Below are 55,772 nucleotides of genomic sequence, written 5' to 3'. Positions count from 1 at the left end.
CTGCGATCCAACGCGTGAACAGCATGTGGGCCTCCTATCGAGATGGCGATCCTGTTCTATGTCGCATGGCCGCAATGGTGTTCATTCGCCACGCCGGGATGGCCGCTCCTGGCCGAGAGCTTGATTTGCTCGTGGCGGGTGTCACGGTCACACCGGCAAAGCCGGGCGTATATGAACGGCTCCGGCAGTCGACAGGAAGCGTCGTGAATCGCCACACAAAGGCGACGACGCGGGCGGGCGTGGAAAGATTTATAGAAAGTGGTCGGCTTTGAACTAGGCGTACCTTATGTTTGCCGTGCACCGAAAGGTGTCTCAGTGCCTCCGTTCCCGTGGAGAGGTAGCTTCGGGGCTGCATCGCTCGAAAACGCGGTGACCCGGAAAGTCCAATTCTCGTCATTGGGAGGGAAATCAATTGATTTCTCGTAGGAGCACTTCGGTTTCAGGCCCGCACACCGTCGGTCGCCTCCTTACCTGGGCCGCCGCGACGACGGTGGCCGGCGCGCTTGTGGGACTGTCGGCTCCGCTGGCCGCCAGTGCCGACACCGCGACGACGAGGCCTGCCACCGACGGCCGGTTCAGCGTGCCGGCGTCGGCGCCGCTTCACGGCAACGGGAACGATCCGAAGCGCGAGAAGGAGCCGATCCGGTGGCTCGACGCCACCATCGTCTCGCGGGGCATGCCGGACGGCCCGGTCAACTTCGCCGTGTCCGCCAACAACGGAGCCCCGTTCGTCTTCGACCCGCGTAGCGAGCCGCTCGGCTGGCAGAGCCTGCGGCGCGTGCCGGGCAGCCGGGGAGCCTTCGTGACCAACATCACCGCGACCGAGGACGCCGGTTCGGCGACCGGCGGGACCCTCGCGATCGTCGCGAGGACGTCCGACAGCAACATCTTCTTCACGATCTGCAACGTGAGGAACGCTCTTCCGCAGGCGCCCGCGCCCCTGCCGTGCAGCCCCTGGCAGCGTCTGCGCAACTGACGGCGGACAGGGCGAATTCGCGACCACCGACCGGCGGCCCGCAGGAGTCGAAATCTCCTGCGGGCCGCCTGCGGTTATTTCCGATAATGGCTGGTAAGTCGGTCCGCATCTTCGTCTCCTGTTCCGGTGACTGCGGGCAGGCGTGCGAACCTTCGCTTCAGCGGCCGATCTGGCGGTGTCCGGCCGTGCTCGCCGAAACGGCTTTGAGATAGACGTGACATCTGTTTGCCGGTATCCGATAAGTGGCTCGCTGCCCGCGTTTCCCTGGACGGGTATCTTCGATGTCGCATCGCACGAAAACGCGGTGACCCGGAAAGACCAATTCTCACCATGGGGGGAAATCAAATTGATTTCTCGTAGGAGCAGCTCGGCTTCTGGTTCGCGTGGCGCCGGTCGCCTGCTGATGTGGTCCGCCGCGGCGGTGGTGACCTGCGCGACGGTTGGGCTGGCGGGCTCGATCGCGGCGAGCGCCACCACGACGAAGACCGCCCCCGCCACGCAGCCGACGACGAGCCCGAAGAGCGGGGAGAAGAACCCGATTCCCTACCCGCGCCTCGACTCGGCGAACATCATCACAAGGTTCGCCGTGCCGGCGTTCACCGCAACCGCCGTCAACCCGCTCACCTCGAGCACCTTCACAGGGTCGGCGCGCAGGGGCCGCGTGTTCGTCAACGACGGCACAGGCTGGGCCGACCTCACCTCGGTGTTCAGCCCGGGATACCTGTACGACATCACGCTGGCTCCCTCGCCGAGCACCGGTTTCACGCCCAACGGCACCACCGTTCTTTCCACCCTCGCGGCGAGCGGCATTCCGGCAGGGCGGCTGCGGGTCACCGTGCGGAAGGCCGACGGAGGCATCTACTACTCGGACTGCAGCGTCGCGAGCACAAGCGGTGCCTCGACCCTTCCGCTGACCGCCGCCGACTGCACGAGGGCGACGCGCCTGTGACGTCGAGCGCGGCCGGCTAGACGATGTCGGGGCGGGACTCGCGGATGCCGGACGGCTCCGCAAGGGTCCCGCCCCGATCGTTCGTGAGAGGAGCGCGCCGATGCACGGTCTCGGGCGGCGGCTCGGCCGGTACGGAGCGGACCGCTGCCCCCGGCGCCGGATCCGATGCTGTGGGGATTGCCACACCGGGCTATTTCGGACCACCCTGCGTGTGGGCGGCACGTCTTGTCGGTCGGGCGGGCTAGTCTGAATCCACTGTGAGGGAGCGAACCGATAGAGACACCAGTGTTCCGATGAGTTCGGGGAGGCGTCGTTGAGCGTTTCGGCCGCGTCCCACCTCTCCCCGTCCTACCCCGACAGAGCCGCCTGGGGCACCGCCCCGAAGCTGCGCGCATGGCAGCAGCAGGCCTTCGACCTCTACTTCAGCCGTGAGCCGCGCGACTTCCTGACCGTCGCCACCCCCGGCGCCGGCAAGACGACGTACGCGCTGCGGATCGCCAGCGAGCTGCTCAGCCGCGGGGTCGTGCGCGCGCTGACGATCGTCACCCCCACCGAGCACCTCAAGCGGCAGTGGGCCGACGCCGCGGCCCGGGTCGGGATCAGCATCGACCCCGAGTTCAAGAACAGCCAGGGCGCCACCTCGCGCGACTACGTCGGGGTCGCGGTCACCTACGCGCAGATCGCGATGCACCCGGCGCTGCACCGGGCCCGCACCGAGGCGCGCAAGACCCTGGTGATCTTCGACGAGATCCACCACGCCGGCGACGCGAAGTCGTGGGGCGACGGCGTCCGCGAGGCGTTCGAGCCCGCGACCAGACGACTCGCGCTGACCGGCACGCCCTTCCGGTCCGACGACAGCCCGATCCCGTTCGTCACCTACGTCGAGGACGGCGAGGGGGCGATGCGGAGCGTCTCCGACTACTCCTACGGATACGGCCCGGCCCTGGCCGACAACGTCGTCCGGCCGGTCATCTTCCTGGCGTACTCGGGAGAGATGAAGTGGCGCACGCGCGCGGGCGACGAGATCGCCGCCACCCTCGGCACGCCGCTGACCAAGGACCAGCTCTCGCAGGCGTGGCGGGCCGCCCTCGACCCCAAGGGCGACTGGATCCGCCAGGTCATCCACGCGGCCGACCGCCGCCTCACCGAGGTGCGGCGGGGCGTCCCCGACGCGGGCGGGCTGGTCATCGCCTCCGACCACGAGTCGGCCCGCGCCTACGCCCGGCACATCCGCACGGTGACCGGGGAAGGGGCCGAGGTCGTGCTCTCCGACGACCCGGGCGCCTCCAAGAAGATCAAGGACTTCGCCGCCTCCGACCGGCGCTGGCTGGTCGCGGTCCGGATGGTCTCCGAAGGCGTCGACATTCCCCGGCTGTGCGTCGGGGTCTACGCCACGAGCACCTCGACTCCGCTGTTCTTCGCGCAGGCCGTCGGGCGCTTCGTCCGTGCCCGCAAGCGGGGGGAGACCGCGTCGGTGTTCCTGCCCTCGGTGCCCGTCCTGATGGGCCTCGCGGGCGAGATGGAGGCCGAGCGCGACCACATTCTGGGCCGCCGCCGCGACGAGGACGGCCTCGACGACCTGCTGCTCGAACAGGCCCAGCAGGAGAAGAAGCAGCCCGACGCCCTCGGCGACGAGCTGCCCTTCCAGACGCTGGAGGCGTCCGCGACCTTCGACCGGGTGCTGTTCGACGGCGGCGAGTTCGGCACCGCCGCCGCGCCCGGCTCACCCGAGGAGGAGGACTTCATCGGCCTGCCCGGCCTGCTGGAGCCCGACCAGGTGGCCTCACTGCTGCGCAAGCGCCAGGCCGACCAGCAGGCGGCCAAGCGCAAGACCAAGAAGGGGAGCGAGGACAGCGCCCCCGCCCTCGCGCCGCACGAGCAGCTCGCCGAGCTCCGCAAGGAGCTGAACGGCCTCGTCGGCGCGTGGAACCACCGCACCGGCCAGCCGCACGGCGTCATCCACGCCGAGCTGCGCCGCGCCTGCGGCGGCCCCGCCATCGCCCAGGCCACCGCCGAGCAGGTCCGCGAGCGCATCGCGATGATCCGCAAGTGGGCCACCCAGCGCAGGTGACGACACGCCCCGCGTCCCCGGCCCGACGGGCGGCCACCGGTTCGCCCGCGGCGCTCCGGAGTCCGGTTCGGGCCGGGGAGCGCGTCGATCAGGCGGACCGCTCCACCGGTCCGTCCTCGGCAGGCTCCGCCCGGTGGCGCTCCGGAGGATTGACGAGGTTGCTCATCCGGACGTGGGCGTACAGGTCCTCCAACCGGGTCAGGACCGAGTTGAACATCGTCTTGTTGAACTCGGCGCTCCTGCCCATGTGGCCGGCCATGGCGTCGACTCGATCCGTCAGCGTGGTCAACTGATCGTTCACCGCGTCGACCCGGGTGGTGAGGCCGTCGACCCGCCCGGTAAGGGTCTCGGCCTGGCCGGTGAGTCCGGCGACATGGGTGGTGAGTGTGTCGACGCGGCCGGTGAGCACGTTGACCTGTCCGGTCAGCGTGTCGAGCCGGTTCGTGAGTGTGTCCACGCGTGTGGTGAGGCCGTCGACCCGCCCGGTCAGCGTCTCGACCTGTCCGCCGAGCGTCTCGACTTGTCCGGTGAGGGTGTCGACCTGGCCGGTGAGTCCGGCGACATGGGTGGTGAGTGTGTCGACCCGATTGCTGAGTTCGTCGATGCGGCCGTCCAGGCGCGCGATCTCGTGGTCCAACCGGTCGAATCGGCGGTTGGCGGCGGCCATCTGGCCCTTGAGGACGCCGATGTCCGTTCTTGTCTGCTCGCCGATCTGCTCGACCCGGGTGAGTCGCTCGCTTATCGCGTCAATCTTGACCCAGATCATCTGCTGCGCGTCATAGGCGCGTATCGTCGCCTCCAGACGGTTGCTCTTACCGAGATCCACCACTTCTTGCTCCAGGAGTTCGACGCGTTCCTTGAGCGTCAGCATGTTGTCCTCCGATGCTGTCTGGCAGCGTAGCTCGCCGACGGGGATTGGGGGGCACCCGGAGGAATTGCTATCAGCTCGGAAGCATTACCGGAGGGTGGGCAGGAAACGCCGGCTCGGCATCAGGTGTGAGGGTTTTCCATTCCGGTGTGAAGAACTCGCCGCCAAGTGTGCGCCTGTTGCCTCATGTGTCGGAAATTTTCGATATTCGTGGTAGGTGTTTTTTCCACTCGATGGTCGATGAACGACCTCACGAGGTGCGGGAGCGCAACGGGATCTTGTCGCCGGTGTGACCGTTGATCGCCACGTAACGCCGGTGGTGCCGGGTGGCCGGGGCGAGCCGGAGGCTGAGGGAGGCCATGCCCTGCTCCACGCGTACGGGAACGTTGTGCGCTCCCTCGTGCCGCCTCGCCTCGGCGCCCTCGCGCACCCAGATGCGCAGCCGGTGCCCGGCCTGGTGGACGGCCACCGTCGCCGTGTCGCACTGCGCGGGCGACGCGGGCCAGTAGACCGTGAGTCCGTGCAGGGCCCTGCCGTGGAACGACAGCCGTACGGCCTCGGGGGTGGGGACGCGGGAATCGCAGGAGGCAGGGCCGCCCTGTGCCTGCGACTGTGCGGGAGACGGTACCGGAGACGGTGTCGCGGTCGCCGCCGCTCGAGGGGGCTGCGCGGCCTGGACGCCTGCCGTCCGGTCGGCGCCGGCGCGTGGGTCGCGTGCGGCGACGGTCTGGGCGGGGACCCGCGCGGACTCCTGGCCGAATCCGACGACCATCGTGACCGCCTGCAGGGCCGCCAGCGTCAGCGCGCCCGTGACGCGGAGCACGCCCCGGTGGCCGCGGCCGAAGAGCAGCCAGATGCAGACCGGGGTCAGGACGAGCCAGGTGAGGCCGAGCAGGAACGCGAACATCGGGGCCGCCAATCCACGAAGGGTCGTCGCTCTAGGTAATACACCCGTGACGCTTCGTGGTGAAGACATTGACGTCCGATCCGGCGCGTGTCCCGGCTCGGCCGCCCGGGTCGCCGGATTCGCGGATCAGGAGCGGAGGACGGGCTCCCCGGTGAGCTCCACCCCGGCCTCGGCGAGGCGGGCGAGCGCCGACTCGGTCGTCTCCCTGGCCACGCCGGCCGTCAGGTCCAGCAGGACCCGTACGGCGAAGCCGCCGGCCGCCGCGTCGACGGCGGTGGCCCGGACGCAGTGGTCGGTGGCGATGCCGACGACGTCGACGGCCTCCACGCCGCGCTCGCGCAGCCACGCGGCCAGGCCCACGCCGTCGGCGGTGGCGCCCTCGAACCCGCTGTAGGCCGCCTGCCGCGCGCCCTTGCTGAAGACCTCCTCGACCTTCGCGGTGTCGAAGGCCGGGTGGAAGTCGGCGCCGGAAGTGCCGACCACGCAGTGCGGCGGCCAGGAGTCCACGAAGTCGGGCTCGGCCGCGAAATGGGCTCCGGGATCAACGTGGTAGTCGCGGGTGGCGACCACGTGGTCGTACGCGTGCTCGTGGACGTGCCGGCTGATCGCGGCGGCCACCTCGGCGCCGCCGCCGACCGGCAGGCTGCCGCCCTCGCAGAAGTCGTTCTGCACGTCCACGACGACGAGCGCGGTCTTCATGGGGTCACCTCACAGTGGCGATCACGGAGGACCGGCGTCGTCCTCATGCGCCGGTCCCCCGCGATCACTTGAAGATAGTAGGGACTGCGGGGTCTCCGGGGGAGAGGCTGCACGCTTCCAGTGGCAACTCGGCCAAAGTCGCCCGGTGGCGGTCGCGGGCGGCCTTCAGGCTCTCGCGCTCGACGACCTTGCCGTCCCGCACGAGTTCGGCCAGCAGCGGGCGGTCCTCCGTCTCCACCGGCTCCCGGGTGACGACCTCGGCGATCGCGGTGCCGCCGCTTGTCCTGCGGTAGGCCCACTTGCGCCCGCCGACGCTGGGCTTGCCGACGGACGCCTTGGCGACCGGCTGGAGCCGTCCCGTGTGGTCCTCCCGGGCGACGAGCTTGTAGACGAGGCTTGCCGTCGGATGGCCGGAACCCGTGGACAGGGCGGTGCCGACGCCGTAGGCGTCCACCGGCGCCGCGGCCAGCGCCGCGATCGCGAACTCGTCCAGGTCGCTGGTGACGACGATCCGGGTGCGGCTCGCGCCCAGCTCGTCGAGCAGGCGGCGCACCTCCACCGCCACCACCGCCAGGTCGCCGGAGTCGATGCGCACGGCGCCGAGGTCGGGCCCGGCCAGCTCCACCGCGGTCCGTACGGCCTTCGCCACGTCGTAGGTGTCCACGAGCAGGGTGGTGCCGAGCCCGAGGGAGTCGAGCTGGGCCCGGAAGGCCTCCTCCTCCGAGTCGTGCAGGAGGGTGAACGCGTGGGCGGCGGTGCCGGCGGTCGGCACGCCGTACAGGTGGCCGGCCATGAGGTTGGAGGTGGAGGCGAAGCCGCACAGGTGGGCGGCCCTGGCGGCGGCGACCGCGGCGTACTCGTGGGTGCGGCGCGAGCCCATCTCGATGAGCGGCCGGTCGCCGGCGGCCTGGGCCATCCGGGAGGCGGCCGCCGCGATCGCGCAGTCGTGGTTGAGTATCGACAGGGCCACGGTCTCCAGCAGCACGGCCTCGGCGAACGTCCCCTCCACCACCATGATCGGTGAGCCGGGGAAGAACGCCTCGCCCTCGCGGTAGCCGTACACGTTGCCCGAGAAGCGGTAGCCGGCGAGGAACTCGCCTGTGGGCTCGTCCACGATCCCGGAGGAGCACAGGAACTCGATGTCCTGCTCCTCGAAGCGGAAGTCCTCGAGCGCGTCGAGGAACCGCCCGGTGCCGGCCACCACCCCGTAGCGCCGTCCCCCCGGCAGCCGCCGGGCGAACACCTCGAAGACCGCCCGCCGGTGGGCCGCGCCACTGGCGAGCGCGGCCTGGAGCATCGTCAGTTCGTACTGGTCGGTCAGCAGGGCCGTGCCCGTGGTCATGCGCACGTGTCGAAGACTACGACGGTCGTGGTGCAGGATGGGTACGTGGGTAGCACAGCTCCAACCGAGGTCGAGCGTCCGTCGTCGGACGTGCGGCCCGATCTGCCGTGGCTCACGATCGTGTGGAACGACCCGGTCAACCTGATGTCGTACGTCACGTACGTCTTCCAGACCGTGTTCGGCTATCCCCGTGAGAAGGCCGAGAAGCTGATGATGGACGTCCACCACAAGGGCAGGGCCGTCGTCGCCAGCGGCACCCGGGAGGAGATGGAGCGGGACGTGCAGATCCTCCATTCCTACGGCCTCTGGGCGACCGTCCAGCAGGACAAATGATGAGCACGGGATTCCGGGCGACGCGCGACGGGGTGACCGTCCAGCTCGACGCGGGCGAGGTGTCGATCCTGCGCTCGCTGGTGTCGCAGGTGCTCGGCCTGGTCGAGCCGGGGACCACCGGTGACGACCCGCTGGAGCGCGCCCTGGGCATCGGCTCGGCGGCCCCGCCGGCCGACCCCGTGCTCGCGCGGCTGTTCCCCTCGGCGTACGCCGACGACGAGGACGCGGCGCAGGAGTTCCGGCGCTACACGGAGGCGACGCTGCGCGACGGCAAGCGCGCCGACGCGACCACGCTGCTGGAGACGGCGGCGCCGGGCAGCCTGACGCTGACGGCGGAGCAGGGGCAGGCGTGGCTGCGGGCGATCAACGACGTCCGCCTCGCGCTGGGCGTGCGGCTGGAGGTCACCGAGGAGGTCCACGAGGAGATCGCCTCGATGTCCGAGGACGACCCCCGCTATCCGGCGTTCGTGACCTACGACTGGCTGACGTACCTGCAGGACACCCTTGTCAGGGCGCTTTGGTAGGTTTCCCAGCATGCTGACGATCTCACGCGAGCTGGTCGACAAGATCGTGGCCCATGCCCGGGCCGACCACCCCGACGAGGCGTGCGGCGTCGTGGCCGGGCCCGCCGGGTCCGACCGTCCCGAGCGGTTCGTCCCCATGGAGAACGCCGAGCGCTCCCCGACGTTCTACCGGTTCGACTCCATGGAGCAGTTCCGCGTGTGGCGGGAGATGGACGACCGCGACGAGGTGCCTGTCGTGATCTACCACTCCCACACCGCCACCGAGGCGTACCCCTCCCGTACGGACATCAGCTACGCCTCCGAGCCCGACGCCCACTATGTGCTGGTGTCGACCGCCTCCGAGGAGGAGACGCCCTTCCGGTCCTACCGGATCGTGGACGGCGTCGTGACCGAGGAGGAAGTCAAGATCGTAGAGTCGTACGGTTAAACTTGAACCATGGCTAACGATGACGCTCGTCCCGTGTCGTCACCGGCTGTCCTGTCGCGCCGGGTACGCCCGGAATCTCCTGTTCAGGCGTTCCTCTTCGCGCACACGCCGTCTGTCGTCGTCTACGACTGTCGCTGAATCCGGCCGCCTGCCCGGCGCCGGGGAAGAAGACCGCTGGAATCGCCGCCCGCCTGCCCCTGTTCAGAGCAGGTGGACGCCCACCATAACGACGACCACTGATCAAGGAGATTGAGCCGACATGGCCATCGAGGTCCGCATTCCTACCATTCTCCGCAGCTACACCGATGGCGCCAAGGCGGTCAACGCCAAGGGATCGACCCTCGAAGAGCTGATCGGCGACCTGGAGTCGCGCCACCCCGGTCTGAAGGACCGCCTGGTGGACGACTCGGGGCTGCGCCGCTTCGTCAACGTCTACCTCAACGACGAGGACGTACGTTTCCTCGGCGGGCTCGGCACCCCCGTCGCCGACGGCGACACCGTGACCGTGCTCCCGGCCGTCGCGGGCGGAGCGCGCTAGATGCGCTTCGACTCGTTGATCGACTCGGTCGGGCGCACCCCGCTGGTGGGTCTGCCCCGGCTCTCGCCGTCCCCCGACGTACGGGTCTGGGCGAAGCTGGAGGACCGCAACCCGACCGGGTCGGTCAAGGACCGGCCGGCGCTGTGGATGATCGAGCAGGCCGAGAAGGACGGGCTGCTCACGCCGGGCTGCACGATCCTGGAGCCGACCTCCGGCAACACCGGCATCTCGCTGGCGATGTCGGCCCGGCTCAAGGGCTACAAGCTGATCTGCGTCATGCCGGAGAACACCTCCGAGGAGCGCCGCCAGCTGCTGCGCATGTGGGGCGCCGAGATCATCTCATCGCCGGCCGCGGGCGGCTCCAACGAGGCCGTGCGGGTGGCCAAGGGCCTCGCGGCCGAGCATCCCGACTGGGTGATGCTCTACCAGTACGGCAACCCCGCCAACTGGCGTTCCCACTACGAGTCGACCGGGCCGGAGATCCTCGCGGACCTGCCGACCGTGACCCACTTCGTCGCCGGGCTCGGCACGACCGGCACCCTCATGGGCGTCGGCCGCTACCTGCGCGAGCACGTGCCTGACGTGAAGATCGTGGCCGCCGAGCCCCGGTACGGCGAGCTGGTCTACGGCCTGCGCAACGTGGACGAGGGTTTCGTGCCCGAGCTGTACGACGCGTCCGTGCTGACCACGCGCTACTCCGTGACCTCGGCCGACGCGCTGCGCCGGACGCGTGAGCTGCTGGCCGCGGAAGGCATCTTCGCGGGCATCTCGACGGGCTGCGCCCTGCACGCGGCCCTCGGCATGGCCCGCAAGGCCGTCCAGGCGGGAGAGCGGGCCGACATCGTGTTCATCGTGGCCGACGGCGGCTGGAAATACCTGTCCACCGGGGCCTACGAGGGAACTCTCGACGAGGCGGAGGACCGCCTCGAAGGCCAGCTCTGGGCCTGATCGCCGAAAGGCGACCGGCTCACCCCGCCCGCTCCGGCAGGGTGGGCCGGAGATCCGGTTCGGGCGGGATGAGCCGGAGTATGGGGATCAGTTGAACACGACACGGAGTGTGAAGGTCGAGCCGTCCTCGCCGTGGGTGCCGCTCAGGCCGACCGCCCGCAGCTTCTCGGCGTCGGCGCGCGCCTGGCCGTTCAGGCCGTCCAGGTAAAGCTTCTCCAGCCGGTCAAGGTCGGCGTACACGGCGTAGGTGGCGTTCGCGGCGTCCGGGACGGCCAGGCGGAACGTCTCGCTCTCGCCGAGCGTGCCGCCGCCGTTGAGCGCGTCGGCGTACTCCTGGGTGCTCGCGATCACGAACCGCCCTTCGCCCTCTGCGGTGGCGATGTCGGCCGGCCTCTCCATGCCGTTCAGGTGGCCCTTGACCCGGTCCACCAGGTCGCGCGCCTTGGCGGTGTCCGTCGTGAGCACGGCGCCCACCCGGGGCTGCGCGCCGTCGAGGTCCCGCTCGTCCACAGCGAGCGTGAGGGTGCGGCCCAGCAGCGTCGCGAGGTCGTCCGGCAGGGACAGGCCGTACTGCGTCCGCGCCTCGTCGAGGGCCTGCCTGACCGTCTCGCCGCCCGAGCCGCTCGCACTCTGTTCGATGGACGGCCACTGCTCCCGCAGCAGGTCACCCAGCCCGGAGATCGAGGCCGCCGCGACCGTGGAGGCGGGCAGCTCGCCGATCTTCACCGGCTCGGGGCGGCCCGACGCGGCCGTCCCGCCGCGGGTGATCCCGGCCAGCTCGGCGTAGTCGCCGGAGAACCGGAGGGCGCCGGCGAACCGCATGCCCCTGATCTGCTGCAGCACGGGCGTCGCGGCGACCTCGCTCCAGCCGGCGTCGGCGACCTTCTCCACGTCCATCCAGAACGACAGCACGCCCTGCTCGCCCAGCGCGTCGAGGTCGGCGGCGAAGCGCGGCTCGCCGGACAGCGGCGCCGCCTTGACGTACTCGTCGGCCAGCTTCTGGCTCATGGCGATGACGGCGTACCCCTCGCGGAACGCCAGGCCGCCCTTCCCGTCGCCGAGGCCCATCTTGGCGATGCCGGCCCGGGCCGCCGCCTCGTCCTTCACCTGTACGGCGAGCGCCCCGACGGGGTCGCCGCCGCCGTCGGCGGGGAGCACGGCGAGGCCGACGCGGTCGCCGAGCCAGGGCTCGACGTCCCTGGCGTAGTCGACCTTCGAGAGGTCCGGCTCGTCCTTCTGCAGCGCGGTGACGAGGGCCTTGCGCGGGTCGTCCCCGCCGAAGGAGTCGCGGGTGGCCGAGAACTTGCGGGCGATGCCGAACAACGCGAGCTTCTGCCCGGCCGACGGGTCGAGGTCGAGCCGGACGTAGGCCATCGCGTTCGCGGGCAGCACGTCCTGCGGTTGCGCGCCGCCTCCGCTCAGCTTCGAGGCGGCCCACACGCCGCCGCCGCCGACCACCCCGACGAGCACGGCGGCCACCAGCGCGAGGATCCAGCCGCGCCCCCGGCGGCCCCGGTCCGGGGGAGGCGCCGGCGGGCCGGGCACGGTGGCGGAGCCGATCTCCTCCGGCTCCGTCCAGGACGGCAGCCGCACGGTGTGCGCCTCGTTCGCGGCGGCGCGGGGAATGCGATAGGCGACGGTGCGGTCGAGGTCGGGTTCGTCACCCGGCTGCCAGGGGCTCGGGGTGTGCGGGGAGGGGGACATGGGGCTCACTCACATGCGTCGTCGTCAGGTACGCCGTGACGCTAGGCCCGGCCGGTAGCGACGCGCTTGCAGCCCGCTGAACGGTGAGCGCAGCGCGAGCCCGTTGCCGGTCGGTGCCGGCTCTCCGCGAGCCACCGCGCGGTCCGCCGGAGCGCCACGCTAGAGTAATGAGCAGAACAATATTCGGTAGAGCGGCGAGGGGCGCATGACCAAGTTCGACGAGGCGACGCAGGCCATCCGGGTCGACGACACCACCTATGACGTGTGTCTCGATGACGGATACTCCATCGGAGGGCCGCTGAACGGCGGCTACCTCATGGCCACGATCCTGCGCGCCGTGGTGGACGCCTCGCCGCACGCGCACCCCGTCTCCACGAGCGCCCAGTTCCTGCGGGTGGCCCGGCCCGGCCCGGCCAGGGTGCTGCTCGAGCCGCTCAAGACGGGCCGTACGGCGGCGATGACCCGGGCGCGGCTCGTCCAGGACGGCCAGCCGTTCATCGAGACGCTCGTCACGACCGCGACGCTGGACGGGGAGGCGACCCCCGACTGGGCGGACGGCCCGTCCGCCGTCATGCCGGACCTGACGGACTGCGTGCGCCTGCCCGAACCCAAGCCCGAGTCGAACATGAACTTCAGCGCCCAGATGGAGCTCGCGTTCGACCCGCCCACGATCGGCTGGCTCACCGGCGCGCCGACCGGACGGCCCGAGTCGCGGGCGTACTTCCGGCTGGCCGAGCCGCAGGACCCCGACCCGTACGTGCTGGCGCTGGCGGTGGACGCGCTGCCGCCGGTCGTGTTCTCGGCGGGGGCGCGGGGATGGGCCCCGACGGTGGAGCTGACCTGGCACCTGCGGGCCCTGCCCGCGCCGGGATGGCTGACCCTGATCGGCGGCGGACGGCTGATCAGCGACGGCTGGTTCGACGAGGAGGTCGAGGTGTGGGACTCGGTGGGCCGGCTGGTCGCCCAGTCCCGCCAGATCGCGCGTCTGGGCCGCGGCTAGATCCCCGCCCGGCGGCACCTGGCCATGGTCCTGCGAAAACGACGGCAGCGACACCTGGGACACCTTGCTCGGTACCGGTTCACAGCACCCTGCCACGCCTGGCGGCGCGGGCGTAGTCGAGCAGGGATACGCCGATTGCCGGCCGCTGACGCAGGAACTCCTCGATGATGCTCTCGACCACGTCCGAGTAGGTGATGTGCCAGTGCCCCAGCCCGTGCAGAGCGCTCTCGACGCAGGCGACGTTCTCACTGGACAGCGTGTCACGCATGACCGCGAGCAGCACCTCGTCGATCCTGCGCGCGACGGGGTCACCCGGCCTGCCCCAGGTGGGAAAAACGTCCCACCACATGTAGCAGATGCTGTTCAGGGGATTTTCCACTGAGTAGCCGTTATCGCCGTGACTCAACGCGTTCTGACACAGAGGTTCGAACAACTGGGCGTACAACTGCCTGATCGCGGCGGCGCACCGGACTCGCAGGTTCTCGGGCACGGACGGGTTGTACAGCTCGCGGAACAGCTCGGAGTCGCTCGCAAGGAACCAGAGGCCATCCGCGATCTGCTGGGTCGGGTACGTCTCCGCCACCCGACCGGCAGCGGTGAGGAATTCCGTCAGTGAGAGCACGCTGTCGAGGGGATCGTCCAGGAAGTCGCCGCCGTCCCGCAGGGCGAACAAGCGCTGAGTCCACGCTTCGAGATCGATTGCCATCCCCGGACTGTCTCACCCCACCGGGGGCATGCATAGGTGCCGGCGGTGCCTGCGCCCACGGTGGCGAGGATCAGCTGCTTCGCAAGCGATCCGCAGCCACGTAACCCCGCTGAAAGCGGTCCGACGTACACCAAAGGTGGCATCCGCTCCCAGAGAGGCCGAGGAGAAGACCGCGTCCCCCCGCCGTCCGGCGCGCGGTGTGAGCATTCTTACCGTCAGCGGCGGGGATCGGTCCCCTAACCTTGGGAAGCGTGCCGCAGGACAACACCCGGGCGATCGGGATCTTTGACAGCGGGGTGGGCGGCCTGACCGTCGCCCGGGCGATCATCGACCAGCTGCCCCACGAATCGATCTTCTATGTGGCCGACACGGCCCACCAGCCGTACGGGCCCAAGAGCATCGCCGAGCTCCGCGCGTACGCGCTGGAGGTCATGGACCACCTGGTCGAGCACGACGTGAAGATGCTGGTCATCGCCTGCAACAGCGCGAGCTCGGCCGTGCTCAGGGACGCCAGGGAGCGCTACGACGTCCCGGTCGTCGAGGTGATCCAGCCCGCCACCCGGCGGGCCGTGCGGGCCACGAGGAACGGCAGGGTCGGCGTGATCGCCACGCGGGCCACCATCGAGTCGATGGCCTACCACGACGCCTTCGCCGCCGCCCCCGACGTCGAGCTGGTCGCGGTGGCCGCCCCCCTGCTCGTGGAGTTCGTCGAACGGGGCGAGACGATGAGCGAGGAGCTCATCGAGGTGGTCAGGGGCTACCTCAAGCCGATCCAGGACGCGGGCTGCGACACGCTCATCCTCGGCTGCACGCACTACCCGCTGCTCACCGGCGCCCTGTCGTACGTCGCCGGGGACGGGGTCACGCTGGTGTCCAGCGCCGAGGAGACGGCCAAGGACGTCTACCGCACCCTGCACGACCGCGGGCTGTCCAACGGCGCGGGCGAGCCGAGTCACCGCTTCCGGGCGACCGGCGACACCGAGCTGTTCGAACGGCTCGGGCAGCGCTTCCTCGGTCCCGAGCTCCAGTCGGTGGAGCGGACCGCCTCCGGCATCGGCGACGTCAGCGTAGGGAGTTCGCGATGAAGTTGACGATCATCGGGTGCTCGGGCAGCTTCCCCGGCCCCGACAGCCCGTCCTCCTGCTACCTGCTGGAGGCCGAGGGCTTCCGGCTGCTGCTCGACTTCGGCAACGGTTCGCTGGGCGCGCTGCAGCGGCACGCCGGGCTCTACGACGTCGACGCCATCCTCCTGTCCCACCTGCACGCCGACCACTGCCTCGACCTGTGCGCCTACCACGTCGTGCGCACCTACACCCCGGACGGACCGTTGCCGAAGGTGCCCGTCCACGCCCCCGCCGACGCCTCCAGGCGGCTCAACGCGGCGTACGCGATGCCGGACGAGCCCGTGCTGGAGAACTCCTTCGACTTCGTACGGCTGGCGCCCGGCACCCGGCACGTCGGCCCGTTCGAGGTGACGGCCGCCCCGATGAACCACCCGGTGGAGACCTACGGCTTCCGCGTCACCCACCAGGGCCGTTCCGTCGCGTACTCGGCGGACACCGGCGAGTCGGCCGAGCTGGTCAAGCTGGCCCACGAGGCCGACGTGCTGCTGTGCGAGGCGTCCTTCCTCGACGAGCCGGGCCTGACCCCCGGCCTTCACCTGAGCGGCAGGCAGGCGGCCGAGCACGCCGCCCGCGCCGAGGCCGGCGCGCTCGTCCTCACCCATCTCGTCCCCTGGTACGACAAGTCCCGCATCCTCGAGGACGCCTCGCGCGGCGGCTTCGCCGGCCCGATGGAGTTGGCGCGGAGCGGGGCCGTGTATGACCTAGGGTGACCCGTATGGCTCGTTCACACGGTCGTCGTTCCGACCAGCTTCGCCCCGTGACCATCACCCGGAACTGGCTCGCCCACGCGGAGGGTTCCGTACTGGTGGAGTTCGGGGGCACCAGGGTGCTGTGCGCCGCGACGGTGGAAAGCGGCGTGCCCCGCTGGCGCAAGGGCAGCGGTCTCGGCTGGGTGACGGCCGAGTACGCCATGCTGCCCCGGTCGACCAACACGCGCAACGACCGAGAGTCGGTCCGCGGCAAGATCGGCGGGCGCACCCACGAGATCTCCCGGCTGATCGGCAGGTCCCTGCGGGCCTGTGTCGACTACAAGGCACTGGGGGAGAACTCCGTCCTGCTCGACTGCGACGTGCTGCAGGCCGACGGCGGCACCCGCACCGCCGCCATCACCGGCGCGTACGTCGCCCTCGCCGACGCGATCGCCTGGATGCGGCAGCGCCGGATGTGCCCCGGCGACCCGCTGGTGAACTCGGTCGCCGCCGTCTCGGTCGGCGTCGTCGGCACCGAGCCGATGCTCGACCTCGACTACAGCGAGGACGTCAAGGCCGAGACCGACATGAACGTGGTGATGACCGGCAGGGGCGACTACGTCGAGGTGCAGGGCACCGCCGAGGGCACGCCGTTCGACCGGACGGCGCTCAACGGACTGCTCGACCTCGCCGCGGCCGGCTGCGCGGAGCTCACCCGCCTGCAGGCCGAGGCCCTCGCCTGATCCACGGGAGAACAACAGCATGAACAAGGTGGTTCTGGCCACCCGGAACACCGGGAAGATCGTCGAACTGCGCCGGATCCTCGCCGACGCCGGTGTGCCGGTAGAACTCGTCGGCCTGGAGGCGTTCCCGCACATCGGCGACGTGGCGGAGACCGGGCTCACGTTCGCGGAGAACGCGCTGCTCAAGGCGCACGCGGTCGCCTCGCAGAGCGGCCTGCCCGCCATCGCCGACGACTCCGGCCTGTGCGTCGAGGCGCTGAACGGCATGCCCGGCATCTTCTCCGCCCGCTGGTCGGGCCGCCATGGCGACGACGACGCCAACCTCGACCTGCTGCTCGCGCAGATCGCCGACGTGCCGGACGGCCGCCGCCAGGCGCACTTCGCCTGCACGGCCGCGCTCGCGCTGCCGACGGGGGAGGAGCACGTGGTGGAGGGGGCCGTGCACGGCCACCTCATCCGCGAACGGCGCGGCACGGGCGGCTTCGGCTACGACCCGATCTTCGTGCCCGACGGCGACACCCGCACGACGTCCGAGATGTCGGCCGAGGAGAAGGACGCGATCAGCCACCGGGGCAAGGCGTTCCGGGCGATCGCCCCGGTGATCGCCGAGGTCGTCTCGTAATACCGCCGTAAGACCCCCGGCGGGCCGGCGGGCGTAGCGTTCGGAACGTGAACGCAGCAGGCACCCGCATGCCCGCCTGGGCGGCCGCGCTGACCGGCCTCGTCGCCGGTGCGGTGGCGCTCGGGGCGGCCCAGATCGTCGCCGGTCTGATCGACCCCGGCGCCGCGCCGGTCGTCGCCGTGGGCGGCACGATGGTCGACGCCACGCCCGCCGCCCTCAAGGAATGGGCGATCCGCACCTTCGGCTCCAACGACAAGCCGGTCCTGCTCGGCGGCATCGTCGTCGTGCTCGCTCTCGTCGCCGCCGGTTTCGGCCTGCTCGCCCGCCGCCGGACGGCGTACGGCACGCTGGGCCTGGCCGTGTTCGGACTTGTCGGCGCCGCCGCGGCGCTGTCCCGGCCGGACGCGGGGGTGGCGCACGTCCTGCCCTCGATCGCGGGCGCCGCGGCCGGCGCGTGGACGCTGTCGCGCCTGACGCGCCGCGCCATGAGCAGCGGCGAGGAAGAGTACGTGGCCGTCAGCCGGGCCGCCGACCACGCCGCGGGCGGCAGGGTCCTGGCGGCGCCCGCGCCGGCAGAGCGCACGAGGGCAGAGAGCACGAGGGCAGAGAGCACGAGGGCAGAGAGCACGAGGGTCGCGGGCGTGGGGGAGGAGAGCCGTGCGGCGGAGTCCGGTCTCGACGCGCCCGCCGCCCCGCCGCCCGCCCTGCCGCCCGCCCTGCCGGCCGTCATGCGGCCGGGCGCGGGCGCGGGTTCGGACTCCGCGCCGTACGCCTTCGACCGGCGCAGGCTCCTGACCGGGGCGGCCGCCGGGGTCGCGGTGGCGGGCGTCGCCGGGCTCGGCGGATGGCTGCTGTCGGGCACCAAGGACGCCGAACTGGCCCGGCGCGGCGTGGCCAGGATGCTGCCGCGCGCGGCCCGTCCGGCCGTGCCGATCCCCGCCGGGGCGGACCTGCGGATTCCCGGTCTCTCGCCGTTCGTCACGCCCAACGCGGATTTCTACCGTGTGGACACCGCACTCGTCGTGCCGTCGGTGGACCCGGCCCGATGGACGTTGAAGATCCACGGGCTGGTGGACAGGCCGGTCGAGCTGACCTTCGCCGACCTGCTCAGGCGCCCTCTCATGGAGGCGGACGTCACGCTGACCTGTGTGTCCAACGAGGTCGGCGGGCCGTACATCGGCAACGCCCGCTGGCTCGGCGCCCGGCTCGCCGACGTGCTGCGCGAGGCCGGGATCCGCCGCGAGGCCGACATGCTGCTCAGCGTCTCCCAGGACGGCTGGACCTGCGGCACACCGGTCGACGTGGTCATGGACGGCCGCGACGCGCTGCTCGCCGTCGCCATGAACGGTGAGGTGCTCCCGGAAGCCCACGGCTTCCCGGTCCGCCAGGTCGTGCCCGGACTGTACGGATACGTGTCGGCGACGAAGTGGGTCACCGAGATCAGGGTCACCCGGTTCGACCGGGAGGAGGCCTACTGGACGCCGCGCGGCTGGGCCCCCCGGGGCCCGATCAAGACCCAGTCCAGGATCGACCTGCCCCGTGACGGGGACGAGGTCACGGCGGGCCGTACGACCGTGGCGGGCGTGGCCTGGGCGCAGCACCGCGGCGTCGACGCGGTCGAGGTGCAGACGGACGGCGGCGCGTGGCGGCAGGCGAGGCTCGCCGACGTCCCCGGCCCCGACACCTGGCGGCAGTGGTCGCTCGACCTGGACCTGACCCCCGGCCGGCACACGATCTCCGTGCGGGCCACCGACGCGACCGGCTACACCCAGACCGCGGACGAGGCCCCGCCCGCCCCCGACGGCGCCACCGGCTTCCACACCGTCACCGTCACGGCCCGCTGACCGCACCCCGCGCGGTCCCCCGGTGGAGAGCGGGTCTGGAGTTGGGAAAACCCGCCGTGCATCGGACTGCCCGCCTCTACCATCGGCACCCTGATGAGCGCGAGGAGGGGGGCCAAGCGCGTGAACCAGGAGAGGGCGCGCCGGCATGCGAGGTGGCGGTTGCCGTCCGGTGTGTACAACCCGGTCGTGTCGGCCGACGGCCGGCGATGGCGGGACTACGAGCAGGCCGCGGAGGCGCCTGCTCCCTCGCTGGAGGACCGGCGCCTGGAGGTACGGCTCGCGGCGCTGCCGCTGGGCGTGGACACCGTGACCATGCCGGTGGTGCCGGCCGCGAGGAACGGCGATAACGGGGGGCGCGGGGGCCACGGCCTGGTGACGCCCGCCGGACGGCGCGCGGGGTCGCAAGACCTCCGGGAAGCCGTCCCCGCCACGACGCCCGCCGACGCGGGGAACACCCGGAACATAGGGGCCACCGGAGACATCGGGGACAACCGGGACCCCGAAGACGCCGGGCACCCGGAAGACGCCCCGGACTCTGAGGGGTGCGGGGACTTCGAGGACGCCGGGGAGGATCGGGAGACGGCGGAAGAGGCGGCGGCCGAGGAGACCGCCGGGGAGGCTACCGCGGGGACCGCCGCCGACGCCGCACCCGGCGGCTCGCCGTCGCCCCCGGAAGCGTCCGGCACGGAGGGGTCCGGCGCGGAAGGGTCCGGCTCGGGGGAGTCCGGCTCTGGCGACCTCGCGCACGTGGAGGAGCGCCGGACCGCGGGGACGGAGCCGGACGACACCGAAGCCGAAGCCGGGGCCGAGCACGAGGACGACGTCGAGGACCCGGCCGAGCCCGGGGATCACCTGGAGATCGCCGTGGTCGGGACGCGGGACGACGCGGAGGCGGACGAGACCGCGACGGCCGTGGCGTTCCTCGAAGGCGATCGGCCGGGCGAGCCGCTGCCCGAGCCGCTGCCCGAGCCGCTGCCCGAGCCGCTGCCCGAGCCGCTGCCCGAGCCGCTGACCGAGCCGCTGACCGGGCCACTGCCCGGGCCATTGACCGGGGCGGGACACGACGCCGGTGCCCAGGCCGGACAGGGCGAGTGGCTCGCGGAGACCGCGCCCGCGCCGAGAATCATCGCGCAGGAGGATGGGGCCGCGGCCGAGGTGGGGCATTCCGGACACCAGAACGGAGTCGTCGCCGGGGCCGGACAGGGGCAACCGCACTGTGGAACAGCACCTGCGGCGGCGTCCGGCGCATCTAAGACGGGCTGGGACGAGCCGCGCGAGGAGACGCCCGGCGGGGCCGTGGACGACGATCCGGACACGGGCGAGTTCGCGGACGCCGACGACTTCTGGTCGGCCGTGCTGCACGACGAGACCGAGCGCGACTGGCTGGACGGCCCGGGCCGCCCGCGACGGCTGGAGGAGACCCGCCCGTACGGCAGGCCCGGCGGCCTGGCCGAGGCGGATCCGGGCGGCCAGGTGAGCCTCGTGCAGGCGGTGAGCGGGCGCTTTCCGGACCCGCGAGGCACCTGGATCCGCCTGATCAACGCCGAAGGCCCGACGGAGGACGCGTTCAGGTCCAACAACGCCGTCGACTGCGCGCTGTCGGTGATGTCCACCTGGCACGGCGAGCCCGTCGTGGCGGCGCGCAGGCAGCCGGAGTACGACGGGTCGGGACGCCCACTGCTGACGGGGGAGACCGGGGGCGTCGCCCGCGCCGAGGAGTGGCTCGGGCACCGCTTCGAATACGTGGGCCACGGCCGCAGGGCCTACGTAGCGATCGCGCAGCGGCTGATCTTCGGTGGTCACGGTGCCGCCGCCGTCCTCATCACCCGCTGGGCCGGGGGAGGCAGCCACGCGTGGAACGCCGTCAACTGCCGGGGCGAGGTCCTGTGGATCGACGCCCAGCGGGGTCACATGGCCGTGGAACCGCCGTATGAGGACGTCACGGGGGTCTTCGCGGTGGTGATCGACCGCCAGGGCCGCCGCCTGTGACGACCTGTGCGGAGAGCACCGGCCCGTCGGCGACGACGGTCAGTGACGGCCATGGAGGGCGTCGTCCGCGTCGAGCCGGTCGACGAAGTCGAGGACCCGGGCGGCGACCCGCTCGGGGAACTCGCACGTCGCCGGAGACGTCGGCTCCGCCGGAGATCCAGCGGAGCAGTGGGACGCGCCACGGCTCGGGGAGCGGCCCCACCGTTCCCAGCGAGACGGCGACCGCCTTCCAGGTGATCCGGCCGAACAGGCCGGCGTCTCCAAGGGGCTCGTGCAGCACTACTTCGCCGGGAAGGCCGATCTGCTGCGCGCCAGTGCCCACGTCCTGAGGGGAGAGATCGAGCGCCATGTCGGCGAGGCCGTCCGGGACGCTCGCGGCCCGGCGGACACCCTGCGGTGGGTGCTGCTCGCGATCGTCGAACTGGGCGTGACCGCTGTGGTCCCGCTGCTCGCGGGCACGCGTTCGTGAGCATGGCCGTCGCCGACCCGGAGATCCGCCGCCCGGGTCACCCGCTCGCGCGGGCGGCCCGGGCGGCCGCCGTGCCGGCTCACGCGTTCGGTGAGCGGCGGTCAGGAGGCGGCCAGCGCCCCGACGACCGAGGCCCGGGCCGCGCGGCGGGCGGGCAGCACCGCGGCGAGCACTCCGGCCAGGCCCGAGGCGGCGATGAAGATCAGGATCTGCCCGATCGGAAGCTGGTAGGAGACGTTCTCCGTGAGCGTCGCCGTCGCCGCCCAGCCGTACGCGATGCCGAGCACGACGCCGACGATAGCGCCCACCAGGCCGAGCACCAGCGCCTCGACCGAGAGCATGCCCCGCAGTTGCGGCCTGGTCAGGCCCAGGGCGCGCAGCAGCGCGGACTCGCGGGTGCGCTCGTGCACCGACAGCGACAGCGTGTTCGCGATGCCGAGCAGTGAGATCACGATCGCGAGGGCCAGCAGCCCGGTGACGATCATGAGGATCGAGTCGATGGCCTCGTCGAACTGGCCGCGGATCTCGGTGGTGCTGCCGACCTTGACCGCCGGGTAGGCCGCCGTCGCGTCGTCCACGACCTTGCGCGCCCGCTCGGGGGCCACGCCGTCGGCGGCGTTCACCAGGATCTGCGCGTCGTCCACCGTGCCGAAGTGCCGCTCGAACGCCTGCTCGGCCATGGTGAACGGCGGCAGCAGGGACACGTCGGCCTTCAGCACCGCCACGACCTTGAGAGGGGTCTTCCGGCCGCCTGACGAGACGGTCACGGTGTCGCCCACCTTGACGCCGAGGTCCTGGGCCACGTAGTCGGCCACCGCGACCTCGCCCGCGCCGAAGCCCTCCATGGTGCCGGACGTCGCCTCCGGCTTGATGGCGGTGCCGATGGCCGACTGGGTGACCGTGCCCACCTCGAACTCGCGGCCGTTCACCTTGGCCTTCTTCCCGCGGAACTCGGTCACCGCGGCCAGGTCACGGCTCGCGTGCAGCGTGTCGGCGACCGAGCGGGGGATCGTGCCCGTCTGCGAGGACAGGATGTAGTCGGCGGGGAACTGCTGGTCGAGCTGGCCGCTCACGGTGGTCCGCACCGTGGAGGTCAGGACCGCCATGAACGTCATCAGCGTCACGCCGACGGTCAGCGCCACCGTCGTGGTCGCCGCCCGCTTGGGGTTGCGCCGCGAGTTGTCCACGGCGAGCCGCCCCGGCACGCCGAACAGCCGCGCCGGCACCCAGCCGGCCAGCCCGCTCAGCGGCCGTACGATCACCGGACCGAGGATGAGCACCGAGAAGAACACGAGCACGCCGCCCGCCATGACCGTCAGCAGCGCCGCCTGGCCCGGCTTCTGCAGCACGCCCGCCGCGGTGAGGCCGGCCCCGGCCAGCAGGAACAGGGCGGCGGCGACCACCCGTACGACCCCGGTGCGGAACGCGTGCTCCTCGACCTGCGTGCGCAGCGCCGCGATGGGCGGCACGCGGGTGGCCTGCCGCGCGGGGAGCAGGGCGGCGGCCATCGTCACGACGACGCCGGTGCACATGCCGACGGCGATCGTCTGCGGGGACAGGCTCACGGTGCCCGTGGGGATGTCCGTTCCGACGGCCCGCAGCACGGCGACCGCGGCGGCCCCGAGGCCGAGGCCCGTCAGCAGGCCGAGCACCGACGACAGCAGGCCGACCACGGCCGACTCCAGCACGATCGAGCCGAAGACCTGCCGCTTGGTGGCGCCGATGCAGCGCAGCAGCGCCATCTCGCGCATCCGCTGCGCGACCAGGATGTTGAAGGTGTTGTAGATGACGAGCGCGGCGACGAGCAGCGCGACCGCGCCGAACAGCAGCAGGCCCAGCCGGATGAAGGACGTGTCCATGTGGTTGCGCTTGGCCACCTCGTCGGCGCGTTCCCGCCCGGTCACGGTCTTCGCGTCGCCCACGGCCGCCGCGACGGCCGTACGCAGGCTCTCCGGCGAGGGGCCTGAGGAGATGACGTCGATCTCGGTGAAGCCCTTGGCGCCGGTGACGCGCCGCGCCGTGTCGGGAGTGAAGGCGACCGCTCCCCGGTAGGCGAGGTTCTGGTCGAGGCCCACGTCGAAGATCCCGACGAGGTGGAACTCCTGCCGTTTGCCGGCCTGGTCGAGCACCGTGACGGTGGCCCCGGGCGCGAGCCCCTGCGTCTTGGCGGTGTTCTTGTCGAGCACCGCCTCGCCGGCGGCGGAGGGCGCCCTCCCAGAGGTGATCTTGATACGGCTCGCCGGGATGGACACCCCGGCGGTGGGGGAGTCCCCCACGACCTTGCCGTCCCTGCCGATCAGCGGCGCGTCCCCGGACACCATCGGCTGGGCGTCCTTCACGCCCTGCACCGCCTTGACCGCGGCGAGCGCGCTCTCCGGCAGGCTCCCGTCGGGCTTGGCGTCGTCCTTGGGCGTCACCACCACGTCCACCTTGTCGGCGTCCGCGGCGAACGACTGGGTGAACCCGGCGTCGATGGTGTCGGTGAGCACGAACGTGCCCGCGATGAAGCCGACCCCGAGCACGATCGCCAGGGAGGTGAGGACCAGGCGCAGGCGGTGCGCGAGGAGCCCGGTGAGGGTGGTCCTGAACACGGCTCAGGCCTCCAGCGCCATCAGCGTGTCGAGCACGGTCTGCGGCGTCGGCCGTTCGAGCTCGCTCACCAGCAGCCCGTCGCGCAGGAAGACCACCCGGTCGGCGTACGACGCCGCCACGGGGTCGTGCGTCACCATCACGATCGTCTGCCCGAGCTCGCGTACGGACCTGCGCAGGAACGCCAGCACCTCGGCGCCGCTGCGCGAGTCGAGGTTGCCGGTCGGCTCGTCGGCGAAGATCACCTGGGGCTTGCTGATCAGCGCCCGCGCCACGGCGACGCGCTGCTGCTGGCCGCCCGACAGCTCGCTCGGCTTGTGCCTGAGCCGGTCCCGCAGGCCGACCGTCTCGATCACGCGGTCGAACAACGCCTGGTCGGCCTGGCGGCCCGCGATCTCCAACGGGAGCCGGATGTTCTGCTCGGCCGTCAGCGTCGGCAGCAGGTTGAACGCCTGGAAGATGAAACCGACGCGCTCGCGCCGCAGGAGCGTGAGCTGCTTGTCGTTCAGACCGGTGATCTCGACGTCGCCGATGATCACCTGCCCGTCCGTCACGGTGTCCAATCCGGCCAGACAATGCATCAGCGTGGACTTGCCGGAGCCGGACGGCCCCATGATCGCGGTGAACTCCTCCGCGGCGAAGCCGACATCGATGCCGCGCAGCGCGTGCACGGCCGCGTCGCCCTCGCCGTACACCTTCGTCAGTCCCCGCGCGACGACCGCGGTGCGAACCTGGGTTGTTGTGGTCATGACGCCACGCTATGGCCGTGATCAGGGCGTTTCCTCGGCCTCGCGGACGTTCTCCGCGTGCGGCCCCGGGACCGGCCCGCCGGGACGTGTGCGACTTGTGAGGTAGTCCGGTCTCAGCCCCGCGGATGATCGGGGGAGACCACGCCCGTCTCGTACGCGTAGACGACCACCTGGGCCCGGTCGCGAAGCCCCAGTTTGGCGAGGATGCGGCCGAGGTGGGTCTTCACGGTCGCTTCCGCGAGATGCAGCCGCGCCGCGATCTCGGAGTTCGACAGGCCGCGGGCCACGTGGACCATCACCTCCCGCTCCCGCGCCGTCAGCACACCCGCGTCCTGCCGCCGCGCGTCCCCCTCCGGCAGGAGCACGGCGAAGCGGTCGAGCAGGCGGCGGGTCGTGCTCGGCGCGACCACCGCGTCCCCGGAGTGGACCGACCGGATCGCGCTGATCAGCTCGGCCGGCGGCACGTCCTTCAGCAGGACCCCCGCCGCGCCCGCCTTGATCGCGGCGAACGCGTACTCGTCGAGGTCGAACGTCGTCAGGATCAGCACTTTGGGGCCGTCCGGCGCCGCACAGATCACGCGGGCCGCCTCCACGCCGTCCATCCGCGGCATGCGGACGTCCATGAGGACCACGTCCGCCTCGACCGTGCGCAGCGCCTCGACGGCGGCAAGACCGTCCGCCGCCTCGCCCACGACCTCGATGTCCGGCTGCGCCCCGAGGACCATCCGGAATCCGGTCCGCACCAGTTCCTGGTCGTCCACCAGCATGACGCGTATCACTGCCGCTCCGCTCCGCTCGTCATCGCCGTGATCCCCGTAACCGTACGCGGCCGGGGGACAGCCGGGTCACCGTGGTCCGGGGACGGCCGGACACCGCGGCGAAGGCACGGTCGTGTCCGCTCACGCGGCCACCCCGACGGGAATCCGGACGACCACCCGGAACCCGCCGCCCGGCCGGGGGGCCGCCTCGACGCTCCCGCCGTACATCGCCGCCCTCTCCCGCATGCCGATCAGCCCGTGCCCGCCGACCAGGCGCGGCGCCGCGGCGCCCCTGCCGTCGTCGCTGATCCTCAGCTCGAGCTCGCCCCTGCCGTACGTCATCTCCACCCAGGCCCGCGTGCCCGGACCGCCGTGCTTGAGCGCGTTCGTCAGCCCCTCCTGCACGATCCGGTAGACGGCGAGCTGCTCGCCCTCCGGCAGGGTCCGCGCGGTGCCGGACACGGTGAACTCGGTCGGCAGCCCCGAGTCCCTGACCTGCCTGATCAGGTCGCCGAGCTGGGCGACGCCGGGCTGCGGCGCGTACTCCTCCGCCGGGCTGCCGGCGTCCTGCCGCAGCACGCCCACCAGCCTGCGCATCTCGGCCAGCGCCTGCCGCCCGGTCGCCGATATCGCCTGCATCGCGCGCCGCGCCTGCTCGGGGTCGCCGTCGATGGCGTATCCCGCGCCGTCGGCCTGGACGACCATCACGCTGACGTTGTGCGCGACCACGTCGTGCAGCTCCCGGGCGATGCGGGCGCGCTCGGCCGCGGCGGCGATGCGCGCCTGCTGGTCGCGTTCCCGTTCGGCCCGCTCGGCGCGTTCGACCAGGCCCTCCACATAGCGGCGGCGGGTGTTGGCGTAGATCCCGGCGATCCAGACGGCGACGATGAAGGCCGAAGACGACGGCCATGCCTGGCCGGCGTCGGGAGACCAGCGCAGCATCGCGAGCAGCAGCCCGAGTTCGGCGACCGCCCCCGCGGCCAGCGCCCACCGGAGCGTGCACCGCGAGGCGACGCCGTACACCGCGACGAGCACCGCGATGTTGGCGGGCAGGACGACGACGTCGAGCAGCCACTGGACGAAGCTGACGACGGCGACCACCGCGAACACCTCACGGGGGTGGTCACGCCGCCATGTCAGCGGAATGATGAGCGCGGCCGACAGTAGCAGCAGCCCGGGCACGCCGACCTGCCGCGCTCCGACCGAGCCGGTCCGGCTGAAGGCCTCGACGGTGATCAGACTAAACAGCGCCAGCGGGGAGACCGTGAGCGCGTCCACGAGCTTGCTGTGGCGCCGGGTCCAGGCGCGCAGTCTGCCGAACACGTACCCAACCATATGTATCGGCTGCTCAGAAAGGTCTCACCCTTGCGGCGGATACGGCGGTACGACTCAGGTCGCAGCCGCCCGCCGCGCTTACGCCGTTCTTACGGATCACGGCGCATCCTTGTTCCCGGGAGCGCTTCTGTGAAGCGGGTAAAGGGAGATTGGGATGGCGGATCAGGACGCGGCGTCGCGCGGCGCAGGGGACGAGCCGCGCGGCCCGCGCCCGGAGCCGGAAACCGGGCCGGCCGGGTCGAATGAGCCCACCGCGACCAGCGGATCGGCCGAGCCCGCTGCGCCGGGCGCGCCGACCGGGCCGGCCGAGGCTGGGCCTGCCGCACCTGCGCCGACCGGGCCGGCCGTGCCACTGCCGCCTCCGACCAATCCCACATCACCCTGGACCAGCCCGTCGAACATGCCCGGGGCGGCAAGGCCGGGTTCGCCGTGGTCCGGCCCCGGGAGCACGCCCGGGGCGGCAGGGCCGCATTCGACCTGGGCAGGCCCCGCGGGCCCGGGCCGGCCCGGATCGGGACCCGCGAGCGCGCCCCCGACCGGCAGCGGATATGCCTTCGGCCCCGGCGGCGCGGGATGGAACGCCCCGGGCTGGCAGGACCCGCGGCCGCGGTTCGCGTCCGCCCCGCGGCCCGGCGCCCCCACGCGCCTGGCGGCTCGGCTTCCCCGTGGACACGCCGGGCAACTCGTCGCCGTCGGCGTCGCCTCCGCGATCGTCGGGGCGCTCCTCGGCGGTGGCATCGTGGCCGTCACCAGCATGGTCTGGAACCGGGTGGACGCGGGGACGAGCTGGGACGGCGGAGGCGACCGGCAGCGGCTCTTCCCCCGTGGCTACGGTCAGGACGCGCCGCAGTCCCAGGACGGCCTGCCCCCGTGGTGCAGGCAGACCGACGCCGGAGTCCGCTGCCAGGCGCCCGGCTGAGACTTCCCTCCTTCCGGAGTTCCCGGTAGGTGCGCGCCGGCGGAGGGGCCGGCGCGCGCCTACGGGTTTCCGCGCATTCTCACGGCGCCTACGGGATCGTCGCGTTCACGGAACCCGTACGGTCACCGGATGAACAACGCCCCCGGGTCTGCCGCCCGGTCGATCACCGGAGCGCACGCCGGTCGGCGTGCAGGTGACCCGCGAGCCGTACGGTGATGAACTCGTCGTCGTCGGCCTTGCCCGCCGCGCGGCCGGACGAGAACGGGAAGTTGTTGTCGTTCAGCACCGCGAGAGTGCGGTCGTCGAGCAGGGCCACGTCCTCGATCGTCTGGAACGGGAAGCGGAACGTCCGGCCGAAGCCGCCGATGCCCTTCGGGTTGGCCAGGTTCAGCAGGTCGGCGACGAGGGTCTTGTCCATGCGGCCGTCGTGGTCCCGGTCGGCGGCGTCGGCCAGGTAGATGCGCTTGAAGGCGGCGGCGTCACCCTGCTCGTTGTCCCGCTCGATTACCAGGAAGCGGTGGTCGTCGACCGCGATCGCGTCTCCGATGGCGTTCGAGGGCGACTCGAGCCGGTAGGTCCACCAGGTCGCGCCGTACCTGCCCGTGCGCAGGTCGAAGTCGTACATGCGCAGGTCGCCGGGCGTGTCGCCGTCCACCGTCCCCTCCAGCAGCGGGTGGAGGCGGCCGCCGTCGACCGAGCGGGCCATGCCCTCGAACCCCTTGCTGCTGCGGGTGTTGGGCTGCCCGCCGTTCAGGTTCGGATTCTCCGGCGCCATCACGCCGGGCAGCGGGATCGGGGCCTGGAGGAGCCGCCCGGAGGAGGAGAAGTGCAGCAGGAACGGGCCGAACTCGTCGCCGATCCAGTAGGTGCCGTCGGACGACCGCACGATCGACTCCACGTCGAAGTCTGCGCCGGTGAGCACCCGGTCCGCCCGGGTCAGGGCAAACGGCACGCGCCTGTCCGGATCGCTCAGGTTGAACCCGCCGAGCACCTCCAGCTTCCCGGTCCTGAGATCGGGCTTGACGCGGTGCACGCGCAGCAGGAAATCGGCGCTGTTGGCCTTGTTTCCATAGCCGTTGTCGGACAGCACGTCGTAGGTGCCGTCACCTCTTTTGACGACACCGCTGAAGCCCTGGACGGGCTGTCCCGGGAAGGGCGCGGCGATGCCGTTGAACGGCCCGGCTCCGATGGCCGAACCCGAGGGCTCGCTGCCGGGGACGAAGGTCTGGGCAGGAAGGACGGCGAAACCCGTGAGCGTCGCCTGGCCGAAGTCGGCGGGCCGAGGGGCGGCCAGCACGGGGGACGACAGCGCGGACGAGGTCAAGCCCACGGCCAGGGCCGCGGCGCCCAAGGTGATCGAAAAGCGTCTCATGCCGGGCACGGTAGGGACGTAGAGTGACAAAAGCCCCAACACCAGGAGGCCGCGGACGGACAACTGAGCCGTTTCGGGCGTGCAGGATTTCCCATGACGGTCACTCCCGCTCGCTCTGAGCACGAAGCAGAGCGATAGCCGTCCGGATCGCCGCGGTCCTCGATCGCGCTCCTCCGGCGGACACGAACCGCTCCAGGAAGGACAGATCGTCGGCCCCGAGCATCAGGTTCAGTTTCGCGAGCGCGGGCCGCTCGGAATTCGGCGACTTCCAAGTCCCTGAATACGATCGCGGCTCACCATTGTCATCTGAATTGCAGTGGGGTCGACGAGATTCGAACTCGCGCTGTACGGTACCTAAAACCGTTGCCTCTGCCGATTGGGCTACGACCCCTTTTCCTCTTCCTTTGCCTGCGAAATTCTCCGTCTGAGAATGGCAGTTAGGGCAGAGGAATCTCAGGTTCTCTTTTCTGTTGTCCAGCCAATTGCCATTGATGTGGTCGATGTGCAATGTCAGCGGCCGGCCCTGCCGGGCGCCGCCTATCCTACAGTCTGCGCAGACGTATGGGACTCCTACTTCTCGCAGTGCCCGCCTGAGCTTGCGAGGCTTCTCGCGTCCGGATCCCGGAGGAAGCAGCACGAGGATCTCCACAGGCAGGTAACGCCGGGGCGTCGGGGCGCTCTTGTTCGGCGAGGGCCTGCCGAAGTGGGATGTGTCGATGTCGAAGTGCTTGAGGCGGCGGCTGATGTGGGCGTGGGCGCCGCCCGACCACGGGATGCCGAGATAGCGCAGCACGTCGGCGACGCTGCTCGCGGCGGCCGCCGCGTCGGCGAGCAACTCGGGGGTGTACTTGTACTTCGCCATGCTCCGGAATTTATCGGCCGCCGCCGACAATTCCGGGAGCGTGGCGAAAGGGGTATTTCAGGAAATCCCCAGCTCTTTCGTGAGCCGGGCGACGTGACCGGTGGCCTTCACGTTGTAGAGGGCCTTCTCGATCTTTCCGTCGGGGTCGATGACGAACGTGGAGCGGATGACGCCCATCATGGTCTTGCCGTAGTTCGTCTTCTCGCCGTACGCGCCGTACGCCTTGTGCACGTCAAGACCGGTGTCGGACAGCAGGGGGAAGGTCAGCGCGTCACGCTCGCGGAACTGCCGCAGCTTGGCGGGCTTGTCCTTGGACACGCCCAGCACCACGAAGCCCTGCTCGGTCAGCGCGCCGAGGTTGTCGCGGAAGTCGCAGGCCTGCTTGGTGCATCCGGGGGTCATCGCCGCCGGGTAGAAGTACAGGATGACCCGCCTGCCGCGGAACGACTCCAGCGAGACCTCGTTGTCGTCGGCGTCGGTCAGGGTGAAGTCCGGCGCGGCGTCGCCGGGCTGGAGCTTGCTCATCACGTCCTCCGGAAAAAGGTGACCCGCGGCGATCGGCGGGCAAGCGTCAACCAAACTACCGGCTCAGCCGCTGTGCGGGGCGACCGCCGGACCTGGCAGACTGATCACACACGAATACCACAGGAGGGGGATCGCATGGCGGACACCGATCCCGATGCGCTGGAACGGAAGATCGAGCGCACGCGGGCGGAGCTCGCTCGCACGGTCGACGCCATCGCGGACCGGGTGAGCCCGAAGCGGGTCGCGGAGCGCGGCGTCGAGAAGGCGAAGGCCAACGCGCGCGACTTCGTCACGTCCGTGGAGGACATGGTCCTGGGGCCGCGCACGTACGCCCCGGCCGACGGCGAGGGCGAGCAGCCCGTGGAGTATCCGGCGCCCAACATCGCTCCGGTGCTGATCGGGATCGGCGTGGTCGTCGTCGTCGGCGCGGCCATCGTGCTGCTGCGCCGCCGCTCCCGCTGACCCGCCGCCGGACGACGCCGCCGTGACGCGGTTCACGGCGGCGTCCGCGTTCCCACAGGGACGATCACAAGGCCGGGCCCGCGGTCACAGGAAGGTCCTGCCCTCGCCGCGGTAGGTCGGGACCTCCTCGGTCACCCGATCGCCCTCGACGAGATGCAGAGTGGCGAAGCGCTCGCACAGCTCCCCGGCCTTCGCGTGGCGGAACCAGACGCGGTCGCCGAGGCGGAGGTCGGCCGCGGCCTCGCCCAGGAGCGGCGTCTGCACCTCACCCGCCCCCTCGTCCGAGTGATACCTGAGCCCCGCCGGCAGGTACGGCTGGGGCAGCCGGGTCGGCCCGGGGGCCCCGGAGGCGGGGTAGCCCCCGCCGAGCACGGTCACGACGTCCGGCGCCGGCTTGCGCACGACCGGCAGGGCGAACAGCGCCGCCGGGCGGCCGGTGAAGCCCCGGTAGAAGTCGAACAGCCGGGGGTGGAAGAACCCCGAGCCCGCCGCGACCTCGGTGATCGCCCGCTCGGCGACGGTCTTCTCGATGCTTCCCGTGCCGCCGCCGTTGACGAACTCCAGATCGGCGACCTGACGTACGGCCTGCACGATCCGGCCGCGCCGCACGGTCAGCTCGCGGCGCGACCGCTCCTGCATCCAGCGCACCGCGCGGCCGTACGGTCCCGGAACGTCGTCGCCCACCCCGGCGATCTGGGCCTCGTACGCCATGAGCCCGGTCAGCCGAAGCCCGGGACGCTTGGCGATCTGCGCGGCGATCTCGGCGGCCTGCTCGGGCTCGCGGATCGGCGACCGCAGCGCGCCGGCCCGGAACGCGCCGCCGAAGGCCACGAACCCCGCGTCGACGTCCAGGCAGACCCGGATCCGGTGGGGGAGCCGAAGGCTCTCGATGAGGTCGAGGTGCTCGGGCGAGTCCACCATGACGGTGATCTCCCGTGCCGCGACCTCGTCCGATCCCAGGGCGCGCAGCGCGGTCCTGTCGGCCGTGGGGTAGGCCACGAGCACGTCCCGCAGGCCGGTGGAGACCAGCCACAGCGCCTCGGGCAGCGTGAAGGCCATGACGCCCGAGACGCCGTCCATGGCCAGGATCCGTTCGAGCACGGCCCGGCAGCGGATCGACTTGCTGGCCACCCGGATCGGCTTGCCCCGGGCCCGGCGCACCATCGCGGCCGCGTTCGACCGGAGCGCGTCCATGTCGAGGACGGCGAAGGGCGGCTCAAGGTGGGCCGTCGCCTGGTCGAGGCGCTGTCGGTCGTCCATGGGCGCAGCCTAGTACGGCGTCGCCGGGAAATACATGAGCGAGGTTCACGTTAACCGGGCCTGGGCAAAAACTCCGCCGTGGCGCCGCCATGATCGCGCAAGGCGGCGGGTGACCCGCCCGTCCCGTCACCGCTCCGTGTACCCATGGTGAGGTGACTACCGAGCGGACCCGGCACGGTGAGCGGGAAGGGTGAACGGCTGATGAGCGTCGTGCAGGGAATCCTGGCGGGTTCGTCGGCGAGGAGCGCCAAGGGCGCCGGAAACAACTCGGGCGCCACAGGCGCGGGCAGCGGCCCGGACGCCGAGGGCGCCGGAAGCGACACGGGCGGCAGGGACGCCGCGGCGGGCCGGCGGAGCGCCGTGCGCGTCCTGCGGCCGGGCCGGACCCCGGCCGCCGTCGTGGTAGCCGCCGTGATCGCCCTGCTCGGCTGGGTGCTCACGGCCGTGGTCGTCGCCGTCATGCTCGGCGTGTCCCGGCCCTGGCGGCTGCCGCCCCGGCTGCTGAACCTCACGACGGCCGATCCCGCCGTGCCCGTCGCCGCGGTCGGCATGATCGTGTGCGGGGCGGGACTGGTGGCCCTCGCGCTCGTTCCCGGCCGTCCCCGGCTCATGCCCCTGGAATGCCGTGACCCGCTGCTCGCGATGGGACTGACCCGCGCAGGTCTGCGCCGGACGCTCGCCGCCTCGGCCCGCGAGGTCGAGCACGTCCGGCGGGCCGACGTCCACATCCTCCGCAGGCGGATCGAGGTCGCCGTGGTGGCCGACGCGGACACGACCGGCGCCCTGCTGCGCGAGGTCGGCGCGGCGGTCGGGGACCGGCTGTCGGGCCTCGGCGTCCGGTCCCGCCAGGAGGTGGTCGTACGGCTGCGCAGGAGAGGGGGCTGACGTGCGTCCGCGTTGGGGAAACAGGGTCGGGCTCCTGCTGGTGGGGCTCACGCTGGTCGCGGGAGGTTTCGGCCTGCTGGCCGCCGTGCGCGGGCGGCCCGGCGCGGCCCTGATCGACGCGAGCGTGGCCGACGCGAGGGTGGCCGACGGGAAGCCGTGGGCGCTGCCCCTGCTGGCCGGGGCGGCCATGGTGCTCGCCCTGGTCGCGACCCGCTGGCTCTTCATGGCGCTCGGCTGGGGCCGGGTCGGCAGCCGCACCGGCGCCGGCATCGCCATGCTCGGCGTGGCGCTGAAGGGGATCGACGGGATCGGCCACATCTCGGTCAGGCTCGTGCGCGACGGCAGGGTGCGGGTGTCGGTGTCGCTCCGGCGGTCGGCCGACCTGCGGCAGGTGATCAGGCGGCTCGACGAGTCGGCGGTCTCACGCGTTCGCCGCGCGGTCGGCCGCGATGACGCGCTTGCGGTCGTTCGCCTGCACGTCCGCCGTCGCTGACCGTCCCTCCCGACGCCACGGCGCGGGAGCCGCGCCCGAGCCGAGGGCGAGCCCGGCGGCCAGGCAGGCGAGCGGCACGACGGGCACCACGTAGCGGTGGTCGAAGGCGGCGATCAGGGGCGGCAGCAGGAGCAGGACCGCCGCCGTGGCCCAGGGCAGCAGCGCCGCCCACCGCCGGGCCACCAGCCCGGCGAGCCCGGCCAGCAGGACCGCCGCCAGCAGCGGCCCGCGCAGGAAGCCCTGCTCCTGGTAGGCGCGCAGCCACCCCGCGAACGGCTCGACCACCTTCGTGTCCCCGGAGCTCCCCTGGTACGCGGTGGTCAGCGCGCCCGCCGTACGGCCACCGGAGGCGACCTTGGAGGTGAACGGCTTCACCGAGGCGGGGAACACGTACGCGCTCTGCGTGCCCGGAGCGGGGTAGACCTTCCGGTCCCATCCGAACGCCCACATGGCGTCGTGCAGCCCGGTCGCCAGGAAGTCGAGGGGCTGGCTGCGGATCGCCAGCGAGGCGAACTCGCTCGCCAGCCGGTCCTTGTCCTTCTTCACCCGCTGGATGGGCGAGTCGGCGGCCCAGATGTAGGCGGGCGCGGCGAGCCTGGGCTCCGACGGGCACAGCACCGCCAGCTCCTTCTGCGGCTTCATCACCGAACAGTCGGCGAAGGTCATCGTGCGCGACCACAGCCACGTGCTGCTGCCGCCCATCCCGTACGACCCGTGGGCGTCGTGGAACCAGACGGCGTACCCGCCGAGCACGGCGGACGCGGCGGCGAGTCCGGCGAGCGCGATCCTCCAGCGTCCGGCGAGCAGCACCGGCAGCAGCGCCAGCGCGATGAGGGGCAGCCCGAGGGTGCGGGTGACCGTGGCGAACCCGAGCAGCAGCAGCGCCGCGACGACGGGCCACGCGCCCGGGCGTGGGCGCCACAGCAGGATCGTCACGGCGGCCACGACCAGCGCGGTGAACAGCAGGTCCGCCATGACGAGGTGTTCGAGCTGGATCTGGTGGACGTCGAGCAGCACCGGCGCCGCCGCCAGCGCCGCTCCCCAGCCCGGCAGCCGTGTCCGCCGGCGCAGCACCGCGTAGACGCAGACGGCCATGCCGAGACCGAGCAGGTGCTGGACGATCACGACGGCGGTGATGCTGCCCAGCGGGCTCAGCGCGGCGAGGAACAGCGAGTAGCCGGACGGCCGCGAGGGCAGCGGCCGAAGGTCGAGGGCCGAGCTGAGGTAGGCGAAGGAGTCGGCCCAGAACCACAGCGCGGGCCGGTAGCCGAGCACGGCGAGCGCGCGCAGCGCGACGCCCGCCGCCAGCACGACCAGGAACGCCCGATGCGGGCGCAGCGCCTCGCGCCACCTCACGTGACGGCCCTCCTCATCGCCGGGAAGTCACCACGATATTGGCGAGGCGCACATGCGTCACATTCGCCACATCATGGCGCTCGCCGGCGACGCGAGGTTCAGCACTCGATGACGTTGACGGCGAGGCCGCCGCGCGAGGTCTCCTTGTATTTGTCGAGCATGTCCCTGCCGGTGTCGCGCATCGTCTTGATCGCCTTGTCCAGCGACACGAAGTGGCGGCCGTCGCCGCGCAGCGCGATGCGGGCGGCGGCGATCGCCTTGATCGAGGCGACGGCGTTGCGCTCGATGCACGGGATCTGGACGAGCCCGCCGATCGGGTCGCAGGTCAGGCCGAGGTTGTGCTCGATGCCGATCTCGGCGGCGTTCTCGACCTGCTCGGGCGTCCCGCCGAGCGCCTCGGTGAGGCCCGCCGCCGCCATCGAGCAGGCCGAGCCGACCTCGCCCTGGCAGCCCACCTCCGCGCCGGAGATGGAGGCGTTCTCCTTGAACAGCACGCCGATCGCGCCCGCGGTGAGAAGGAAGCGGACGACGCCGTCCTCGTCGGCACCCGGGAGGAAGCGCATGTAGTAGGACAGAACGGCCGGGACGATGCCGGCGGCGCCGTTGGTCGGCGCGGTGACGATCCGGCCGCCCGCCGCGTTCTCCTCGTTGACGGCCAGCGCGAACAGCGTGACCCAGTCCATCGCCCGCAGCGGGTCGGTCCCGTCGGGCTCGCCCTGCAGCCGCCGGTACAGCTGGTGGGCCCGGCGGCGCACCTTGAGCCCGCCCGGCAGGACGCCCTCGCGGCTGGTGCCGCGCCGTACGCACTCGGCCATGACCGCCCACAGGTGCAGCAGGCGGGCCCGGATCTCCTCCTCCGTACGGCCGAAGGCCTTCTCGTTCTCCATCATCAGGCCGGAGATCGACAGGCCGGTCTCGGCGCAGTGCGCGAGCAGTTCGTGCGCGGTCGTGAAGGCGTACGGCAGCACCGTGTCGTCGGGCTTGATCCGGTCGGCGCCGGTGGCGTTCTCGTCCACCACGAAGCCGCCGCCGACCGAGTAGTACACCTTCTCGCGCAGCACCGTGTCGTCGGCGTACGCCGTGAACCGCATGCCGTTCGGATGGTGGGGGAGCGACAGCTTGCGCTCGAAGACGAGGTGCTCACCGACCACGAACGGGATCTCGTGCACGCCGTACAACGTCACCGTGCCGCTCGCCCGCATCGCCGCCAGCCGTTCGTCGACGGTGTCGACGTCGACCAGTTCGGGCTTGTCGCCGGACAGGCCCAGCAGGACCGCCTTGTCGCTGCCGTGGCCCTTGCCGGTCAGCCCGAGCGAGCCGTACAGGATGGCCTCGACCCGGGTGACCTTCTCCAGCAGCCCGTCCTGGTGCAGACCGCGGACGAACTTGTGCGCCGCCGCCATCGGGCCGCCCGTGTGCGAGCTGGACGGCCCGATCCCCACCTTGAACAGGTCGAAGACGCTGATCGCCATTGACCGTCGCCTCTCAGTTACCTGTCAGGACTCGCCGGAGGTCAGCGCGGTGTACTCCGCGGCCGACAGCAGGTCCTCCGGCTCCTCCTCCACGCGCACGCGGAACAGCCAGCCCTCGCCGTACGGGTCGGAGTTGACCAGCGAGGGGTTGTCCACGACGGCGGCGTTGATCTCGACGACCTCGCCGCCGACCGGCGCGAAGATGTCACTCACGGACTTGGTGGACTCCACCTCGCCGACCGCGTCGCCGGCCGCGACCGTCGAGCCGACCTCCGTGTGCACCTCCACGTAAACCACGTCGCCGAGCTGCTCGGCCGCGTACGCCGTGATGCCCACCGTCACGGTGAGGCCGTCCTCGATGCCGGCCACCCACTCGTGTTCCTTGGTGTAGCTCAGGTCGTCCGGAATGGTGCTCACTTGCTCCTCCTGTAGAAAGGCAGATCGACGACGTCGACCGGTTCTTGGCTGCCCCGGATGTCCACGGCCAGGCCGCCCTTCTCCAGGGCGCTCTCGTCGACGTACGCCATGGCGATCGGGCGGCCGAGGGACTGCGACGGGGCGCCGCTGGTCACCTCGCCGACGACGGCGCCCTCCCGGGTGACGGGGTAGCCGTGGCGGGGCACGCGGCGGCCGCGCGCGACCAGCCCGACCAGGCGTCGCCTGGTGCCGTTCTCCGCTGCCCGTTCGAGGGCGGACTTACCCACGAAGTCGCCGGGCTTGTCGAACCGGACGACCCGGCCGAGTCCCGCGTCGAAAGGCGTGATCGCCGCGCTCAGCTCGTTGCCGTACAGCGGCATGCCGGCTTCCAGGCGCAGCGTGTCGCGGGCCGACAGCCCGGCGGGGACGAGGCCGGCGTCCTTGCCCGCCTCGGCGAGGGCGTTCCACAGCGGCACGGCGTGCTCGTTCAGCACGAAAAGCTCGAAGCCGTCCTCGCCGGTGTATCCGGTGCGCCCGATCAGGACGGGCGTGCCCGCGACGACGCCGGGGACGATGGCGTAGTACTTCAGATCGTCGAGGTCGGCGTCGGTCAGCGCGGCCAGGATCTCGGCGCTGCGCGGGCCCTGCACCGCGACCAGCGCGTACTCGTCCGACCGGTCGGTCACCCGCGCGTCGTAGCCCCGGACCCGGTCCGCGAGCTCACGGGCGACGAGGGCGTAGTTGGAGGCGTTGGCGACGACCATGTACTGGTCCTCGTCGAGGCGGTAGACGATGAGATCGTCGAGGATGCCGCCGGTCTCGTTCACGATCATCGTGTAGCGGGCGCGGCCGGGCGCGAGGACGCTGAGGTGCCCCACGAGAGCGCGGTCGAGCGCCTCGCCCGCCTGTGCGCCGACGACGAAGATCTCCCCCATGTGGGACAGGTCGAACAGCCCCGCGGCCGTGCGCACCGCGTTGTGCTCGGCGGACTCACTGCCGTAGCGCAGGGGCATCTGCCAGCCCGCGAAGTCGGTCAGGGTCGCACCGAGACTTTCGTGGACCCCGCGGAGCGGGGTGGATCGGGACATGCGCACCTCGGAAGGACGGATGCTGCGTTTGACTATCGGGCATCCTCCCCCTCTGTCATCGGCGCCTGAGAGCTTCGTCCGATCTTTGCCGGACTTTCACCTTCGGCGAGGCCTTCCGGCCTTCTTTCCAGAGGTCACCTGGCCCGCACGGTCCTTTGCCTTGAGAGGTTCGCGGGGAGGGCTTGCTCCTTCAGGGGCCCTGACCGGATGCCAGGACGCTCTCCCGCACGGGATCACCGGTGTGCTGCAAGCCTAGTGGTTCGCCGCCATCCCCGTAACCGGCTGGATCGCCCCGATTTCCCCGATCGGGGTATCCCGTCTCCAGGTCGGCGAGGTCGTCCTGGCTCTCGCGAGCTTGAGAGCTCCGTCACACGGCGTGATTGGAGTCGCACGGCGGCCGATGCCCCGCGCGGAGGCGCATCAGGGTGGACGGAAGGTCGTCGCCGGTCAGGATCCGCTGATGGAGCGCCTGCGTGTCGGGGGACGGCTCGGTGCCGAGTCGGTCGACCAGGGTGCGGCGCAGTCGCTGGTAGGACGCCGAAGCGTCGTGGGTGCGGCCCGACCGGTGCAGCGCCAGCATGAGCTGCCGGTGCGGCCGTTCGCGCAGCGGGTGGCGCCGGGCCCACTGGGCCAGGCCGCCGACGATCTCGTGATGGTGCCCGAGCGCCAGCCGTACGTCGAAGAGGTCCTCGGTCACCGCGCGCCGGTCCTCGTCGAGCCGGTCGGCCCACGCGGAGAGCTCGTCCACATGCCGCATTGCGAGCAGGGCGTCGCCCCGCCACAGGCTCAGCGCGTTCTCGAACATCCTCGCCGCATTGTGGTAATCACCATTTTCGCGAGCGATTCTGCCCTGGGCCGCGAAATGGTTGAATACTGCAGCATCCACGGATCCCGGCGGGACGGAAAGAAGGTAGCCGCCGTCCACGGTGTGCAGCGGAGAAAGGTCGGGGTCGCGTGGCGAGAGCCGCCGCCGCACCTGTGCGATGTAGGTGGTAAGATTCCGCGGCGCCGATTTAGTGGGACGGCCATTCCACAACAGATCGATGAGCCGGTCCCGGTGAACCGCGATATTCGGATTGAGCAGGAACAGCGCGAGAAGTTGCCGGTGCCTCGGGGCGAGCCCGGCGATGACATCCCCTGAGGGTTTCATGGCCAGGAACGGTCCGAGCACGGCGTATAACACGGTTCCCCTCGCACGAAAGCAGCGTGAACGCGCCGACGACGCGGCTTTGATCGCCATTTGACCATATCTCTCTCCGGCGGCTTGAGTCAAAAATGCGTCGTTTCTATGTCGGCTGCTCCGGAGCCCATAAACGCCGCTCTGATGACCGCAATGCCCGGCCCCGGTGCGCGCCGATACGCCGATAACCTAAATGAAATCGGTTACAGATCAAGCTCTCGCCGACTGCCCCTGCCGGCGGCGTGAGAGTGTGACGCCGATTACGCGATGAGCGGCGCGGTGCGGCGCCGGCCCGGGGAGGTACGGCTTATGACGGACGAGGTTTTCTGGGAGCTGGTCGGCATGCTCGACGGGGTGGTCGACGAAGACGGCGCCGATCTGCTGGGCGAACGCCTATCGTCGCTGGGCGCGGAGGAGGTGGAGGCCTTCTGCGCGCATCTCGCTGCGAAGGCACGCGCGCTGACCGCACTGGCTCTGGAGGTGCGTCCGGTCCCCGACGTCAGTGACGATGGCGGTCCGCCGATCCCGCTGGTTGGAGACGCGTACGAGAACCTGCTGTACGCGATGGTCGCCGCCGGGCGAGAGCGATACGAGGCCGTGCTCGCCGATCCGGCGGCGGCAGAGGACGAGGAGTGGGACGCGGGTGAGGCCGAACTGCTCGTGGACGCCGTCGCGACCGTGCTGTGGGACGTCGCGGGCCTGGACTGGTACGAGGAGTTCGATTCCCTGCTGTCCGGGCTGCCGGTGGACGGCCGGTGGTACGACACACGCCGGGGCTCGGCCTGGAAGAGCGCGCCGCGACAGTATGAGAACGCCGCCCACGCGCTGGACCGCGCCTTGAACGACTCCGCGGAGTGGCGCGCGTGGTGGAGCCAGACGGGGCTGCGGAAGAGCAAGGTCGGTGTCACCGTCAACGAGGGCAGGGACCTCTGGCAGGTCGAGCGCGGCAGGACGATCGCCAGGGCCGAGTTCAGGATGGGCCGCTCCTACTTCGCCGATCGCGACCCGGCCGCGCTGACGAAGCTCGCCGTCGAGGAGACGGCCCACATCATGGACGCGATCGCCCGGGCGCTGGACATGACGCCGCCTCCACCGCTTCCGCCCTCTTCCCGCTGAGCTGTTCCCGATGACCTGCAGGGATCCGGCGCTCACCGGGCCGTCGTGGCGGCACCTCCGGTCGCGGGAGCCCGCAGGGCCTGGTTGACGGCCTCGGTGCGCCGGGCGTCGCCCCACACCCACTCCACGTGGGCTTCGCGCCGCCGCCCGGCCAGCCAGTCCTCGAAGAGCCGCTGTTCGATCCCCCGCCGGGTGGCGTCGTCGAGAACGGCGGGCCTGACCTCCACCACCTGTGTGACCACGGGGTCGGGTCCGTACGGGCCGAGGACGTCGCCGGGGGCCGCGTTCGCCGCCCCCTGGCCGAGCTCGGCGCGGAACAGGCGGCGCAGGCGGGCGTCCGCGCCGTGGTCGAGCGTCTCGGCGACGGCCGAGGCGAGGGGATCGGCCCCGCCGTCCCGCAGCCGGTCGGCGGCGGCCCGGGCGGCCTCCAGCCGCGGATAGCGGAGGGACAGCACGCACAGCCGCTCGTAGGAGTGGAGATCGGCGGCGAAAAGGCCGTCGGCACGGTCGCCGGCGACGCGTCGGCGCAGCCGGGCGATCCCGGCCTCCTGGGCCACGATGTGCTCCAGGCCGGCGTGGTCGAGGCCGCGTTCGGCCATCCACGCCCGGGTGGCCTCGACCGTGAGCAGCCCCCGGGCCCGCCGGAAGGCGTCGAGGGCGTCCTGCAATTCGGCGGGGGACAGGTCCACCGGGTCGTCGGACAGCTCGTGCGCGACCAGGGCGGCGTCGACGAGCCGACTCGCCACTGAGGCGTCGCTCCACAGCTCGTCCAGCACCGCCATGGCCTGCTCCATCGCGACTTCCATGCCGTTGACCCGGACGACGACCTGCTCGCCGGAGTTGCGGCTGCCCCGCAGCGGCCAGGGCAGGGCGCGGTCGGGGGCGAAGGCGACCGAGACCGTGCCGTTCCCCACCGGGATCAGCATGTCGTAGTGACAGCCGCCGCCGGGGTGGTCGCGCTGCCACACCAGGCGCATCGGCACGCCCTCATGCTCCGCCCGCAGGCCGGCCAGCAGGAGCCTGGCCTCGTCGGGCTCCAGATCGCCGATCCGGCGCAGGTACGCCAGGACATCGGCAAGCAGGCCGGGCGGGAGAAGAACACCACTGTGGACAACACTGTGCGGCGGCATGTCGGGCTCCTCTGGGCGGGATCTGTCGGGCTCGTTCGGGGAGGGGGCGTCAGGCCGGTTCGAGCAGGAGGTCGCAGAGGGCCTCGCTGATCGGCAGACCGGTCATGTTCTCGACCCACAGCCACTGCGCGTTGGGGTTGACCTCCAGGAAGACGTGACGGTCGTCCGGCGTGACGATCAGGTCGACGGCGCCGTACAGCAGGCCGAGGCGGTCCATCAGCGCCAGGCACCGGTCGGCGATCTCCTCGGGCAGCCGGTGCGGCCGGTGCGGGGTGGTCCGGGTGTCGTAGTACCGCCAGTCGAGGCTCGATCGGTTGGAGGCCTGCGAGTGGATCTCGGCGGCGAAGATCCGCCGCCCGACGATCGTGACGCGCAACTCGACCCGCTTCGGCACCATCTCCTGCACGATCACCGGGCAGAACCGCAGGCCGTCGGCGTACGCGAGGTCGCGGGGCGAGACCGGCTCGGTGAGGCGGGTCATCGTGAGGCCGGCGTCCCCGACGCCTTCGACGAACGGGACGTGGAAGGCCTTGGTGATGACGCGGCCGTCGTGCCGGTCGTGGAAGTCGAGGAACGACTCGGCGTCCGTGCTGATCAGTGTCTCCGGGATCGCGAATCCGAGCTCCGCGGCCAGCGCGAGCTGGGAGGCCTTCTGACCGGAGCGGCGGAAGACCGACTCGCGGGCGGGCACCTGACGGCACGGCAGATGCTCCCACAGGTCGCTGAGCAGGCTCTTGCACTCCTGCACGGTGTGCGCGGCCACCGCCGGATCGGTGATCTCGGCGTGCGGGCGCGGGGGAGTCGGCCGGCGCCACCACACGGCGGACACCGTGTCGAGGTCGATCGTCTCCTTCTCGCGCAGGATCCGCCGGGTGCCGGTGCCCGCGCCGTAGCCGAGGTCCACCGCGGCGTGGACGGGGAAATCGCCGGGGTCGAAGACGCTGACCCGCGCGCCGCGCCGGGCGAGCAGGTCGCAGACCCGCTCGGCGTGCGGGTCGTCCTCGCTGGTGAGGACGAGAACGTGAGGAGGGCGCAACGGAGGGCCTTTCGACGTGACCAAAGAGACCTGAGCGGACTGGGCGAGGTCGCCGCGCCATGCCGGAACGGCCGTGTTCATCCGGCACTGTGGCGGGCCGGCACTGTGGCGGGCCGGCACTGTGGCGGGCCGGTGAGTGGCGGGCCGGCGGGTGGGAGCGCCACCGGGGCGGCGCTCCCACCCTGTGTGTCACAACGTGATCCACCCGGAGTGGTCACCTTGTGGTGTCACGGGCAAGTGTCAGATGGAGATGTCGTCGTACTTGCACATGTTGTCGGCGTAGCAGCCGCTCCGGTCGAACTCGGGGGCCTGGCCGCCGGTCACGCCGCGCAGGCGCTCCTCGTCCAGTTCCTCGCCCACGGCGTCGATGGCGGCGATGACGGTCCGAACCTTCATGATCGCTCCCTCAGCACAGGTAGTCGTCGTAGCCCGCGCCGGACCTCGTCCGGGCGGCCATGGGGTCGCTCATTCCGCCGGTGACGCCCTCCAGCCGGCTCTCGTCCAGCTCGGCGCCCACCTCGGAAAGGTCCCGCAACTCGGTCTTGGGCTGTCCGCTCATGGTCTTCTCCTTCCATTCGCGTCGGGAGCCGGGCGGCTCCCCCGTGTCCCAGAGCCTGTCTTGATCGTCTTGGAACCGGATTGCGTGACGGAGGTAAGCCACTTGTGGCCTGCTTTATCCGCAGTTCGTGAAGGTCAGGCGCCCAGCCGCTGCGCCGCGACGAGGCGCGCGTAGTGCCCGTCCCTGCCGAGCAGCTCGTCGCGGCCGCCCGCCTCCACGATCCGGCCCCGGTCCAGCACGAGGATGAGGTCGGCGTCCCGTACGGTGCTCAGCCGGTGGGCGATGACGACGCGGGTGCCCGCGAAGCCGCGCAGGCTCTCCTCGATCGCGGCCTCGGTCGCGGTGTCGAGGTGGCTCGTGGCCTCGTCCAGCAGCAGCATCCTCGGCTCCGACAGCAGGGCGCGGGCGAGCGCGAGCCGCTGGCGCTGCCCGCCCGACAGCCCGCCGCCGTCGGTGAGCAGGGTGTGGTAGCCCATCGGCATGGCCGCGATCTCCTCGTGGAGGCGGGCCGCCCGGGCCGCCCGCTCCACCTGTTCTCCGGTGGCGGAGGGGACGTTGAGCGCGATGTTGTCGAAGATCGTGCCGTTGAAGAGGACGGGCTCCTGGGGCACCACGCCGAACTGGCGGCGCAGGGCGCCGGGATCGAAGGCGGCGGCGGGCACGCCGTCGTAGCGGATCTCGCCCTCGACGGGCGCCAGCAGCCCCAGGATCAGCCGGGCCAGGGTGGTCTTGCCGGATCCGGAGGCGCCGACCAGCGCGACCTTCTGCCCGGGGCGGATGGTGACGGTGACGTCCCGCAGGATCCACGGGCTGTCCGGGCCGTAGCGGAAGCCGACGCGATCCAGCTCGATCCGCCCGGTGAGCGTACGGGTGACCGGGGCGGCGGGGACCGGCTCCGGCTCGGCCTGCCAGACGTCGGCCAGGCGCTCCACGTGCGGCCGGACCGACTGCACGGCCTGCAGACCGGTGACCAGCGAGGTCAGCGGGGCCAGCGCGGCGCCGGCCAGGGCCTGCAACGCGAGCATCCCGCCGAGGGTCAGCGCGCCGTCCGCCACCTGGCGGGCGCCTGCCCACACGAGGGCGAGCGGGGCGGCGAACTGCAGGGCCCCGAGCAGGGCGTCCTGGAGGGCCTGCGCCCGGCCGCTTCTTCCCGACCGCTCGGCGACGGCGGCGATGGCCGTCGCCCATCTGCCCGCGATCCGCGGCTCTGAGCCGGAGGCCTTGACCGTCTCGATGCCGCGCAGGCCCTCTATCAGCCTGCTCTGCAGGTCGTTGCGGGCCTCCGTCTCGCGGTGGGTCAGGTCGCCGACGCGGCGGCGGGTGAGGAGCAGCAGGCCCACCTGGGCGAGGGCGAACGCGACCAGGCAGGCGCCGATCAGCGGGCTGCGCACGCTGATCGCGATCACGTACCCCAGGGCCAGCGGCGCCTCCAGGAAGGCGAGCGTCACCTGGTTGGTGAGGACCTCCCGGATCAGGGAGGTCGCCAGCACGCGGTTGACCAGGTCGGCGGAGCCGCGCAGCGCGAAGAACCGGTAGGGCGCCGCGAGGAGCCGTTCGCCCGTGACGCGGACCAGCTCGCCGTCCGCGCTCACCCGCAGCGCGACCACGGCGTATCCGCGCAGCACCCGGACCAGGCCGTACGCGGCGACCAGGCCCAGCACCCCGAGGCCCGCGACGGTCAGCAGGTCGTGGTCGCCGGCCGGCAGCACCCGGTCGACGACCAGCTCGGTCAGCGCGGGGAGAGCGAAGCCGAACGCCTGCATGACGACGCTGAGCGCCACAAGCAGCGCGAGCAGCCGCCGGCGGCCGGCGAAGGCGACGGCGGCCGGCCACCGCCACCAGCGGCCCCGCCGCAGGCGTCCGGTCCGCCGGAATTCGGGGCCCGGCGTGAAGACGAGCAGCACGCCGCTGTAGTCCCGGGCGAGTTCGGCGGCGGTGACGCGGCGGCGGCCCGTCTCGGGATCGACGATCGTGACCCCGCCGGGCCCGTGACGCTCGACGACGACGTAGTGGTCGCCCTTCCAGTGCGCGATCGCCGGGAGCGGCGCGTGCGCCAGCCCCTCGAGAGGCAGGGAGAAGGCCCGCGCCTCCAGTCCCCGCCGCCTGGCCGCCCGGAGCAGGGTGAGCGCGGAGGTGCCGTCACGGCCGACGCCCATCTCCTCGCCGAGCTCGCGCACCTCCACGTGGTGTCCGTACGCGCCCAGGACCATGGCGACGCAGGCGGGACCGCACTCGGTGGGGGTGCGCTGGTGGACGACGGGAACGACGGGAAGTCCGCCGCGATTGAGCCTCATGGTCCACGGAGTGTCGGCCAGGAGGCTTGTCCATCGCTTGTGACCGGCTTCAATCCTCCTGGCCGTCAGCGGCGGGCGGCGGCGACCAGGGCGTGGAACAGCGGGCCGTCCTCGTCGGCCTCCGGATGCCACTGGACGGCCAGGGCGAACGCCGCGCCCGTGACCTCGACGGCCTCGATCGTGCCGTCGTCGGAGCGCGCGGTGACCTCCAGCCCGTCCGCCAGGCGGTCGATCGCCTGGTGGTGGTAGTGGGCGGGCGTCAGGTCCTCGCCGTCGTAGATCTTGGCCAACCCGGGCGAGAGCCGTACGGGGAGGCGGCCGAACGTCCCGGGGGCGGGGGAGTGGGCGGTGTGGCCGACCACGTCGGGCAGGTGCTGGTGGAGGGTGCCGCCCAGCGCCACGTTGAGCACCTGCAGTCCCCGGCAGATGCCGAGGAACGGCAGGCCGGTGCGCAGGGCGGCCTCCATCAGTCCGAACTCCGCCTCGTCGCGGAACTCCCGGACGTATCCGGTCTGCTCGGCGGGTGACGCGCCGTAGCGGGCGGGGTCGACGTCGCCCCCGCCCGCGATGATCAGCCCGTCCAGCCGCCCGGCCAGCGCGGCGGGCTCACCCGCCGGCGGCAGGATGACCGGCTGGCCGCCCGCCCGCGCGATGTGGTCGACGTACATGTACGGCAGCAGCGCCGCCGGCATGTCCCAGACGGTGAACTTCGCCGGCTCGACGTAGCACGTCACGCCGATCACGGGACGAGCCATGGGCATACCCCCCTACAGCGGAGTGACGTAGGCGCCGGAGATGCCGCCGTCGACCAGGAACTCCGAGGCGGTGATGAACGACGCGTCGTCGGAGGCGAGGAACGCGACCGCCGCGGCGATCTCCTCGGCCCGGGCGAAACGGCCGATCGGCACGTGGACGAGACGGCGCTGGGCGCGCTCGGGGTCCTTGGCGAACAGCTCCCGCAGCAGCGGGGTGTCCACAGGCCCGGGGCACAGCGCGTTGACCCGGATGCCCTCGCGGGCGAACTGGACGCCCAGCTCGCGGCTCATGGCGAGCACGCCGCCCTTGGAGGCGGTGTAGGAGATCTGCGAGGTGGCCGAGCCCATGACCGCGACGAACGACGCGGTGTTGACGATCGAGCCCTTGCCCTGCCGCTGCATGTACGGGATCACGTGCTTGCAGCACAGGTAGACGCTGGTGAGGTTGACCTCCTGCACCCGGCGCCAGGCGTCGATCCCGGTCTCCAGGATGGAGTCGTCGTCCGGCGGCGAGATGCCCGCGTTGTTGAACGCGATGTCGACGCTGCCGAACTCCTCGAACGCGGTCCGGTACATCCGGGCCACGTCGTCCTCGTTCGCCACGTCCACCTTGACGAACAGGCCGCCGACCTCCCCGGCCGCCTTCGCGCCGGCCTCCTCGTCGAGGTCGGCCACCACGACCTTGGCGCCCTCCTGGGCGAACCGGTGGGCCGTGGCCAGCCCGATGCCGCTGCCCGCCCCGGTGATGACGGCGACGCGGTCCTGCAAACGCTGCATTGATCTACTCCGTGGAGATGAAGACGTTCTTGGTCTCGGTGAAGGCCGACAGGGCGTCCGGGCCGAGCTCCCGGCCGAGGCCCGACTGCTTGAAGCCGCCGAACGGGGTCCAGTAGCGGACGCTGGAGTGCGAGTTGACCGACAGGTTGCCCGCCTCGACGGCCCGCGCCACGCGCAGCGCCCGGCCCACGTCGCGGGTCCAGATCGACCCCGACAGGCCGTACGCCGTGTCGTTGGCGATCCGTACGGCGTCGGCCTCGTCCTCGAACGGCACGACGGACACCACGGGCCCGAAGATCTCCTCGGTGAACGCCCTGCGGAAGGACTCCGAGGACGATCCGGCCAGCACCGTGGGCGGGAACCAGTAGCCGGGGGCGGTCGGGCACGACCCGGCGGCGTACACGTCGGCCTGCGTGACGAACGACGCGACGCGCTCCCGGTGCTCGGCGCTGACCAGCGGGCCCATCTGGCTCGCCGGGTCGTTCGGGTCGCCGACCCTGACCTCGCGGACGGCCTGCGACAGGCGCGCGAGGAAGTCGTCGTAGACGGAACGCTCCACCAGGATGCGCGAGCGGGCGCAGCAGTCCTGGCCGGAGTTGTCGAAGACCGCCATGGGCGCCGAGGCCGCGGCCTTGTCGAGGTCGGAGTCGGCGAAGACGATGTTGGCGCTCTTGCCGCCCAGCTCCAGCGTCACCCGCTTGACCTGCTCGGCCGCCTTGGCGCCGATCAGTTTCCCGACCTCGGTCGAGCCGGTGAACACGATCTTCCGTACGTCAGGGTGCTCGACGAGCCGGGCCCCGGCGACCTCACCCTCGCCGGGCACGACCTGGAGCACGCCCTCGGGCAGCCCGGCTTCCAGGGCGAGCTCGGCCAGCCGCAGTGCGGTCAGCGGGGTCCACTCGGCGGGCTTCACGATCACCGTGTTGCCGGCGGCGAGGGCCGGGGCGACTCCCCAGGTCATGATGACCATCGGGAAGTTCCACGGCACGATGATCCCGACCACGCCCAGCGGCTCGGCGAACGTGACGTCCACCCCGCCGGGCACCGGGATCTGCTTGCCATGGTCGCGCTCGGGCGCCCCCGAGTAGAAGTTCAGCACGTCGCGGACGTTGCCCGCCTCCCAGCGGGCGTTGCCGACGGTGTGCCCGGCGTTCGCGATCTCCAGCCGCGCGAGCTCCTCCGCGTGGTCCTCCACGACCTGCGCGAAGCGGCGCAGCAGCCGGGCCCGCTCGCCCGGGGCGACCGCACGCCAGGCGGGGAAGGCCCGCGCGGCCCGCTCGACCGCGCGGTCCACCTCGGCGGCGTCCGCCATCTCGACCTCGGCGATCACTTCCTCCGTCGCCGGATTGACTATCTTCACAGCCGTTCGAACCCCCGATAGAGCTCCCAGTCGGTGACCGCCGCGTCGAAGGCGGCCAGCTCGACCCTCGCGTTGTTGGCGTAGTGCTCGACCACGTCCTTGCCGAACGCCTCCTCGGCGATCGGCGAGCCTTCCCACAGCGCCAGGGCGTCGCGGAGCGTGGCGGGCACCCGCTCCGCCCCGGAGTCGTACGCGTTCCCGCCGAACGGCTCCTCCAGCTCCAGCCCGGCGTCGATACCGCGCAGCCCGGCCGCGATCATCGCCGCGACCGCGAGGTAGGGATTGACGTCGCCGCCCGGCACCCGGTTCTCGATCCGCAGGGAGGGGCCGTGGCCCACCAGCCGCAGCGAGCAGGTGCGGTTGTCCACGCCCCACTTGACGGCGGTGGGGGCGAAGCTGCCGGGCACGAACCGCTTGTAGGAGTTGACGTTGGGCGCGTAGAGCAGGGTCAGCTCCCGCATCGCCGCGAGCTGCCCGGCCACGAAGCGCCGGCCGGTCTCCGACAGCCCGTACGGCTCGCCGCCCGCCATGACGGGGGTGCCGTCGGCGTCGCGCAGCGAGATGTGGATGTGGCAGGAGTTGCCCTCGCGCTGGTTGGGCTTGGCCATGAACGTGATCGACCTGCCCTCCTGGGCGGCGATCTCCTTGGCGCCGTTCTTGTAGAACACGTGGTTGTCGCAGGTGGTCAGCGCGTCGGCGTACCGGAAGGCGATCTCGTGCTGGCCGAGGTTGCACTCGCCCTTGGCGGACTCGACGTACAGCCCGGCGCCCTCCATGCCGAGCCTGATCTTGCGCAGCAGCGGCTCGATGCGGGAGGTGCCGAGCAGCGAGTAGTCGACGTTGTAGAGGTTGGCCGGCGTCATGTCGCGGTAGCCCCGCTGCCAGGCCTGCTCGTAGCTGTCGTCGTAGACGACGAACTCCAGCTCGGTGCCGACGTACGCGGTCCAGCCGCGTTCGGCGAGCCGGGCGAGCTGGCGGCGCAGGATCTGCCGGGGGGAGGCCACGACGTCCGCGCCGTCCTCCCACACCAGGTCGGCCAGCAGCAGCACGGTGCCCTCGTGCCAGGGCACGCGGCGCAGCGTCGACAGGTCCGGCCGCATGACGAAGTCGCCGTAGCCGCGCTCCCAGGACGACATGGCGTAGCCGTCCACGGTGTTCATGTCGACGTCCACGGCGAGCAGGTAGTTGCACCCCTCGGCGGCGTGGTCCAGCACCTCCTCGAGGAAGTACCGCGCCGACAGCCGCTTGCCCTGCAACCGCCCCTGCATGTCGGTGACCGCGAGCAGGACCGTGTCCACGCGGCCCGCTTCGACGTCATCGCGGAGTCGCTCCACGCTGAGCACGGTGCCTCCCGTCCAAAAGTCTGGAATCAGACCATTGAGGGCATGCAAGCACCATGTTCCCCTCGTCGTCAACAATGTCCGGGGGGTTTAACCTCGATCGCAGGGACGGGGGACCCGCGATGACGGGTGGAGGGACGATGCGCATGGAGATCACCCCGGCGGAGGCGTCCGTCTCCGCCCCCCGGACTCCGGCCGCGCCCGCGTCGCGGGACGCGGCCGTCGGGATCACCGGCGCGGTGTCGCTGCTGCGGCCGGTGCGGGCGGGCAACGCGTTCGAGGAGACCGTCGAGCGCCTGCTGCAGGCCATCAAGCTCGGCGTCGTCCCGCACGGCGAGAAGCTGCCGCCGGAGCGCGAGCTCGCCACCCGTCTCGGCATCAGCAGGGTCACGCTGCGCGAGGCGATCCGCGCTCTGCAGGAGGCCGGCTACCTCGACGTACGGCGCGGCCGGTACGGCGGGGCCTTCGTCGTCTACCGGCCGCCGAGCCCGCGCAAGGGCGACCTGCGCAGGGCCGTCACCCGCATGGGCGAAGACGATCTCGAGGACGCGCTGACGTTCCGGATGGCCGTCGAGTGCGGGGCGGCCCGGGTGCTCGCCACCACCGACCTGACCCCGCGGCAGCGGGAGACGCTGGCCGCCCGGCTGTCCGGGGTGAACGACGCGGCGCCGGCCGACTACCGCCGGATGGACATCGCGTTCCACCTGGCGATCGCGGAGCTGAGCGGCTCGCCGCTGCTGGCCGCCGCGTGCGCCGACGCCCGGCTGCGGGTGACCGACCTGCTCAACGCGATCCCCGTGCTGCGGCCCAACATCGAGCACGCGGCCGTCCAGCACGCCGCCATCGCCGCCGCGATCCTGGACGGCGACCCCGAGGCGGCAGAACGGGCGGTGGCCGAGCACCTGGAGGGCACGGCGGCCCTGCTGCGCGGCTTTCTCGCCTGACCACCTCCGCCGCGTCGTAGCATCGAAGGCCGGGGGATCGCTTGATGGCCGACTGGTTTCACGAACGCATCATCGGGGCGCACCGCCTGCCGCTGTTCTGCTTCTTCGTCGCGCTGATCACGGCGTTCGTCTTCACGCGGGTGAACGTACGGCTGATCAGGGCGCGGGTGCGGTGGCTCGGCAACGTCAGCGTGGGCGAGATGCACATCCACCACATGGTGTTCGGCGTCGTGCTGACACTGCTCGGCGGGGTGGCCGGGCTGGTCCTGTCGGATGTGTCCAGGGGGTGGTTTTCCTTCTCCTCCGCCGTGTTCGGCGTGGGCGCCGCCCTCGTGCTCGACGAGTTCTCACTGATCCTGCACCTGCGCGACGTCTACTGGCAGGAGGAGGGCCGCACCTCCGTGGACGCGGTCTTCGTGGCGATCGCGGCCACCGGCCTGCTGCTGCTCGGGCTGCGCCCGCTCAGCTGGAACGGCGCGGACGGCGGCCACTGGACGGCCCCCGCGTTCCTCTTCGTCAACCTCGTCTTCGCCATGATCACCCTGCTGAAGGGGAAGATCTGGAGCGGCCTGCTGGGACTGTTCGTGCCGCCGCTGCTGTACGTGGGGGCGGTGCGGGTGGCCCGTCCCGGCTCGCCCTGGGCCCGCTGGTGCTACTCGGAACGGGCGAGGCGGCCCCGGCCGCGCCTGATGGCCAAGGCGATCCATCGGGAGGAGCGCTGGCGCCGCCCGGTCATCCGGGCGAAGATCGCGGTGCAGGAGTTCGTCTCCGGCCGCCACGACCTGCCCGCGCCCGCGCTGCCCGCCCGGCACCACCGGCGGCGGGTCGTGCCCCCGCGACCCCGGCCGGGGGCGGACCACTCCGGGCGCCCCTGGCGGTCGGGCCGGCCTCGCGCCCGCTGAGAACCGAAACCCGCTGAGAACCGAAACCCGCTGAGGACCGGACCAGAACCTGAGCGTCCCCGCCCGCGTCCAATCGGGGCGAGAGGTGATCGATGACGGGAACGCTGCTGCCCGAGGATCCGGAGCGGCTGGGGGACTACTGGCTGTCGGGGCGGCTCGGCTCCGGCGGCCAGGGCGTCGTTTACGAGGCGTACGACGGCCAGGGCCGCCGGGTGGCGCTCAAGGTGCTGCACGGCGACGCCGCGGCCGATCCCGAGCTCAGGGAGCGGTTCGGGCGGGAGGCCGCGGCCGCCCGGCGGGTGGCGTCGTTCTGCACGGCGCCGGTCATCGCCGCGGAGTTGGACGGGCCCAGGCCGTACATCGTCAGCGAGTACGTCGAGGGGCGGAGCCTGCGCCGGGCCGTGCAGGAGGGGCAGGTCTTCGCCGGCGACGGCCTGCACCGGCTGGCGACCGCGATCGCCACGGCGCTGACCGCCATCCACGACGCCGGCGTCGTCCACCGTGACCTCAAACCCGACAACGTGCTGCTCGGCCCGGACGGCCCCCGGGTGATCGACTTCGGCGTGGCCAGGACCCTGGAGATGTCGCTGACCAGCACCGGCCTGGTGGCCGGAACGCCGACGTACATGGCGCCGGAGGTGTTCACCGGACAGCGCGCGGGGCCCGCCGCCGACGTGTTCGCCTGGGGCGGGATCGTGCTGTTCGCCGCCACGGGCGAGGACCCGTTCCGCGCGGAGAGTCTGGGCGGGGTCATGCACCGCGTGCTGTCGGCCGACCCCGACCTGTCCGTGCTGCCCGAGTCGCTTCGGCCGCTGGTCGGCGCGGCCCTCGTCAAGGAACCGGCAGCCCGCCCGTCCGCCCGCGACCTGCTGATGGCGCTGATCAGCGGGGGCTCCCGGGTGGACACGGCGCGGCTGCTCGCGGAGGGCAGCCGGGCGGCGCGGGCGGTGCACGCGGAGGGCGATCGCGAGCCCGCCCTGGGCGCGCTCGCCGAGGACGCGTACGACGCGCTCGGCCCCGCGGAGCGCGACCTGGTGCCGCAGATCTTCCTCCGGCTGGTCGCGGTGGGCCCGGAGGGCGAGCTCGTCACCCGCAGGGCGGCCGAGGACGAGTTGCCGCCCGGATCGGGCGAGGTGCTCCGGTCGTTCGCCTATGTACTGTCGCGCAAGGACGGCGAGGTGGGCCTCGCCCGCCCGGCGCTGCTGCGCGCCTGGCCCAGGCTGCGTGCCTGGCTCAGCGACGAGTGGGACGGCCTGCCCGTCCACGCGGAGATCCGCCTGCGGGCCCGGCAGTGGGCCGCGCACGGCCGCCGTCCCGCCGACCTCATGCAGGGCGGCCGCCTGGACGCGGCCGTGGGCTGGGCGGCCACCGGCCGCCGACGTCTCGCCCTGAGTGCCCTGGAACGCGAGTTCCTCGACGCGTCGGCCGCGCTGACCCGCCGGCGTGCCCGTGGCCGCCGCCTGCTCACGGCCGCCCTGGCCGTGCTGCTCGCGCTGTCCCTCGCGGGCGGCGGCCTGGCGGCCTACCAGGGCAGCCGGATCGCCGAGCAGCGCGACCAGATATCCGCGCAGCGCGACCGGGCCAACGGCCGGGAGGCGGCGCTGCGCGCCGGGACCCTGCGGACCACCGACCCCACGGCCGCCATGCTGCTGAGCGTGGCGGCCTGGCGTCTCGACGGCGGCTCCGAGGCCCGGTCGAGCCTGATGTCCTCGCTCTACCAGCCGGAGATCGCCGCCTTCCGCCCGCCGGGCGGCGGGCTGCGGGCGCTGAGCCGGGACGGGCGTACGGTCGTCGCGGTCTCGGACGACGAGATCGGCCTGTACGACGTGCGGAACCGGCGTCTGGCGCGGCGGATCCCGCTGCCCGGCCCGCGCTCGGAGCCTCTGCTCGGCGTGGCGCTCAGCCCGAGCGGCCGGTCCGTCGCGGTGATCACCGCGGCCAGGGCGATGGTGTGGGATCTGGGGACCGGCAGGATTCGCGCCCAACTCGCCGTTCCCGGCGCGCGGTCCGAGGGGGAGATCGAGTTCGCGGACGACGAGTCGAAGGTCGTCGTGCTGGAGGACCTGAACGGCTTCGTCTGGGACTTCGTGAACGGCCGGACGTACGGCAGGACGTACGGCAGGGCGGCGGAGAGCGGCTGGCCCGGCGACCTGCCGGCCGTGCCGCGCTCGGGACGGGTCGCCGCGCTGCTGGACCCGCTGACCGGCGCGCTGGACGTGCGGCGGATGCCCGGGCAGGACCGCGACCCGAGATTCCGGGGAGCCTGCCCCGGGAAGCTGGGGGCCGTCGCCTTCAGCCGGGACGGCGCGCTGATGGCCTGCGGGGGCCGGCAGATCACCCTCGTCTCGGCCGCGACGGGGCGGCGGGTCACCGATGCGGGGGACGACTGGCCCTGGGCCGAGAGCGGCGCCAACGAGCCCGCCAACGCCATCGACGCCGGCCTGAGGTTCAGCGCCGACGGGCGCTACCTGGCGGGGTTCGCCGACCGGTCCATCAGGGTCTGGCGGGTGCGCGACCACCGGCAGGTGTTCACCTACCGGGCCGAGGACGACGTGGCGGACGTCCGCCTCGACCCCGACGGGCACACCCTGCGCTACCTCCTGGAGGAGGCCGTGGTCAGCCTGGACATCCGGCCGCGGGCCGAGTCGGCCCGCCCGCCGGGCCGGTTCTTCCGCGCGTCGCTGAGCCCCGACGGCCGCTGGATGGCGACGGAACCGGAGGAGTCCGGCCTCCTGCGGCTGTGGGACGTGGCCCGCCGGAGACCGGCCGGGTCGCTGCCGGGAACGGCCGACTGGGGAGACCCGGTCTTCGACCGTACGGGCCGGACCATGGTGATCAGCGACGTCACCATCGACCGGCTGCGCGCCTGGGACATCGCCGGGCGCAGACCGCTGTGGGACTACCGGGTGCCGCACGGCCTCATGGTGGACGGCCGTGCGTTCAGCCCGGACGGCGCGCTCTTCGCGGCCACGCTCACGCGGGCGGGCAACGGCTCCAGGACGTCGGGAAACCGCCTGCTCGAGTGGGACGCGCGCAGCGGCCGCCTGGTCAGGGACGTCCCGCTCGACCGGCAGACCGGCAGCATCGCCTTCGGGGCCGGCGGGCGGACGATCGTCTGCGGCGACGGGCGGATCCTGGACGCGGCCACCGGGCGGCAGCGGGGAAACGCGTTCATGCCCTCGCAGTCCTTCGCGGTCAGCCCCGCCGGCGACAAGATCGCCGTGGGCGGCATCACGGGCCGGATCTTCCTTTGGGACACCAAGGGCCCGTCCCCGGTGCCGCCGGCGCTGCACGGGACGATGGAGCAGATCGACGCCCTGGCCTTCTCCCCCCGGGAAGACGTCCTCGCCACGGTGAGCGAGGGCGGGACCGTGCAGGTGTGGGACGTGCGCGCCGGGCGGCGGCTGGGCGGGGCCGTCCCGCTGCTCGCCGACCTCGGCCTGACCTTGGCGTTCAGCGCCGACGGCACGCGCCTGTACGTCGCCGACCAGATCGGGGACCTGTTCGAGATGCCCGTGGACGGGGAGCTCGTGGCGCGGCAGGTGTGCGCGCGGGCCGGGCGGACCCTGACCAGGGACGAATGGGCGCGCTACCTGCCAGGAACGCCCTACCAGGACGTGTGTTGATCGCTCAAAGAGCATTTCGGCCGGTTCTGTGGGTATTTGAGGATATGCACGAGGTGCTGGGGGGCGGGGAGGGGCGGCAATGGAGTCTCGCGAGAGGTTCGTGTTCCAACGGATGGCGGCTCAGGTCAAACGGGAGGCGGCGCTGCTGACAGGAGACCGGCTGATGGCGGCGGAGGCGCGCGGCGAGGAGGCCGAGGCGGCCCTGTGCCTGACCTGGTACGAGATCATGGACACCATCCGGGACATCCGCCTGTTCTACGGGGTGCCGGGATGAGGGATCATCACGGTGGGTGCGCGGGCGATACTGAAGTGGTGACCGCGTCTTCCGCCTTCCCGGCGCCGCCGTTCCACCTGCGCCTCATCGAGGACGCGCGGCCCGTCCTCGACCGGTACGGACTGCTGCTCGCGGGCGGCTACGCGCTGCTGGCGCACGGCTGTACCTCGCGTCCCGTCGACGACCTCACCTTCGCCACCGGCGGCGAGGCCCCGCTGGCGGAGATCGGCGCGGCGCTGGCCGAGGCGTTCGGGAGCACCGGCCTGTCGGCCGAGGTGTGCGAGGCCGGGACCCGCATCGGCCGCGTCGTCGTCACCGACGAGATCACCGGCCAGGCGTGCGAGGTCGCCCTGCTCCGCGAGCCGCTGCGCGACCGCCCCGCCGACATCGGCCCCTGCCGGGTGCTCGGCCTGGACGACGCCGTGGGCCTCAAGGTCCGCGCCCTGCAGGACCGGGGCCTGCCGC

At 71.9% G+C, this 55,772-nt stretch carries 53 protein-coding genes, 1 tRNA gene, 1 pseudogene and 1 riboswitch (1 of these 56 only partly in view); of the genes and pseudogenes, 26 read left to right on the top strand and 29 right to left on the bottom strand.

Annotation, left to right across the window (positions count from 1 at the left end; all coding sequences use genetic code 11):
- Positions 1-490 precede the first annotated feature (490 nt).
- The 3 genes from FLW16_RS13285 (at position 491) to FLW16_RS13275 (ending at position 3,996) form a co-directional block, all read left to right on the top strand.
- The gene (locus FLW16_RS13285; RefSeq protein WP_142560310.1) at positions 491-976 is read left to right on the top strand and encodes a hypothetical protein; all 486 of its coding nucleotides are present in this window, start codon (positions 491-493) and stop codon (positions 974-976) included.
- A 403-nt stretch (positions 977-1,379) separates the two neighbouring features.
- Entirely contained in the window at positions 1,380-1,925 is a 546-nt protein-coding gene (locus tag FLW16_RS13280) for a hypothetical protein (protein WP_142560309.1), read from the top strand.
- Positions 1,926-2,238: 313 nt separating this feature from the next.
- Positions 2,239-3,996, top strand: coding sequence for a DEAD/DEAH box helicase (locus tag FLW16_RS13275; protein WP_142560308.1), 1,758 nt, complete (start codon positions 2,239-2,241; stop codon positions 3,994-3,996).
- Positions 3,997-4,084: 88 nt separating this feature from the next.
- Here the strand turns inward: FLW16_RS13275 and FLW16_RS13270 are convergent, their stop codons facing one another.
- The 4 genes from FLW16_RS13270 to FLW16_RS13255 form a co-directional block, all read right to left on the bottom strand.
- Entirely contained in the window at positions 4,085-4,867 is a 783-nt protein-coding gene (locus tag FLW16_RS13270; RefSeq protein WP_142560307.1) for a hypothetical protein, read from the bottom strand.
- 247 nt (positions 4,868-5,114) lie between these two features.
- Positions 5,115-5,783, bottom strand: coding sequence for a hypothetical protein (locus tag FLW16_RS13265; protein WP_142560306.1), 669 nt, complete (start codon positions 5,781-5,783; stop codon positions 5,115-5,117).
- Between the two features lie 114 nt (positions 5,784-5,897).
- Positions 5,898-6,470 (bottom strand): nicotinamidase, encoded by a 573-nt coding sequence (locus tag FLW16_RS13260; RefSeq protein ID WP_142560305.1) that lies wholly within the window; start codon positions 6,468-6,470, stop codon positions 5,898-5,900.
- A 64-nt stretch (positions 6,471-6,534) separates the two neighbouring features.
- Positions 6,535-7,812 carry a nicotinate phosphoribosyltransferase gene (locus tag FLW16_RS13255; RefSeq protein WP_142560409.1) on the bottom strand — a complete coding sequence of 426 codons (1,278 nt, stop codon included), beginning with the start codon at positions 7,810-7,812 and terminating at the stop codon, positions 6,535-6,537.
- 45 nt (positions 7,813-7,857) lie between these two features.
- On the opposite strand from FLW16_RS13255, the gene clpS reads away from it, so the two are divergent.
- The 5 genes from clpS to FLW16_RS13230 all read left to right on the top strand — a co-directional run bounded on the left by clpS (position 7,858) and on the right by FLW16_RS13230 (position 10,582).
- A complete protein-coding gene (clpS, locus tag FLW16_RS13250; RefSeq protein ID WP_142560304.1) occupies positions 7,858-8,145 on the top strand; it encodes an ATP-dependent Clp protease adapter ClpS in 288 nt (95 codons plus the stop codon).
- Positions 8,145-8,669, top strand: a complete 525-nt coding sequence (locus FLW16_RS13245; RefSeq protein ID WP_142560303.1) for a DUF2017 domain-containing protein — start codon at positions 8,145-8,147, stop codon at positions 8,667-8,669. Before clpS ends, FLW16_RS13245 begins: the two co-directional genes overlap by 1 nt.
- A 10-nt stretch (positions 8,670-8,679) precedes the next feature.
- Complete coding sequence (locus tag FLW16_RS13240) at positions 8,680-9,096, top strand: Mov34/MPN/PAD-1 family protein (protein WP_142560302.1); 417 nt, start codon at positions 8,680-8,682, stop codon at positions 9,094-9,096.
- A 259-nt stretch (positions 9,097-9,355) separates the two neighbouring features.
- Positions 9,356-9,634 (top strand): MoaD/ThiS family protein, encoded by a 279-nt coding sequence (locus tag FLW16_RS13235; protein WP_142560301.1) that lies wholly within the window; start codon positions 9,356-9,358, stop codon positions 9,632-9,634.
- On the top strand, positions 9,635-10,582 hold the full coding sequence (locus tag FLW16_RS13230; protein ID WP_142560300.1) for a PLP-dependent cysteine synthase family protein: 948 nt from the start codon (positions 9,635-9,637) through the stop codon (positions 10,580-10,582).
- 87 nt (positions 10,583-10,669) lie between these two features.
- On the opposite strand, the gene FLW16_RS13225 is transcribed toward FLW16_RS13230, so the two are convergent.
- Positions 10,670-12,286 carry a DUF3352 domain-containing protein gene (locus FLW16_RS13225; protein WP_142560299.1) on the bottom strand — a complete coding sequence of 539 codons (1,617 nt, stop codon included), beginning with the start codon at positions 12,284-12,286 and terminating at the stop codon, positions 10,670-10,672.
- A 205-nt stretch (positions 12,287-12,491) separates the two neighbouring features.
- Between FLW16_RS13225 and FLW16_RS13220 the strand changes: the two genes are divergently transcribed.
- On the top strand, positions 12,492-13,286 hold the full coding sequence (locus FLW16_RS13220; protein ID WP_142560298.1) for a thioesterase family protein: 795 nt from the start codon (positions 12,492-12,494) through the stop codon (positions 13,284-13,286).
- A 79-nt stretch (positions 13,287-13,365) separates the two neighbouring features.
- On the opposite strand, the gene FLW16_RS13215 is transcribed toward FLW16_RS13220, so the two are convergent.
- Positions 13,366-13,992: a hypothetical protein gene (locus FLW16_RS13215; protein WP_142560297.1), complete on the bottom strand. Its 627-nt coding sequence runs from the start codon at positions 13,990-13,992 to the stop codon at positions 13,366-13,368.
- 242 nt (positions 13,993-14,234) lie between these two features.
- Here FLW16_RS13215 and murI point away from each other — a divergent pair, with 242 nt between their 5' ends.
- The 7 genes from murI (at position 14,235) to FLW16_RS13175 (ending at position 21,472) form a co-directional block, all read left to right on the top strand.
- Positions 14,235-15,077, top strand: coding sequence for a glutamate racemase (murI, locus tag FLW16_RS13210; RefSeq protein ID WP_142560296.1), 843 nt, complete (start codon positions 14,235-14,237; stop codon positions 15,075-15,077).
- On the top strand, positions 15,074-15,826 hold the full coding sequence (locus tag FLW16_RS13205; protein WP_142560295.1) for an MBL fold metallo-hydrolase: 753 nt from the start codon (positions 15,074-15,076) through the stop codon (positions 15,824-15,826). Before murI ends, FLW16_RS13205 begins: the two co-directional genes overlap by 4 nt.
- Before the next feature lie 5 nt (positions 15,827-15,831).
- Positions 15,832-16,548: a ribonuclease PH gene (gene rph, locus FLW16_RS13200; RefSeq protein ID WP_139575923.1), complete on the top strand. Its 717-nt coding sequence runs from the start codon at positions 15,832-15,834 to the stop codon at positions 16,546-16,548.
- Between the two features lie 19 nt (positions 16,549-16,567).
- The gene (gene rdgB, locus FLW16_RS13195; RefSeq protein ID WP_142560294.1) at positions 16,568-17,170 is read left to right on the top strand and encodes an RdgB/HAM1 family non-canonical purine NTP pyrophosphatase; all 603 of its coding nucleotides are present in this window, start codon (positions 16,568-16,570) and stop codon (positions 17,168-17,170) included.
- Positions 17,171-17,217: 47 nt separating this feature from the next.
- Entirely contained in the window at positions 17,218-19,014 is a 1,797-nt protein-coding gene (locus FLW16_RS13190) for a molybdopterin-dependent oxidoreductase (RefSeq protein WP_312847136.1), read from the top strand.
- A gap of 93 nt (positions 19,015-19,107) precedes the next feature.
- Positions 19,108-21,003 carry a toxin glutamine deamidase domain-containing protein gene (locus FLW16_RS43635; protein ID WP_260615223.1) on the top strand — a complete coding sequence of 632 codons (1,896 nt, stop codon included), beginning with the start codon at positions 19,108-19,110 and terminating at the stop codon, positions 21,001-21,003.
- A gap of 271 nt (positions 21,004-21,274) precedes the next feature.
- A complete protein-coding gene (locus tag FLW16_RS13175) occupies positions 21,275-21,472 on the top strand; it encodes a hypothetical protein (protein WP_142560292.1) in 198 nt (65 codons plus the stop codon).
- Between the two features lie 101 nt (positions 21,473-21,573).
- On the opposite strand, the gene FLW16_RS13170 is transcribed toward FLW16_RS13175, so the two are convergent.
- The 4 genes from FLW16_RS13170 to FLW16_RS13155 all read right to left on the bottom strand — a co-directional run bounded on the left by FLW16_RS13170 (position 21,574) and on the right by FLW16_RS13155 (position 26,891).
- Positions 21,574-24,063, bottom strand: a complete 2,490-nt coding sequence (locus FLW16_RS13170) for an ABC transporter permease (protein WP_142560291.1) — start codon at positions 24,061-24,063, stop codon at positions 21,574-21,576.
- 3 nt (positions 24,064-24,066) lie between these two features.
- Positions 24,067-24,810, bottom strand: coding sequence for an ABC transporter ATP-binding protein (locus tag FLW16_RS13165; protein WP_142560290.1), 744 nt, complete (start codon positions 24,808-24,810; stop codon positions 24,067-24,069).
- 113 nt (positions 24,811-24,923) lie between these two features.
- A complete protein-coding gene (locus FLW16_RS13160) occupies positions 24,924-25,589 on the bottom strand; it encodes a response regulator transcription factor (protein WP_221891048.1) in 666 nt (221 codons plus the stop codon).
- A gap of 120 nt (positions 25,590-25,709) precedes the next feature.
- A complete protein-coding gene (locus tag FLW16_RS13155; RefSeq protein WP_260615222.1) occupies positions 25,710-26,891 on the bottom strand; it encodes a sensor histidine kinase in 1,182 nt (393 codons plus the stop codon).
- A gap of 412 nt (positions 26,892-27,303) precedes the next feature.
- On the opposite strand from FLW16_RS13155, the gene FLW16_RS13150 reads away from it, so the two are divergent.
- Positions 27,304-27,822: a hypothetical protein gene (locus tag FLW16_RS13150; protein ID WP_142560288.1), complete on the top strand. Its 519-nt coding sequence runs from the start codon at positions 27,304-27,306 to the stop codon at positions 27,820-27,822.
- 163 nt (positions 27,823-27,985) lie between these two features.
- On the opposite strand, the gene FLW16_RS13145 is transcribed toward FLW16_RS13150, so the two are convergent.
- The 4 genes and pseudogenes from FLW16_RS13145 to bcp all read right to left on the bottom strand — a co-directional run bounded on the left by FLW16_RS13145 (position 27,986) and on the right by bcp (position 30,581).
- Positions 27,986-29,194: an esterase-like activity of phytase family protein gene (locus FLW16_RS13145; protein ID WP_142560287.1), complete on the bottom strand. Its 1,209-nt coding sequence runs from the start codon at positions 29,192-29,194 to the stop codon at positions 27,986-27,988.
- Between the two features lie 317 nt (positions 29,195-29,511).
- Positions 29,512-29,585 (bottom strand) — tRNA-Leu (locus FLW16_RS13140).
- 36 nt (positions 29,586-29,621) lie between these two features.
- A pseudogene (locus FLW16_RS46165) lies at positions 29,622-30,056 on the bottom strand (HNH endonuclease signature motif containing protein); the annotation flags it as partial.
- A 57-nt stretch (positions 30,057-30,113) separates the two neighbouring features.
- A complete protein-coding gene (bcp, locus tag FLW16_RS13130; protein WP_142560286.1) occupies positions 30,114-30,581 on the bottom strand; it encodes a thioredoxin-dependent thiol peroxidase in 468 nt (155 codons plus the stop codon).
- A 135-nt stretch (positions 30,582-30,716) separates the two neighbouring features.
- Between bcp and FLW16_RS13125 the strand changes: the two genes are divergently transcribed.
- The gene (locus FLW16_RS13125) at positions 30,717-31,043 is read left to right on the top strand and encodes a DUF3618 domain-containing protein (RefSeq protein WP_142560285.1); all 327 of its coding nucleotides are present in this window, start codon (positions 30,717-30,719) and stop codon (positions 31,041-31,043) included.
- 84 nt (positions 31,044-31,127) lie between these two features.
- On the opposite strand, the gene FLW16_RS13120 is transcribed toward FLW16_RS13125, so the two are convergent.
- On the bottom strand, positions 31,128-32,303 hold the full coding sequence (locus tag FLW16_RS13120) for an amino acid deaminase/aldolase (RefSeq protein ID WP_142560284.1): 1,176 nt from the start codon (positions 32,301-32,303) through the stop codon (positions 31,128-31,130).
- A 201-nt stretch (positions 32,304-32,504) separates the two neighbouring features.
- Between FLW16_RS13120 and FLW16_RS13115 the strand changes: the two genes are divergently transcribed.
- The gene (locus FLW16_RS13115) at positions 32,505-33,188 is read left to right on the top strand and encodes a DUF6286 domain-containing protein (RefSeq protein WP_142560283.1); all 684 of its coding nucleotides are present in this window, start codon (positions 32,505-32,507) and stop codon (positions 33,186-33,188) included.
- Between the two features lies 1 nt (position 33,189).
- Positions 33,190-33,681 carry a hypothetical protein gene (locus FLW16_RS13110; RefSeq protein WP_142560282.1) on the top strand — a complete coding sequence of 164 codons (492 nt, stop codon included), beginning with the start codon at positions 33,190-33,192 and terminating at the stop codon, positions 33,679-33,681.
- On the opposite strand, the gene FLW16_RS13105 is transcribed toward FLW16_RS13110, so the two are convergent.
- From FLW16_RS13105 to FLW16_RS13085, 5 genes are all read right to left on the bottom strand, one after another.
- Positions 33,610-35,037 carry a hypothetical protein gene (locus FLW16_RS13105; RefSeq protein WP_142560281.1) on the bottom strand — a complete coding sequence of 476 codons (1,428 nt, stop codon included), beginning with the start codon at positions 35,035-35,037 and terminating at the stop codon, positions 33,610-33,612. The genes FLW16_RS13110 and FLW16_RS13105 overlap by 72 nt on opposite strands.
- Positions 35,038-35,135: 98 nt before the next feature.
- Positions 35,136-36,509: an L-serine ammonia-lyase gene (locus FLW16_RS13100; protein ID WP_142560280.1), complete on the bottom strand. Its 1,374-nt coding sequence runs from the start codon at positions 36,507-36,509 to the stop codon at positions 35,136-35,138.
- Positions 36,510-36,533: 24 nt separating this feature from the next.
- Positions 36,534-36,926 (bottom strand): glycine cleavage system protein GcvH, encoded by a 393-nt coding sequence (gene gcvH / locus FLW16_RS13095; RefSeq protein ID WP_142560279.1) that lies wholly within the window; start codon positions 36,924-36,926, stop codon positions 36,534-36,536.
- Positions 36,923-38,014, bottom strand: coding sequence for a glycine cleavage system aminomethyltransferase GcvT (gene gcvT, locus FLW16_RS13090; RefSeq protein ID WP_142560278.1), 1,092 nt, complete (start codon positions 38,012-38,014; stop codon positions 36,923-36,925). Before gcvT ends, gcvH begins: the two co-directional genes overlap by 4 nt.
- Positions 38,015-38,152: 138 nt before the next feature.
- Positions 38,153-38,250: riboswitch (glycine riboswitch) on the bottom strand.
- Between the two features lie 131 nt (positions 38,251-38,381).
- Positions 38,382-39,254, bottom strand: a complete 873-nt coding sequence (locus FLW16_RS13085; RefSeq protein ID WP_142560277.1) for an AfsR/SARP family transcriptional regulator — start codon at positions 39,252-39,254, stop codon at positions 38,382-38,384.
- Positions 39,255-39,503: 249 nt separating this feature from the next.
- On the opposite strand from FLW16_RS13085, the gene FLW16_RS13080 reads away from it, so the two are divergent.
- Complete coding sequence (locus FLW16_RS13080; RefSeq protein ID WP_185949399.1) at positions 39,504-40,310, top strand: DUF4240 domain-containing protein; 807 nt, start codon at positions 39,504-39,506, stop codon at positions 40,308-40,310.
- A gap of 32 nt (positions 40,311-40,342) precedes the next feature.
- Here the strand turns inward: FLW16_RS13080 and FLW16_RS13075 are convergent, their stop codons facing one another.
- The 9 genes from FLW16_RS13075 to FLW16_RS13045 form a co-directional block, all read right to left on the bottom strand.
- The gene (locus tag FLW16_RS13075; RefSeq protein ID WP_142560275.1) at positions 40,343-41,440 is read right to left on the bottom strand and encodes a TIGR04500 family putative peptide maturation system protein; all 1,098 of its coding nucleotides are present in this window, start codon (positions 41,438-41,440) and stop codon (positions 40,343-40,345) included.
- Positions 41,441-41,489: 49 nt separating this feature from the next.
- The gene (locus FLW16_RS13070) at positions 41,490-42,476 is read right to left on the bottom strand and encodes an MvdC/MvdD family ATP grasp protein (RefSeq protein ID WP_142560274.1); all 987 of its coding nucleotides are present in this window, start codon (positions 42,474-42,476) and stop codon (positions 41,490-41,492) included.
- 240 nt (positions 42,477-42,716) lie between these two features.
- Positions 42,717-42,872 carry a hypothetical protein gene (locus FLW16_RS43630; RefSeq protein ID WP_185949398.1) on the bottom strand — a complete coding sequence of 52 codons (156 nt, stop codon included), beginning with the start codon at positions 42,870-42,872 and terminating at the stop codon, positions 42,717-42,719.
- Between the two features lie 10 nt (positions 42,873-42,882).
- Positions 42,883-43,035: a hypothetical protein gene (locus FLW16_RS43625; protein WP_185949397.1), complete on the bottom strand. Its 153-nt coding sequence runs from the start codon at positions 43,033-43,035 to the stop codon at positions 42,883-42,885.
- 134 nt (positions 43,036-43,169) lie between these two features.
- On the bottom strand, positions 43,170-45,329 hold the full coding sequence (locus FLW16_RS13065) for a peptidase domain-containing ABC transporter (RefSeq protein ID WP_142560273.1): 2,160 nt from the start codon (positions 45,327-45,329) through the stop codon (positions 43,170-43,172).
- Positions 45,330-45,394: 65 nt separating this feature from the next.
- On the bottom strand, positions 45,395-46,084 hold the full coding sequence (locus FLW16_RS13060) for a gamma-glutamyl-gamma-aminobutyrate hydrolase family protein (protein ID WP_142560272.1): 690 nt from the start codon (positions 46,082-46,084) through the stop codon (positions 45,395-45,397).
- Between the two features lie 12 nt (positions 46,085-46,096).
- On the bottom strand, positions 46,097-46,861 hold the full coding sequence (locus FLW16_RS13055; RefSeq protein ID WP_139575940.1) for a 3-oxoacyl-ACP reductase: 765 nt from the start codon (positions 46,859-46,861) through the stop codon (positions 46,097-46,099).
- A 4-nt stretch (positions 46,862-46,865) separates the two neighbouring features.
- Positions 46,866-48,173, bottom strand: a complete 1,308-nt coding sequence (locus FLW16_RS13050; RefSeq protein ID WP_260615240.1) for an aldehyde dehydrogenase — start codon at positions 48,171-48,173, stop codon at positions 46,866-46,868.
- 44 nt (positions 48,174-48,217) lie between these two features.
- Positions 48,218-49,555 carry a glutamine synthetase family protein gene (locus FLW16_RS13045; protein ID WP_312847135.1) on the bottom strand — a complete coding sequence of 446 codons (1,338 nt, stop codon included), beginning with the start codon at positions 49,553-49,555 and terminating at the stop codon, positions 48,218-48,220.
- A 146-nt stretch (positions 49,556-49,701) separates the two neighbouring features.
- Here FLW16_RS13045 and FLW16_RS13040 point away from each other — a divergent pair, with 146 nt between their 5' ends.
- The 5 genes from FLW16_RS13040 to FLW16_RS13020 form a co-directional block, all read left to right on the top strand.
- Positions 49,702-50,505 (top strand): FadR/GntR family transcriptional regulator, encoded by an 804-nt coding sequence (locus FLW16_RS13040; RefSeq protein ID WP_260615221.1) that lies wholly within the window; start codon positions 49,702-49,704, stop codon positions 50,503-50,505.
- A gap of 44 nt (positions 50,506-50,549) precedes the next feature.
- Entirely contained in the window at positions 50,550-51,407 is an 858-nt protein-coding gene (locus tag FLW16_RS13035; protein ID WP_260615220.1) for a hypothetical protein, read from the top strand.
- A gap of 92 nt (positions 51,408-51,499) precedes the next feature.
- A complete protein-coding gene (locus FLW16_RS13030) occupies positions 51,500-55,033 on the top strand; it encodes a WD40 repeat domain-containing serine/threonine protein kinase (RefSeq protein ID WP_142560270.1) in 3,534 nt (1,177 codons plus the stop codon).
- A 79-nt stretch (positions 55,034-55,112) separates the two neighbouring features.
- On the top strand, positions 55,113-55,307 hold the full coding sequence (locus FLW16_RS13025; RefSeq protein ID WP_142560269.1) for a hypothetical protein: 195 nt from the start codon (positions 55,113-55,115) through the stop codon (positions 55,305-55,307).
- Positions 55,308-55,345: 38 nt separating this feature from the next.
- Positions 55,346-55,772, top strand: partial view of a hypothetical protein gene (locus FLW16_RS13020; protein ID WP_260615218.1) — the 5' portion only. Its footprint extends 275 nt past the window's final position; the window shows 427 of its 702 coding nt (coding positions 1-427); its start codon is at positions 55,346-55,348; its stop codon lies beyond the right edge, outside the window.

The organism is Microbispora sp. KK1-11 (assembly GCF_006874435.1).
In the GTDB taxonomy this organism is placed as follows: domain Bacteria; phylum Actinomycetota; class Actinomycetes; order Streptosporangiales; family Streptosporangiaceae; genus Microbispora; species Microbispora catharanthi.
This window is presented reverse-complemented; position numbering and strand designations above follow the sequence as displayed.

What these genes read in the sequence shown, in the direction of transcription:
- FLW16_RS13050 (WP_260615240.1), bottom strand. Translation starts at nt 48,173, where the DNA reads ATGGCGGACGCCGCCGAGGTGGACCGCGCGGTCGAGCGGGCCGCGCGG.
- FLW16_RS43625 (WP_185949397.1), bottom strand. Translation starts at nt 43,035, where the DNA reads ATGAGCGGACAGCCCAAGACCGAGTTGCGGGACCTTTCCGAGGTGGGC.
- FLW16_RS13100 (WP_142560280.1), bottom strand. Translation starts at nt 36,509, where the DNA reads ATGGCGATCAGCGTCTTCGACCTGTTCAAGGTGGGGATCGGGCCGTCC.
- FLW16_RS13065 (WP_142560273.1), bottom strand. Translation starts at nt 45,329, where the DNA reads ATGAGGCTCAATCGCGGCGGACTTCCCGTCGTTCCCGTCGTCCACCAG.
- FLW16_RS13220 (WP_142560298.1), top strand. Translation starts at nt 12,492, where the DNA reads ATGACCAAGTTCGACGAGGCGACGCAGGCCATCCGGGTCGACGACACC.
- FLW16_RS13075 (WP_142560275.1), bottom strand. Translation starts at nt 41,440, where the DNA reads ATGCCGCCGCACAGTGTTGTCCACAGTGGTGTTCTTCTCCCGCCCGGC.
- FLW16_RS13165 (WP_142560290.1), bottom strand. Translation starts at nt 24,810, where the DNA reads ATGACCACAACAACCCAGGTTCGCACCGCGGTCGTCGCGCGGGGACTG.
- FLW16_RS13225 (WP_142560299.1), bottom strand. Translation starts at nt 12,286, where the DNA reads ATGTCCCCCTCCCCGCACACCCCGAGCCCCTGGCAGCCGGGTGACGAA.
- FLW16_RS13080 (WP_185949399.1), top strand. Translation starts at nt 39,504, where the DNA reads ATGACGGACGAGGTTTTCTGGGAGCTGGTCGGCATGCTCGACGGGGTG.
- FLW16_RS13245 (WP_142560303.1), top strand. Translation starts at nt 8,145, where the DNA reads ATGAGCACGGGATTCCGGGCGACGCGCGACGGGGTGACCGTCCAGCTC.
- FLW16_RS13115 (WP_142560283.1), top strand. Translation starts at nt 32,505, where the DNA reads ATGAGCGTCGTGCAGGGAATCCTGGCGGGTTCGTCGGCGAGGAGCGCC.
- FLW16_RS13230 (WP_142560300.1), top strand. Translation starts at nt 9,635, where the DNA reads ATGCGCTTCGACTCGTTGATCGACTCGGTCGGGCGCACCCCGCTGGTG.
- FLW16_RS13235 (WP_142560301.1), top strand. Translation starts at nt 9,356, where the DNA reads ATGGCCATCGAGGTCCGCATTCCTACCATTCTCCGCAGCTACACCGAT.
- FLW16_RS13085 (WP_142560277.1), bottom strand. Translation starts at nt 39,254, where the DNA reads ATGGCGATCAAAGCCGCGTCGTCGGCGCGTTCACGCTGCTTTCGTGCG.
- FLW16_RS13060 (WP_142560272.1), bottom strand. Translation starts at nt 46,084, where the DNA reads ATGGCTCGTCCCGTGATCGGCGTGACGTGCTACGTCGAGCCGGCGAAG.
- FLW16_RS13025 (WP_142560269.1), top strand. Translation starts at nt 55,113, where the DNA reads ATGGAGTCTCGCGAGAGGTTCGTGTTCCAACGGATGGCGGCTCAGGTC.
- FLW16_RS13280 (WP_142560309.1), top strand. Translation starts at nt 1,380, where the DNA reads ATGTGGTCCGCCGCGGCGGTGGTGACCTGCGCGACGGTTGGGCTGGCG.
- FLW16_RS43635 (WP_260615223.1), top strand. Translation starts at nt 19,108, where the DNA reads ATGAGCGCGAGGAGGGGGGCCAAGCGCGTGAACCAGGAGAGGGCGCGC.
- FLW16_RS13150 (WP_142560288.1), top strand. Translation starts at nt 27,304, where the DNA reads ATGCCCGGGGCGGCAAGGCCGGGTTCGCCGTGGTCCGGCCCCGGGAGC.
- FLW16_RS13035 (WP_260615220.1), top strand. Translation starts at nt 50,550, where the DNA reads ATGGCCGACTGGTTTCACGAACGCATCATCGGGGCGCACCGCCTGCCG.
- FLW16_RS43630 (WP_185949398.1), bottom strand. Translation starts at nt 42,872, where the DNA reads ATGAAGGTTCGGACCGTCATCGCCGCCATCGACGCCGTGGGCGAGGAA.
- FLW16_RS13120 (WP_142560284.1), bottom strand. Translation starts at nt 32,303, where the DNA reads ATGGACGACCGACAGCGCCTCGACCAGGCGACGGCCCACCTTGAGCCG.
- rdgB (WP_142560294.1), top strand. Translation starts at nt 16,568, where the DNA reads ATGAACAAGGTGGTTCTGGCCACCCGGAACACCGGGAAGATCGTCGAA.
- FLW16_RS13255 (WP_142560409.1), bottom strand. Translation starts at nt 7,812, where the DNA reads ATGACCACGGGCACGGCCCTGCTGACCGACCAGTACGAACTGACGATG.
- FLW16_RS13125 (WP_142560285.1), top strand. Translation starts at nt 30,717, where the DNA reads ATGGCGGACACCGATCCCGATGCGCTGGAACGGAAGATCGAGCGCACG.
- FLW16_RS13240 (WP_142560302.1), top strand. Translation starts at nt 8,680, where the DNA reads ATGCTGACGATCTCACGCGAGCTGGTCGACAAGATCGTGGCCCATGCC.
- FLW16_RS13270 (WP_142560307.1), bottom strand. Translation starts at nt 4,867, where the DNA reads ATGCTGACGCTCAAGGAACGCGTCGAACTCCTGGAGCAAGAAGTGGTG.
- bcp (WP_142560286.1), bottom strand. Translation starts at nt 30,581, where the DNA reads ATGAGCAAGCTCCAGCCCGGCGACGCCGCGCCGGACTTCACCCTGACC.
- FLW16_RS13215 (WP_142560297.1), bottom strand. Translation starts at nt 13,992, where the DNA reads ATGGCAATCGATCTCGAAGCGTGGACTCAGCGCTTGTTCGCCCTGCGG.
- FLW16_RS13040 (WP_260615221.1), top strand. Translation starts at nt 49,702, where the DNA reads ATGCGCATGGAGATCACCCCGGCGGAGGCGTCCGTCTCCGCCCCCCGG.
- FLW16_RS13055 (WP_139575940.1), bottom strand. Translation starts at nt 46,861, where the DNA reads ATGCAGCGTTTGCAGGACCGCGTCGCCGTCATCACCGGGGCGGGCAGC.
- gcvT (WP_142560278.1), bottom strand. Translation starts at nt 38,014, where the DNA reads ATGTCCCGATCCACCCCGCTCCGCGGGGTCCACGAAAGTCTCGGTGCG.
- FLW16_RS13260 (WP_142560305.1), bottom strand. Translation starts at nt 6,470, where the DNA reads ATGAAGACCGCGCTCGTCGTCGTGGACGTGCAGAACGACTTCTGCGAG.
- FLW16_RS13205 (WP_142560295.1), top strand. Translation starts at nt 15,074, where the DNA reads ATGAAGTTGACGATCATCGGGTGCTCGGGCAGCTTCCCCGGCCCCGAC.
- rph (WP_139575923.1), top strand. Translation starts at nt 15,832, where the DNA reads ATGGCTCGTTCACACGGTCGTCGTTCCGACCAGCTTCGCCCCGTGACC.
- FLW16_RS13030 (WP_142560270.1), top strand. Translation starts at nt 51,500, where the DNA reads ATGACGGGAACGCTGCTGCCCGAGGATCCGGAGCGGCTGGGGGACTAC.
- FLW16_RS13145 (WP_142560287.1), bottom strand. Translation starts at nt 29,194, where the DNA reads ATGAGACGCTTTTCGATCACCTTGGGCGCCGCGGCCCTGGCCGTGGGC.